The sequence below is a fragment of the Janthinobacterium sp. SUN026 genome, from assembly GCF_030397625.1.
GTDB classification, from domain to species: domain Bacteria; phylum Pseudomonadota; class Gammaproteobacteria; order Burkholderiales; family Burkholderiaceae_D; genus Janthinobacterium; species Janthinobacterium kumbetense.
On record NZ_JAPQNU010000001.1, the window covers coordinates 795,079 to 851,830 of the forward strand.

The following is a 56,752-nucleotide window of genomic DNA, read 5'->3' on the forward strand; positions in this document are numbered from 1 at the left end:
GAGCGTCCGCTGGCCGCATGCACGACCGCGTGATTGACGGCTTTCACCTCGGTGACGGGCACGTCCCAGCGCACGGCGGCCGCCGTTTCCAGCATCAGGCGCGCCGTGGCGCCCACGTGGCGCATGGCGCGGAACGAGTGGCGCATGCTGCGCGAACCGTCCGTATCCTGGCTGCCGTAGCGCGCTTCGTCGGCGGGCGCCTGCTGCACGCGCACCTGCGCCCAGTCGGCGCCCAGTTCGTCGGCCGCCACCATGGGCAGGCTGGTACGGATGCCCTGGCCCATTTCGGAGCGGTGCGCCACGATGGTGACGATGCCGTCGGCGCCGATCGACAGGAAGACCAGGGTGTCGTTGACCACGCCGCCAGCCATATTGTCGCCGCCGTATTTGACGGCATCGGCCGCCATCACGAGGCCGGAAGGACCGGCCACCAGGGTCAAGCCGGCCAGCGCGCCGGCGGCCTTGAGCCAGTTGCGCCGCGCAGGTGAATGTGCTGCGGCAGTGTCATGGATGCTCATTTGGCCGCTCCTTTTGCGTGGATGCTGCTTGCGGCCTGCTTGATGGCCGCGTGGATGCGCGTGTAGGTGCCGCAGCGGCAGATATTGCCGCTCATCGCTTCGCGGATTTGCTGGTCGTTCGGTCTCGGCGTCTTGTGCAGCAGGGCCGTGGCCGACATGATTTGCCCGGCCTGACAGTAACCGCATTGTGGCACGCCGTGTTCCTGCCAGGCTTGTTGCAGCGCAAGGCCGACCTTGTCTTCGCCCACCGCTTCGATGGTGGTGATCTTCTTGCCGGCGGCGGCCGACATGGGCGTCACGCAGGAGCGGATGGCTTCGCCATCGAGGTGCACGGTGCAGGCGCCGCACAGGGCCATGCCGCAGCCGAATTTGGTGCCGGTCATGCCCAGTTCGTCGCGCAGGGCCCACAGCAGGGGCGTGTCTTCAGGCAGTGCAAGGTCGTGCTGCTTGCCATTGATGGTCAGGGTCGTCATGTGTATTCCTCGGAGTGGGGATGGTGCGGGACAGCGCGACGGCCATCCGCCAAACGGATTAGCTCATCAGTAGGGGATGGTAGCACCGGCCGGCCTGCGCTGCAGGAGATGGCGCCGGTGGCATACTGCGGCTTCTGATATCGGAGTTTTCCATGACATACCTCACAACGGCGCCGGGCTTGCCCGACATCCTCGCTCCCGGCTTGCAGGTGGTTTTTTGCGGCCTCAATCCCGGCGTGGACGCGGCGGCGGCCGGCCACCATTTTCTCGGCCGCGGCAACCGCTTCTGGCCCGTGCTGCACCTGGCCGGCTTCACGCCGCACCTGGTGGCGCCGCAGGACGATGTCAGCGTGCTCGGTTTCGGGCTGGGCTTGACGGCGGCCGTCGTGCGCCCGACCAGCCGCGCGGACCAGGTGGGGGCGGACGAATTCGCGCAAGCGGCGGCGGGCCTGCGGCACAAGCTGGCATGGGCGCAGCCGCAGTGGATCGCCTTCCTGGGCAAGGCCGCTTACGCGGCGATGACGGGAAAACGCCAGTTGGAGTGGGGTGAGCAGCCAGAGCGCTTCGGCGGCGCGCGCGTGTGGATCTTGCCCAATCCGAGTGGCCTCAATCGCGGCTATTCGAAGGAGCGGCTGGTCGACGCATATGCGGAACTCAAGCGCGCGCTGGGCTGATGCCGGGCTGGCGTTCAGCGCACTTGCGCATGGATGGAGGGGCTTAGCGGGCTTGCTCCAGCTGCGCGTACACGGCGTCGGCGATCTTGCCCAGTTCCCGTTTGGGCAGGCTCGCCGAGAGGGCATAACCGAGCTGGCCGTCGATCCAGTAAAACACGCTCAGGTCCTTTTCCTGCGTATAGCGGAAAGCCGTTTCCTGCCTGCCCGCCCGTTCCTTGGCCACGTACAGGGTCAGGCGCTTGCCACCGCCATCTTCGTACATGAATTGCGCCACGGGGCCATCGCCATCGCCGGGCAGCAAGCGCCCGCCGATCAGGTGATAGCCGAGTGGCGACAGCGCGGGCGGCTGCAGTTGCGTGCCCAGGCGTTTCGACAGCCATTGCACCAGGTGCGCTTCCTGCGCCGCGCCCACTTCGACGGGATGGCGCACTTCGGGCGTGTAGACGGCATGGGCGATGGCGGCGCTGCGCGCCAGGGTCAGGGGGCTGGCGCTGGCGCTCGTGCCGTCGTCGCCGCGCAGCAGCCAGCCGCCCGCGCCGCCGGCGATGAGCAGCACGATGGCCGCTGCCGCCTGCATGGCGGGGCGGCGCCAGGCTCCGTTCGCCGCCGCTGGCGATGCCGCCTGCCGCAGGGCCGGCGGCACGGCTTCGTCCAGCACGGGATCGAACAGGGCGCGCAATTGCCGGTTCTGTTCGCGCCACGCGTCCACCCTGGCGGCGTCCTCGGGATGCGCGCGCAGGTGGGCGTCGATGGATGCGCGCTGCTCCTCGGGCAGGACGCCGTCGGCCAGGGCGTGCAATTGCGCTTCGCTGATGGCTTGCATTGTCATTTCACGACTTTCAGGGTAGGGGCGCCATGGCTGCCGGCGGGGCGGCCGTCGAGCAGTTCGCGCAGCCGCTCGCGCCCGCGCGACAGCCGCGACATGACGGTGCCGACGGGGATGCCCAGCGTGGACGCCACCTGCTCGTACGGCATTTGTTCCAGCGCGACGAGCAGGATGACTTCGCGCTGCCCCAGCGGCAAACGGGCCAGCGCCGCATCCATTTCGCCGATAGCGATGGCCTGTCCCGGCGCGCGCTCCGGCGCAGGCAGCAGGGCGTCGTCGTCGAGCTCCAGCAGCGCCAGGCCGGGGCGGCGCAGTTGATCCACGTGCAGGTTATGCATGATGGAAAACAGCCAGGGCCGCATCTCGCCACCGCGCTGCCACTGGTCGAACTTGCGCCAGGCCCGCTCCACGGTATCCTGCACCAGGTCGTCCGCGTGCGCGGCGCCCGCCAGCGCGCGCGCATAGCGGCGCAGGCCGGGCAGGCAGGCTTGGAGCTGGCGGCTGTCCTCTTGTGTGGTCATCGTGGCGGCGGGATGGCGTGCTTACGGCTTGACGACGTGCCACACGTTCTTGAAATTGTCGCCGGCCGCGTCGCCCGGTTTCTTGTCTTCCTTGTACAGGTACAGGGGCTTGCCCTTGTAGGTCAGCTGCATGGCGCCGTTGTCTTCGCGCTTGATGCTGCCATACGGGGCGGCGGGCGCCGCTTCGGTGGCGATGACGGCGGGCCAGGCCACCAGGCAGCCGCCGCTGCAGGCGCTCTTGCCGCTGTCGGCGACATCCTTGTCGAACACGTACACGGTCATGCCGCTGGCGTTGACCAGCATGCCGTTGGCGGGCATGACGTCGGCGGCAAAGGCCAGCGGGGCGGACAAGGCGGTGCAAAGGGCGGTGGCGGCAAAAGTGGTAAAGCGCATGGTGGTCTCCTTGAGGTTTTGGGGGCTTGCAAGGGATAGACGCGTGCCGCCCGCCGTTTATTCCCCGGCCGGCAAAATATTTTTTTCCGGCGCGTGCAGGCTGGCCCACAGGTGGGCGGCGGCCATGGTGCGGTGCGGCGCGTACTGGCGCAGCCACTGCTCCGTGCGCGCCATGTCCGGCCTGACCTCTTCGCGGAGCAGCTTTTGCAGGGCGGCGCGGATGGCCACGTCGCCGTGCAGCGAGCAGTCGGCATAGCCATAGCCGCGCAGCAGCGCATAGTTGACGGTCCACGGGCCGATACCCTTCACGGCCAGCAGCGCCTGCGAAATGGCCGCCACGTCGCCGGAAGGGGGCAGCTCCAGCGACAGTTCTCCATCGTTGACGAGATGCGCCAGGCGCAGCACGGTTTCCGCCTTGGCGCGCGAGAATTTGCGGCTCGTCAAATCCTCGGCGGATAGCCGCGCCACGTCGCGCGCCTCCGGATAGCACCACAAGCCGCTGCCATGCTGGCGTCCCGCTTGCACGATGAAGGTGCGGCGCAGGGAAATGGCGAACGACAGGTTGATCTGCTGGCCGATGATGGCCCAGGTCAGCGCTTCGAAGGGGCTGGCCGATTGCACGATGCGCAAGCCCGGGTTGACGCAGATCAAGGGCGCCAGCAGCGGGTCGGCGGCGGCCAGTTGCGCGAACGGCTGCGGGTCGATGCGCAGGCCGAGGATGTTCAGCAGGGCGCCGTGCAGCGGCGTTTGCAGGTCGGCGACGGTATCGTCATTGTCGTCGAGGTCCGCCTGGCAGATGGCGGCATCCTGCGTGAAGGCCACGTCCAGTACGACAGGGACGCCGGCAAGCAGGATGCCCTTGCGCAGGCCTGTCGGCGTGACTTGTTCCGCCACGGCTTGCGTATCCCGGCTGTGGAAGGCGATGACATCGTCGCGGCGGTAGCCGGCGGGCAGGGGGAGGGTCCAGTGCAGCAGGGTCATGGCGGGCCAAAGTCAGAGAAGGTATCAGGGGGACGATGCTGGCGCATCCCGTTTCTTGCTTTTCACGCTTCAGCGCACGCAGAGGTCAGGGTTGGGCGGCGTCAAGGCGGCAGCGTGCTGGATTTGCAGCGCATCGGGCACGCCGTTTTTCACGGCCGTCAGTTCGGCCAGGATGGAAATGGCGATTTCGGCCGGCGTCTTGCTGCCGATGTACAGGCCGATGGGGGCGTGCAGGCGCGCCAGCTGCTCGGCGCTGACGTCGAATTGCAGCAGCCGTTCGCGCCGCTTGGCGTTATTCGCGCGCGAGCCGATGGCGCCCACGTAGAACGCTGGGGATTTCAATGCTTCCATCAGGGCCAGGTCGTCGAGCTTGGGGTCGTGCGTGAGGGCGACGACGGCGCTGCGGCTGTCGAGCTTTAATTCCAGCACCAGGTCGTCCGGCATGGCGTGCAGCAGGGGCACGCCCGGTACGTTCCAGCCGCCCCGGTATTCCTCGCGCGGGTCGCAGACGATGACATGGTAATCCATTGCCGTGGCGATTTGCGCCACGAAGCGCGACAGCTGGCTGGCGCCGATGATCAGCAGGCGCCAGCGCGGGCCGTGCTGCGTGGTGAGCGCCCCGTCTTCCAGGGCCAGCACGGCGCCCGGCGTGGCGCGCTGCAGGGTGACCGCGCCGCTGCGCAGATCGAGGCGGCGCTCGACGAGTTCATGGGCTTCCAGGCGCGCCAGCAGTTCGGCCACGCGGCTGCCCGCGTGCAGCGGCTCGATGGCCAGTTCGATGGTGCCGCCGCAGGGCAGGCCGAAGCGATGCGCCTCGTCGGCGCTGATGCCGTAGCTGACGATTTCGGGCCGCGTGCGCACGATGCCATGCACGCGCACGGTGTCGATCAGGTCATCTTCGATGCAGCCGCCGGAGACGGAACCGACGACCGTGCCATCGTCGCAGATGGCCAGGGTGGCGCCCACGGGGCGGGGGCTGGAACCCCAGGTCTTGATGACGGTGACGAGTTCGCAGCGGCGGCCGGCGGCGAGCCAGGCGGCGCTGGTTTTCAGAACTTCAAGGTCGATGCTGTCCATGGCGCGCGCGAGTTACATGCCGCATGTTTGCGGCAAAGTATGGAAAAGTATTCAAGATTGTGGATATACTACCTGTTCCACCACCCTGCGGAGAATTTTCATGTCAAATGAAGTCAAGACGCAAGAAGAGGGTATCCCCAAGTTCGGCAAGCTGCTCATTGTCCTGTTCCTAGCCGTGGTGTTCTGCGGTGCCCTGACCTGGATCATGGGCACCTACTTCCCCAACTTCCCGGGAGCCTGAGCAAACCCTGTTTGATCAGGATTGAGCACAGTGAGCATCGCAGACCGCAAAGCGCGACGCGCAGTAGCTTATGGCAGGCGTTCTAAGGCTTGAGCGGCTTCTTCGCCGCCTGCTTGGCGCGCACGTCGATGACGGCGCGGTTGACGGCGGCCATGCGCGAGTTGGTGCCAGGATGCAGCGCCGTGTAGCCGTTGGCGACTGTGGCCGGCACTTGCGTGGCCAGGCGCTGCCAGAAGCGGGCCGCGTTGTCGACGTTGTAGCCGGCGCGCGCCAGCAGGTAGATGGCCAGCGTGTCGGCTTGCACGTCGAGTTCCTGCGGCATGGCCTTGATGCCGGCGGCGCCCGTCAGCATCGACACGTCAGGCTGCACGGCGCCCAGGCTGTCGATGATGCTGCCGGCCGTTCCTGCCGTGCGCTGGCTGCGCGCATGGTCGAGGATGTTGTGCGCCATTTCGCGGGCGATGACAAAGGCGATGCCTTCGTCGTTTTGCGCCGCATTGACCATGCCGCGCGTGAGCATGATGCGCGCGCCGTCCGAGTAGGCGTTGATATTGTCCGCATTGCCCAGCGCGACGCGGAAGGCGCAGGCGCGCGTGACGGGAATTTTCAGGTCCTGCTGCTGACCGTCGCGGGCGATGGTCATGTTCAGACTTGCGCTTTTCGAGGCCAGCGGGCCGACGATGGCGCCGAACGGGCCTTCCGCCTTCGGGCCGGCCGGCAGCGGCTTGCCTTCGGCGGCCAGCAAGCCGTCGCCCTTGCGCAAGCCGGCGCGCGCGGCGCCGCTGCCCGGCAAGACGCCGGAGACCTGCATCTGTTCGCCGTAGCCGAGGGCCGCCTGCGCCGCGTCGGCATAGATGCCGGGGTAGGAATACTTGTTCTGCGCCGTGAAGCCCAGCAGGTTGCGCGCATACGTCTTGCACAGGTCCGCATTGTTGATCAGCAGGGGCGCCGAGACTTTCGACAGGCGGTCCTGCAGCGCCACCATCTTCACCAGTTCTTCCTGCGCCGCCTTTTGCTGCGCCGTCGGGGCGGGCGCATCGGGCGCCGGCACCACGTTGAACGGGCCGCTGACATGCGTCGTTGGCGTAGTGCAGCCGGCCAGCATGGCCGCGCCGGCCAGCAGCAGGGGAGTGGCCAGTTGGCGCAGCGAAGTTGGGGCTGTGATCAGATGGCGGAAACCTGGCATGAGAAAATCCTTAATGTTTGCCGGTGCTGCCGAAACCGCCAACACCGCGTTCGCTGTCGCCGAATTCCTCGACGACGTTAAAGCCCACTTGCAGCACCGGCACGATAATCAGTTGCGCCAGGCGTTCCATGGGATTGAGCGTGAAAGCGCTCTGGCCCCGGTTCCAGGTCGATACCATCAGCTGGCCCTGGTAATCGGAGTCGATCAAGCCTACCAGATTCCCCAATACGATGCCGTTTTTGTGGCCCATGCCGCTGCGCGGCAGGATCATGGCCGCATACGAGGGGTCGCCGATGTGGATGGCCAGGCCCGTGGGAATGAGCACGGTCTGGCCGGCTTCGATGGTGATCGCCTCGTCGATGCAGGCGCGCAGGTCCAGGCCGGCGCTGCCGGGTGTGGCGTAGGCCGGCAGCATTTCTTTCATGCGGGCGTCGAGGATCTTGATGTCGATATTTTTCATTAATCTAACTAACTAAGCTAAGTCGTGTAAAAGGTTATTTGAGCAGCGAATTCTTGGCCAGCCGCTTCGAGATTTCCGAAATCAGCTGGCGCGCCAGGTTCAGTTTCGAGGCGCGCGGCAGCACGGTATGGCCTTCCTCGTCGAACAGGATGATGGTGTTGTCATCCTGGCCAAAGGTGTTCTGGCCGATATTGCCGACCAGCAAGGGGATGCCCTTCTTTTCGCGCTTGGTCGAGCCGAATTCCACCAGGTTTTCCGATTCGGCGGCAAAACCGACACAGTACGGATAGCCGGCCAGGTTGGTGCGCGCCGCCACGGTGGCCAGGATGTCGGGGTTTTGCGCGAACTGCAGTTCGGGCACGGAGCCGTCGGCCTGCTTTTTCATCTTTTGTTCGCTGGCGTTGGCCACGCGCCAGTCGGCCACGGCGGCCACGGCGACGAAGACATGCTGGCCGTCGACGTGGGCGAGCACCGCATCGTGCATCTGCTGCGCGCTTTGCACGTCGATGCGGCGCACGCCGAAGGGGGCGTCCAGGGCCGTGGGGCCGGAAATGAGCAGTACCTCGGCGCCCGCTTCGCGCGCCGCGCGCGCCACCGCATAGCCCATCTTGCCCGAGGACAGATTGGTGATGCCGCGCACGGGGTCGATGGCTTCGAACGTGGGGCCGGCCGTGACCAGCACGCGCTTGCCCGCCAATACTTTCGGCTGGAAGGCGGCGATCAGCTCCGTCAGCAGCTGTTCCGGTTCCAGCATGCGGCCCAGGCCTGTTTCACCGCACGCCTGTTCGCCGGCGGCCGGGCCGAACAGCTTGATGCCGTCGTCGCGCAGTTGCTGCACATTGCGTTGCGTGGCGGGGTTTTGCCACATTTCCACGTTCATGGCCGGCGCCACCAGCAGGGGCAGGTGGGATGGGCGGGCCAGGCACAGGGTCGACAGCAGGTCGTCGCACACGCCGTGCGCCAGCTTGCGCATGAAGTCGGCCGAACACGGCGCGATCAAAATCGCGTCCGCATGGCGCGTCAAATCGATATGCGCCATGTTGTTGGCTATGCGCGCATCCCACTGGCTCGTGTGCACGGGATGGCCGGACAGGGCCTGCATCGTGACGGCCGTGATGAAGTGGCTGGCCGCATCCGTCATCACCACTTGCACCGAGGCGCCTGCTTTTGTGAGCGCGCGGCACAATTCGGCCGCCTTGTAGCAGGCGACGCCGCCCGAGAGTCCCAGGACGATTTTTTTGCCGGACAGTTCCATGCCGTTCTCCTGCGTGTTTATTTGTTTACCCGGCGCAGTTCATCGATGATGAACAGGGCCGCGCCGATGCAGATGGCGCTGTCGGCGATATTGAAAGCGGGGAAATGGCCCCAGCTTTTCCAGTGGAAGTCGAGGAAATCGACCACGTGGCCGTACATCAGGCGGTCAATGGCGTTGCCCAGCGCGCCGCCGAGGATCAGCGACAGGGCCCAGCAGAACATGCGCTGGCCGGCGTGCTTTTTCAGCAGGTAGATGATGTAGATGGCGGCCGCCAGGGCGATACCGGTGAAGAAATAGCGCTGCCAGCCGCCCTGGTCGGACAGGAAGCTGAACGCGGCACCCTTGTTATACGCGAGCACCAGGTTGAAATACGAGGTGATGACCATTTCCTGCGCATAGCGGAAGGTCTTCAGGATCGTGATCTTGGTGATCTGGTCGAACAGGATGACGATGGCGGCAATGCCCAGCCACAGCGTCAGCGGCGATTGCGGTTTCGATGAAAAACGGTTTTTAGTGGCCATATTTTTCCAGGGAAGATAAAGCCGCCGCCTGGCAGCAGGCGGCGGTTGGACGGATAGCATACAACGGCGGGCAAAATCGTAGCGAGCGGCAGCGATTTGTGGCAGAGAAGCGCAACCGTACTCTAGTACGGTGAGCATCGCAGGCCGCAAATCGCGACGCGCAGCAGATTTTGACGCCGTTGTTTAGGCGAAGCGGCGAACTTCGCCCTTGCCAAACAGGTTGCTGACGCAGCGGCCGCACAGGGTGGCATGCGCGGCGTCCGTGCCCACGTCGCTGCGGTAGTGCCAGCAGCGCTCGCACTTCGGCGCCGTCGATGCGGCCACGACCACTTCCTCGGCCGCTTCGTCGGCCACTTCGGCCACCGTTGCCTGCGAGGTGATGAAGACGAATTTCAAGTCGTCGCCCAGGGTCGTCAGCAGCTTGTACTTCATCGGCGCGGCCTTGATCGTCAGTTCCGCCTGCAGCGAGGAGCCGATGGCACCCGAGGTGCGCAAGTCTTCCAGCTGTTTTGTGACGTCCGTGCGCACGGCGCGCAGGGCCGTGTATTTCTCCAGCAGGTCGGCCGCATCCGCCACTTCCGGCAGCTGCCACCAGGTTTGCGTGAAGATGGTTTCATCGCTGGCGGCATACGCTTCGCTGCCGGCGAAGACGGCCCACGCTTCCTCTGCCGTGAACGACAGGGCCGGGGCCATCAGGCGCAGCAGGCTTTGCGTGATGTGCCACAGGGCCGTCTGCGCCGAGCGGCGCGCGTGCGACGTCAGGCCGGAGGTGTACAGGCGGTCCTTCAGGATGTCCAGGTAGAAGCCGCCCAGGTCTTCCGAGCAGTACGTCTGCAGCTTCGACACGACCGGGTGGAATTCGTAGCGCGCGTAGTTGTTCTCGATCTGCGTTTGCAGCGAGGCCATGTTGGCCAGCGCATAGCGGTCGATTTCGAACATCTCGGCCACTGGCACGGCGTCCGTGGCCGGATTGAAGTCCGACGTGTTCGCCAGCAGGAAGCGCAGGGTGTTGCGGATGCGGCGGTACGATTCCGTCACGCGTTTGAGGATTTCGTCGGAGATCGACAGTTCGCCCGTGTAGTCGGTCGAGGCGATCCACAGGCGCAGGATGTCCGCGCCCAGGGTGTCCGAGATCTTTTGCGGCGCCAGCGTGTTACCCAGCGACTTAGACATCTTCTTGCCTTCGCCATCGACCGTGAAGCCGTGCGTCAGCAGGGCCTTGTACGGCGGACGGCCATTGAGCATCGACGACACGAGCAGGGACGAGTGGAACCAGCCGCGATGCTGGTCCGAGCCTTCCAGGTACAGGTCGGCCGGGAATTGCAGCTGCGTCGAGTGCGAACCGTGCGCTTGCGGGCCGCCCAGCACCGTCTGGTGCGTGGCGCCGGAATCGAACCACACGTCCAGCGTATCCTTGTTCTTCGCGTAGATGGCCGCTTCGTCGCCGATCAGGTCAGCCAGGTCCAGCGCCTGCCAGGCCTCGATGCCGCCTTTTTCGATCAGCTTGGCCACTTGCTCCAGCAGTTCCGGCGTGCGCGGATGCAGGTCGCCCGTTTCCTTGTGCACGATGAAGGCCATCGGCACGCCCCACTGGCGCTGGCGCGACAGGGTCCAGTCGGGACGGTTGGCGATCATGCCGTGCAGGCGCGCCTGGCCCCAGTCCGGGAAGAACTCGGTGTCGGCGATGCCTTTCAAGGCCGTTTCGCGCAAGGTCGCGCCGCCGTCCTTCGGCGTCACGTCCATGCCGGCGAACCACTGCGAGGTGGCGCGGTAGATGATCGGCGTCTTGTGGCGCCAGCAATGCATGTAGCTGTGGTCGAACATCTTGACTTCGAACAGCGCACCGGCTTCGCGCAGGGCGTTGCAGATCGGCTTCGACGCTTCCCAGATGGTCATGCCGCCGAACAGGGGCAGGGTCGAGGCGAACTTGCCGTCGCCCATGACGGGCTTGATGATGTCGTCGTCCTTCATGCCGTGCGCCTTGCACGAGATGAAGTCGTCCAGGCCGTAGGCTGGCGCCGAGTGCACCACGCCCGTGCCGCTTTCCGTGGTCACGTATTCGGCCAGGTACAAGGGCGACAGACGGTCATAGAAGGCATCGGCCGCATGCAGCGGGTGGCGGAAGCTGATGCCGGCCAGGGCCGCGCCGTCGCAGGTGGCGATGGTCGTGCCATCGAGCTTGAAGCGCGCCAGGCTGGCGACGACCAGGTCTTGCGCCAGGATCAGCAGCAGCGGCTGGCCATCGCGCTCGGCTTTTACCAGCGCGTATTTGACTTCCGGGTGCACGTTCAGCGCCTGGTTCGACGGGATGGTCCACGGCGTGGTGGTCCAGATGACGATGAAACCGTTATCGGTCGGCAGGGAAGGCAGGCCGAAGGCGGCCGCCAGTTTTTCCGGCTCGGCGAACTTGAATCCGACGTCGATGGCGGGATCGCGTTTTTCCGCGTATTCCACTTCCGCCTCGGCCAGCGCCGACTGGCAGTCGAAGCACCAGTTGACGGGCTTCAGGCCGCGGTACACATAGCCTTTTTCCAGCAGCTTGCCCAGCGCGCGCAATTCGTCGGCTTCATTGCCGTGCGCCATGGTCAGATACGGGTTGTCCCACTCGCCCAGCACGCCCAGGCGAATAAAATCCTTCTTCTGGCGCTCGACCTGCACGTTGGCGTAGGCGCGGGCCTTTTCCAGCACTTCGGCCGTCGGCAGGTTCTTGCCGTGCAGTTTTTCGATCTGGATCTCGATCGGCATGCCGTGGCAATCCCAGCCCGGTACGTACGGCGCGTCGAAGCCGGCCAGCGAGCGCGACTTGACGACCATGTCCTTCAGGATCTTGTTGACGGCGTGGCCCAGGTGGATATCGCCATTCGCGTACGGCGGGCCGTCATGCAGGATGAATTTCGGACGGCCGGCGGCAGCCTTGCGCACGCGCTCGTAGATTTTCTTGTCTTGCCATTGCTGTACCCATTGCGGCTCGCGCTTGGCCATGTCGCCGCGCATCGGGAACGGGGTTTCCGTCATGTTGACCGGGTATTTGCTTTCAGGCTTCTTGTTCTGCTTGGGCGTGGCTGGCTTGTTTTGATCGGACATAATCTTCTTTAATGGTATGGAGTATATTTTTGCAGCGGGTTTGCGACGGCAAGTGCCGCCAGGCGGCGGAGTTGGCCGGCGTCAAATTCGGTCGGTGGCGGTAATGGCGCCGCTGCGCTGCTCAAAATAGGCGCGCGCCTGGTTCGAGTCGCGCTCGATGGCGGCCGTCAGGGTGGGCAAATCGTCGTACTTTTCTTCGTCGCGCAGCTTTTCCAGGAATTCCACGCGCACCAGCTTGCCGTAGCAGGATTGATTGAAATCAAACAGATGCACTTCCAGCAAGACGCGGCCGCTGTCGTCGACGGTGGGGCGCACGCCGAGGCTGGCCACGGCCGGCAGCGGCTGCGGCGCCAGGCCGTGCACTTGCACGATGAAGACGCCGGACAGGGCGGGACGGTGCGCCACGCGCAGGTTCAGGGTGGGGAAACCGAGGGTGCGGCCCAGTTTCTGGCCGTGGATGACATGGCCGGAAATGGCGTACGGATGGCCCAGCAGCTGCGTGGCCAGCGGGAAATCGCCGGCGGCCAGCGCCAGGCGCACGGCGGACGACGAGATGCGCGTGCTGCCGTTCATCACGGTAGGCAATGTTTCTACATGGAAACCATATTTGCGGCCCGCTTCCTGCAGCATGGCCACGTCGCCGGCGCGCCGCGCGCCATAGCAAAAGTCGTCGCCGACCATCAGCCATTTCACGTGCAAGCCGTCGACGAGGACTTTTTCCGTGAATTCCTGCGGCGTCAAGGCGGCGAACTGGGCGCTGAAGTGCTCGACGACGACACGGTCGATGCCGGCGTCATCCAGCGATTGCAGCTTGTCGCGCAAGTTGGCGATGCGCTGCGGGGCCTTGGACAGGTCGCCCGCGCGCTGCGCGAAGAATTCGCGCGGGTGCGGTTCGAACGTCATCACGGCCGCTTCAATGCCGAGTTCGGTCGCCGCGCCGCGCACGCGCGCCAGCAACGCTTGATGGCCGATGTGGACACCGTCAAAATTGCCGATGGTCAGAGCGCAAGGCGCTCGTGCCTGGGCATTGGGAAGTCCGCGGAATACCTTCATAGGAATCTGATGAAAAACTGTGCCAAAAGGGGGATTATACGGACTGTTTCAGGGATGCACACCCGGCAGGGCGGGCGCAGGGCGAATTTCACTGCTGAAATGATAAAAAGCGTTGCCGGCGGGTATGCTGGCAACGCTTTTGGATGGCACTCGACTAGCTGCCCGACAACGCCTTGGCGGTGTTGTCTTATTTATTCATTAACGTCCAGTAGCGGGCCAGGTCAGCCGCGCCATCCGTGCCCTTGACGGCTTTGAGAGCCGTCGTGGCGTTGGACTTCTTGCCGGCGTGGATGTAGGCGATGCCCAGATGCAGCTTGGCTTCTTCCGCATACTTGGCGGTGCCCAGTTTCACGGCGTCGTTCATCAAGCCCAGACCCTTTTCAGCCTGGCCATCGTAGACCAGGGCGAAGCCCAGCTTGCTCAAGCTGTCGGCGTCCTTGTTCTTGGTGTATTCCGCTTCCGACTTGGCCGCGTTGGCTTTCAGGTCAGCCTGGGTTTTCAGGGCCAGGTCTTTCAGACGCTGGTGACGTGGCGCATCGGCGCCGGTACCCAGCACGCCTTTTTTGTAGCCTTGCTCGATGATGCTCAGCGCTTCGCCAGGATTGCCTGCTTGCAGGGCCAGCTGGCTGATTTCCATGTATTCGGAAGGCTTGCTGAACAGGCCGTTGGCCAGGCGCAGGCGCTGGACATCCAGGCCCAGGCGTTGCGAGAAGCCAGGTTTGCCCGAAACGCGGTTCAGCAGGTCGGCCCAGTAGCTGGTTTTCGGATAGCTCGATGCCAGTTTTTCCAGGGTGGCGACGTAGCCGCCCTTGTCGTTTTGCTTCAACTGGATGTTGGCCAGCATTTGCAGGCTCGCTTCCGAGTTGCCGCCGCGCGCTTGCAGTTCTTTTGCCGCTTCGGCGAAGTTGCCGCTGACGTAGTAGGTCTGGATCAGCAGTTCGCGCATCTGTGGATCTTCGCGGTCTTTCAGCGAGCGTTTGATCCAGGTGATGGTGTTTGGCCAATCCTTGGCGCGGTAGTACATGCCTGCCAGCGCTTGCGTGAATTTGGGGGCTTCGGCGGCGCTCAGGCGGCCGGAATTGATGACGGCTTCAAAAGCCTTGATGGCGGTGCCGTTGTCGCCAGCGGCGGCGGCAGCCGAGGCGCGCACGCGTTCGATCTGGTAGCTTTCAAAGGCGGTCTTGCCGCCGACGCTGTCAGCTTCGCGCAGCTTGGCCAGTGCTTCCTTGTTTTTGCCGCTGCCAGCGAGTTTTTGCGCTTCTTGCAATGGCTTGCCCACTTCGGCACGCACGGTGTCCGCGGCATATGCCAGCGAGCCCAGGCCGATTACGGGAGTTGCTGCGGTAAAACCGATAGCGGCCATGACGAGGCCGAGATGAGCGAGACGAAACTTGGACATGAGAAAGTCTTTCAGTAAAAAGCGAATAGGCAGGAAGTCCTGCCTATTCGGATGTAAAGATAACCTGATTGCTGCAGCTTACTGGAATTGCTCGTTGCCGACCAGACCGATTTTGGTCACGCCCAGACGCTGCGCCGACGCCATCACACCGGCGACGACTTTGTATTCCACCAGCTTGTTAGGACGCAGATGCACTTCTGGCTGATCTGCTTGCGCAGCAACGTTGCTCAGCTTGGCTTCCAGCGTATTACGATCAGGTACGACCTGATTGTCCCACAAGATAGTGCCATCAAAATCGACATCGATCGTGACGACCACTGGTTCGGTTGTCGGTGGCGGCGGGGTGCCGACCGGCATGTTCAGGTTCACCGAGTGGTTTTGCTTAGGAATCGTGATGATCAACATGATAATCAGCACCAGCATCACGTCGATGAGGGGCGTCATGTTCAGTTCCATCATTGGTTCCGGATCCGCGCCTGCTGCGCTTCCCGAACCGACATTCATACTCATAGTGTTTCCTTTAAGAAGTCCAACGAAGCACCGGGCGAAACTGCCGCCCGGCAAGCTTCCTTCAGTGGCGCCCCCATGTTGCCGGGACGCCGCTGTCAGTCGCTATCAGCCCTTGTCAGGTGGTTCGGTGATGAAGCCGACCTTCTGGATCCCGGCACGTTGGGTCGTGTAAATAACCCGGCCGATCGATTCGTAGCGTGTTTCTTGGTCGCCACGAACGTGTACTTCCGGCTGCGGTACTTTCACTGCTTCAACTTTAAGATAATCGAACAATTCGTTCGTGTCTCTCAGTCTGGTCTGGCCCAGGTAAATCTCGCCATCCTTGTTAACAACGATGTTAACGTTTTGCGGCTTGGTTTGAAGGGCTTGGTTGGCCTCGATCGGCAGATCGATTTTCTGCAGCTTGAGGACAACTGGACTGGTGATCAAGAAAATGATCAGCAAAACCAACATGATGTCGACGAGCGGCGTCGTGTTGATTTCTGACATTACTTGATCTTGATCTCCGCTGTCGGAGCCGACGGACATCGACATGACTTATCCGATCTTTTTAGCGCCGGCAGCACGGCCAGCTTCGCTGGTGGACATTACGCCGGAAACCAGAACCGAGTGAACGTCGGCGCTGAACGAGCGGATGTCTTCCATTGCGGTTTTGTTACGACGAACCAACCAGTTGTAACCCAGAACGGCAGGAACAGCGACCAGCAGACCGAAAGCGGTCATGATCAGTGCTTCACCAACTGGACCTGCAACTTTGTCGATCGATGCGTTACCGGTCATGCCGATAGCGGTCAGTGCGTTGTAGATACCCCAAACGGTACCGAACAGACCGATAAACGGTGCGGTCGAACCAACGGTTGCCAGGAACGACAGGCCATCTTGCAGACGCGATTGGACTTTGTCCGAAGCGCGCTGGATCGACATCGTCACCCAGGTCGACAGATCGATTTGTTCCAGCAGGGCGCCGTCATGGTGAGCGGTTGCCTTGGTGCCCGATTCAGCGATGAAGCGGAATGGCGAACCTTCTTCCAGGGTTGCCGAACCAGCAGCGATCGAAGGAGCTTTCCAGAATTTGGCAGCGGCTTCTTTAGCTTGCTTGAAGATCTTCATTTGATCGATCAGCTTGGTGATGATGATGTACCAGGTACCGATCGACATGATGACCATGATGATCAGGGTGGCGCGTGGCACGAAGCCGCCGTCCCACACTGCTTGCAGGCCGAACGGGTTGTGTACTTCTTCGGTTTTGGCTGGAGCGGCTGCATCAGCGGCTGGAGCTGCTGCTGCGTCTGCTGCTGGAGCGGCGGCATCTGCAGCAACTGGTGCTGGTGCAGCGTCTGCCGCAGGAGCCGAAGCGGCAGCCGATGCTGGCGCGTCAGCGAATGCCGGAGCTGCTACCAGAGCGGTAGTAGCGGTAACGGACAACAGAACCGCGGCAAAAAATGCGGACAAACGGGTATTCTTAAACATGCTTCCTCCAAAATTAAAAATAACAGATCGCTGAACGTAATGACAACGAAATCATAGTGTGAGACAGGGGATAACTGTCTCGGGTTTTAATCCAGCGACCAAACGTATTGCATTTGCTGCCAGCCTTGTTCCGGCTTGCCGTCAACTGTTGCCGGCTTAAATGTACAGCGGCTGATACCTTGCACCGCGGCTTTGTCCAGGTCCCTGAAGCCGCTGGACTTCACGATCTTCGAATCAGCGACCTTGCCGTCTACACCGATCAGGAACGACAGTGTCACCACACCGGTTTCCTCGTTACGCTGCGACGACTTTGGATAAGCCGGTTTTTCGCAGACGCTGAAGTCAACCACGGCCGGCGTACGCACCGATTTGGCTGGTCCAGGAGTTGGCGCAGGCTGTGCAGGCGGCGATGGCGGTGCCAATACATTCGTGGCTGGCTTCACGGCAGTCGCATTTGCAATCACGTTCTGCTGTGGTGGCGGCTGCTGCACGTTCACCTCGACTGGCGGAATGAATGGCGGCGGTGGCGCCTTCATTTCTGGCGGCGGTGGTGGCGGTGGAAGATCCTTCGGTGGAGGCGGTTTGACTTCCTCGATAATCTTGGTTTCAACCGGTTCCATCATTTTGGTGACCAACCGCTTGCCCAAGCCCGTCACGATCCCGTAAGCCGCGAGAACGTGCAGCAGGACAACGATAGTGATGCCTGTGTAGTTCTTGGGACTTTTCTCGTTCGAAAAATTCATGCCTGCTTTCTCCAAATACCATCTCTTGTCTTGCAACTGAACCCCAAAATGACGACACAAAGCTCCAGCCGTATCCGGGACGTCGCCGAATTATACATACGAATTCTTTATTTTACACAGATTTTTAACGCCTAAAACCGGTTAAATTTTTGGCGCTTTTGCGCCCTGAAAACGTACTTGCTTATGTCATCTTTGCACGCTTTCGGACATAAAAAAAGGCGGTCTTATCGGTTTTTTACAGCCGTTTTGGGCGACCGCTGCTAAGTTCTCCGATGTGTCGATCTGGCGGAATTATATTTCGTGATATTCAATATGGAAACTGCTAAATTTGGAGAAAAATCTTTCTTTTTGGAAATGTTTTGGCTCGGAACCAGACCACTTAGCCCGTCGCGCGCACCAAACGGGTGCGGAACGCACTTCACCCAGGTCAAAAAAGGCGCTCCTGACAGCCGTTTCGAGGCCGTCAGGCCATACTGAATTCCTATATAGGCATAGGAAGCGCTTATATTCTTGCTATTGATTATTATCAACAAATCATTTCATGGCTTGGCAACCGGGTCATCGCGCCGGTTGCGCTTCTCGCGCCGGCAATTCAAAGTGCCCAGCACCGCCCCCTGCGGGTCGACCGTATCGAGGTGCACATCGAAGCCCCACAGCCGTGCCACGTGCTTGAGCACCTCGGCTGCCTGCTGGTTCAGCGGGCGGCGCTGGAATTGCGTGTGGCGCAGGGTCAGGGCGCGGTCGTCGCGCGTGTTGACGGACCAGACCTGGATATTCGGCTCGCGGTTGCCCAGGTTGTACTGTTCCGCCAGTTGCTGGCGCACGTAGCGGTAGCCGGCATCGTCGTGGATGGCGGAAATGGCCAGTTTTTCATTCTTGTCGTCGTCGAGCACCGTAAAGAAGTGGAATTCGCGGATCAGCCGCGGCGACAGGTACTGGGCGATGAAGCTTTCATCCTTGAAATTGCGCATGGCAAAGTCCAGGCTCTTGCGCCAGTCGCTGCCGGCCATGTCGGGAAACCAGGCGCGGTCTTCGTCGGTCGGGTGCTCGCAGATACGGCGGATGTCGCTCATCATGGCAAAACCCAGCGCATACGGGTTGATGCCGCTGTAATACGGGCTGTCGATGGGCGGCTGGTAGACCACGTTGGTATGGCTTTTCAGAAATTCCATCATGAAGCCGTCGCCCACCACGCCTTCGTCATACAGCTGGTTCAATATCGTGTAGTGCCAGAAGGTGGCCCAGCCCTCGTTCATGACCTGGGTTTGCCGCTGCGGATAGAAGTACTGGGAAATCTTGCGCACGATGCGCACCATCTCGCGCTGCCACGGTTCCAGCAGCGGCGCATACTTTTCGATGAAATACAGCAGGTTTTCCTCGGGTTCGGGCGGAAAACGGGGCGCGGCCTTGCGCTGGTCTTCCTCTTCCTCCTCATCCTCGCGGCGGGGCAGGGTGCGCCACAGCTGGTTGATCTGCGACTGCACATAGGCTTCGCGCTCTTTCTGGCGCGCATATTCCTTCGCCATCGACAGTTTCGCCGGGCGCTTGTAGCGGTCCACGCCATAGTTCTGGATGGCGTGGCACGAGTCGAGCAGCAATTCCACGGCGTCGACGCCATGGCGCTGTTCGCATTCGGCGATGTAATTCTTGGCAAACACCATATAGTCGATGATGGCGTCCGCATCCGTCCAGGCGCGGAACAGGTAATTGCCTTTAAAAAAGGAGTTATGGCCGTAGGCCGCATGCGCGATCACCAGCGATTGCATGGTCAGGCTGTTTTCCTCCATTAAATAGGCGATGCACGGGTTCGAGTTGATGACGATCTCGTAGGCCAGGCCCATCTGGCCACGTTTGTAGCTTTTCTCGGTCGATAAAAAATGCTTGCCGAACGACCAATGGTTGTAGGAAACGGGCATGCCGACCGAGGTATAGGCATCCATCATCTGCTCGGCCGTGATGATTTCCAGCTGGTTCGGATAGGTGTCGAGGCCAAACTGTTTCGCCACGCGGCGGATTTCTTCGTGGATTTGTTCGATCAGTTCGAACGTCCATTCCGACTGTTCGGGCAGGGCGTTCGGATGGCGCAGGCGCGCGAACGGTTCGCCCGGGGTGTTGCTGGCGCGGTCAAAGGCTGCACTCATCATTTCACCTGTTTCTTGAACAGTTCGCGGAAGACCGGGTAGATATCGGCCGGCGTGACGATCTTTTGCATGGCGAAATGGGCGTGATGGTCGAGCACGCCCGCGTATTGCTCCCACAGGTTTTGCTGCGGGCCGTCCGTGATCTCGACATAGGTGTAGTACTGCACCTTGGGCATGATGGTGTTGATCAGCAATTGCCGGCACAGCACGGAATCGTTGTCCCAGTTGTCGCCGTCGGACGCCTGCGCCACATAGCTGTTCCATTGCCCGGCGCCATAGCGTTCGTCGATGATGGTGTTGAGCAAGTGCAGCGCGGACGATACAACGGTGCCGCCCGACTCGCGCGAATTGAAGAATTCATGCTCGTCCACTTCGGCCGCCGCCGTATGGTGGCGGATGAAGACCACCTCGATCTTGTCGTAGGCGCGCTTGAGGAACAGATATAACAGGATGAAGAAGCGCTTGGCCGTGTCCTTGCGCGACTCGTCCATGGAACCGGACACGTCCATGATGCAGAACATGACGGCTTGCGTCATCGGCTTGGGCACCTTGATGCGGTTGCTGTAGCGCAAGTCGAACGGGTCGATGAAGGGGATGGCCAGCAGGCGCGTGTGCAGGTGGTGGATCAAACGGCGCAGTTCCGTGACGAGCGGGTCGCTGTCGGGCGCGCCTTCGTGCAGCAGTTCGGCCAGGTCTTCCTCGGCCTGCGCCAGCTGCTTGCGGGCGCCGCCGCCGACGGCGATGCGCCGCCCCAGCGCGCCGCGCAAGGAACGCAGCACGTGGATGTTCGATGGCGTGCCCGACATATTGTAGCCGGCGCGCTGGTTCTTGAATTCCGTGGTGGCCGTCAGCTGGGTTTTCACCATGTGCGGCAATTCCAGGTCTTCGAAGAAGTAATTCATGAATTCTTCGCGCGACAATTCGAAGATGAAGTCGTCTTCCGTCGTCTCGTCGCTATTGCCCGCCTTGCCCCGCCCGGCGCCACCGCCGCCTTTCGGCCGCGCGATCTGGTCGCCTTTCAGGTATTCCTTGTTGCCGGGATTGACCACTTCCCATACGCCGCCATGCGCGTGGCCGAACGACGGTTCGCCCACGTCCTTGACGGGGATGCTGACCTTCTCGCCATTCTCGACGTCCGTGATCGAGCGCCCCTTGATGGCGCGCCCCACGGCATCCTTGATCTGGCCCTTGTAACGCCGCAGGAAACGCTCGCGGTTGACGGCGGATTTATTCTTGCTTTGCAAGCGCCTGTCGATGAGATATGTCAAAGGGTGCCTCCTTGCTTCTCGTCTTGCGCGCCCCGCCAGCCCTCGGGCGGGAGCGCGCCTCCGCTGTCCGCGCTAGGATGACTTGCGCACGCGCAAGTACCATTCGCATAACAGGCGTACCTGCTTGGCCGTATAGCCTTTTTCCACCATGCGGGCCACGAAGTCGGCGTGCTTGTTGGCATCGTCGGCGCTGGCCTTGGCATTGAAGGAAATCACGGGCAGCAATTCCTCCGTATTCGAAAACATTTTCTTTTCAATGACGGTGCGGAACTTTTCATAACTGGTCCAGGCGGGATTCTTGCCACCGTTCGAGGCCCGCGCGCGCAAGCCGAAGTTCACGATTTCATTGCGGAAATCCTTCGGATTGGAAATGCCCGCCGGCTTCTCGATCTTCTCGAGTTCATTGTTCAGCGATTCGCGGTCGAAGCTTTCGCCCGTGTCCGGATCGCGGTATTCCTGGTCCTGTATCCAGAAATCGGCAAACGTCACGTAGCGGTCGAAGATGTTTTGCCCGTATTCCGAATAGCTTTCCAGGTAAGCCGTCTGGATCTCCTTGCCGATGAATTCCACGTAGCGCTGCGCCAGGTGCTCTTTTATATAGGAGAAGTAGCGCTGCTCGAGTTCCGGCGCGAACTGCTCGCGCTCGACCTGCTGCTCCAGTACATATAATAGATGCACGGGATTGGCAGCCACTTCGGAATTGTCAAAGTTGAACACTTTTGACAGGATCTTGAAGGCAAAGCGCGTCGACAGGCCGTTCATGCCTTCGTCCACGCCCGCGTAATCGACGTATTCGTGCATGGACTTGGCTTTCGGGTCCGTGTCCTTGAGGTTTTCGCCATCGTAGACGAGCATCTTCGAGAAGATGCTGGAGTTTTCCGGGTCTTTCAGGCGCGACAGGATGGCGAACTGCGCCATCATGCGCAGGGTGCCGGGCGCGCACGGGGCCTTGACGAGCGAGGAATTGGCCACCAGCTTGTCGTAGATCTTGATTTCGTCGGAGACGCGCAGGCAGTACGGCACTTTGACTATATAGATACGGTCAAGAAACGCCTCGTTGTTGCGGTTGTTCTTGAACGTCTTCCATTCCGACTCGTTCGAGTGGGCCAGGATGATGCCGTCGAACGGTATCGCGCCGAAGCCTTCCGTGCCCTTGTAATTGCCTTCCTGCGTGGCCGTCAGCAGCGGGTGCAGGACCTTGATGGGCGCCTTGAACATTTCCACGAATTCCATCAAGCCCTGGTTGGCCAGGCACAGGCCGCCCGAATAGCTGTAGGCATCCGGGTCGTCCTGCGCATAGTCTTCCAGCTTGCGGATGTCGACCTTGCCCACCAGGGACGATATATCCTGGTTGTTTTCGTCGCCCGGCTCCGTTTTCGAGATGGCGATCTGTTTCAGCACGGATGGATAGCGCTTGACGACGCGGAACTGGTTGATATCGCCATTGTATTCATGCAGGCGTTTCACGGCCCACGGGCTGGGGATGTTGCGCAGGTAGCGGCGCGGGATGCCGTAATCCTCTTCCAGGATGGTGCCGTCCTCTTCCTCGTTGAACAGGCCCAGCGGCGACTCATTGACGGGCGAGCCTTTCAGGCAATAGAAGGGCACGTGTTCCATCAGCGACTTGAGTTTTTCCGCGATGGACGACTTGCCGCCGCCGACGGGCCCCAGCAGATACAGGATCTGCTTGCGTTCTTCCAGGCCTTGCGCGGCGTGGCGGAAGTACGAGACGACTTGCTCGATCACCTCCTCGGTGCCGTAGAACTCGCGGAAGGCGGGATAGATCTTGATGATCTTGTTGGCGAAGATGCGCGACAAGCGCGTGTCGTTGCGCGTATCGACCAGCTGCGGCTCGCCGATGGCGGCCAGCATGCGTTCGGGCGCGCTGGCGTACGTCAGCTTGTCCTTCTTGCACAGGGCCAGGTAGTCGGTGAGCGACATTTCCTCTTCGCGGGTGCGCTCGTAGCGTGCTGCATAGTTATCAAAAATGGTCATGTCAATGTCCTTTAATGTAAACCCGTACTGCCAGTCACCATGGCCGCCCGCCTGGCACTCGCCTGGGCTTGCCGCTTGAACTTTTCCTGTACCCCGTATCGATTTTTATTGTTGTTTCAAGCCCGGCTGTCTTTGCGAGTCCGGATTGCCCGGACCAAAAAACTGGCGCTTGATGCCGTGTGCTGACGTGGCCAGCCGGCTTTTTTTTCACTGTTGATAGCGCTTGCTGCACCTACCATTACCCCATGAAATTTATTATTGCTCTAAAGGATCAGGAAGTCAAAAGATATGTCGGCATATCCTTAATACTTGTTTGTAAATTGTTGATTTAATTGGATAAATCATCAAATTTTTCATCGGTTCCAATGAACTTTTGTATACCTTTTAAACCATCATACGACAATTCGCCAGCGCGTGCCGGAGCCGGCCATGGCGCTGCCGCAGCCTGCGCCATGGCGGCCTGGCGCCGGTGAGGCTGGCCATCTTGCGCTAAGATGCCTGCATGTCTGATGGCCCTGCGCGCCGCGCGTGCGCGTGCGCGAGCCAGCATTTTTATCGTCACCCTATAAGGAACACCCATGATGAACCCCCAATTGCGCGCGATCGTCCGCGGCATGCCGAAGGCCGAACTGCATATCCATATCGAAGGCTCGCTGGAGCCAGAACTGATTTTCGCACTGGCAGAGCGCAATGGCGTGCCTCTGGGCTATGAATCGGTGGAACACTTGCGCAGCGCCTATGCTTTTACGGATTTACAGTCTTTTCTCGACATTTATTATGCTGGCGCAAGCGTGCTCTTGAAAGAGCAGGATTTCTATGACATGACGCAAGCCTACCTGCGCCGCGCCGAAGCCGATAACGTGCTGCACACGGAAATCTTCTTCGACCCGCAAACCCACACGGCGCGCGGCGTGCCCATTGCCGACGTGATCAACGGCATCCACCGCGCCTGCCAGGACAGCCCCGTCAGCGCGGCCCTGATCCTGTGCTTCCTGCGCCATTTGAGCGAGAAAGAGGCGTTCGAGACGCTGGAAGACGCCTTGCCGCACCGCGACAAATTCATCGGCATCGGCCTCGATTCCTCGGAAGTGGGCAACCCGCCCGAGAAATTCTCGCGCGTGTTTGCCCGCTGCCGCGAACTGGGCCTGCACCTGGTGGCCCACGCGGGCGAGGAAGGCCCGCCGGCCTACATCCGCACGGCGCTCGACGACTTGCAGGTCGAACGCATCGACCATGGCGTGCGCTGCCTGGAAGACGCGGACTTGACGGCCTGCCTGGCGCGCGAACAGATCGCCCTGACCGTCTGCCCCTTGTCGAACACCAAGCTGCGCGTGTTCGACCAGATGCACGACCATAACCTGGTGCAATTGCTCGACGCGGGCTTGCTGGTGACGGTGAACTCGGACGATCCCGCGTATTTCGGCGGCTACATGAACGACAATTTCGACGCCATCTTCGATGCGCTGCCGCTGGGCCTGTCCCACGCGCAACGCCTGGCGCGCAACGGTTTCATCGCCGCCTTCCTGCCGCAGGCGCAGAAAGACGCCTTCCTCGCCACCGTCGATGCGTATTTCGCGCAGCACGCCGCCGCCCACGGCAGCGCGCAGTAACTCTATAAAGACCCGCCGCCCATGTTCCGCCTCTCCCTGAAAATGACCGGCCGCGACTGGCGCGCCGGGCAACTGCGTTTCCTGCTCGTCGCGCTGATCGTCGCCGTGGCGGCCCTGTCGGCCGTCGGCTTCTTCGTCGACCGCCTGCGCGCGGGCCTGAACCGCGACGCGCACCAGCTGCTGGGGGCCGACCTGGTCATCAGCGCCGACCAGCCCGTCAATGCGGCCTGGCGCGCGGAAGCGCAGAAGCGCGGCTTCATCCTGGCCGACACGGTGACGTTTCCCAGCATGGCGCAGGCGGGCGAGGGCGAGCAGTCGCTGTCGCAACTGGCCTCCATCAAGGCCGTCTCGCCCGGCTACCCGCAGCGGGGCAAGCTGAAAATCACCACCCAGGTTAGCGAGGCGCAGGATGCCGTCGGCCGGCCAACGGACCAGGTGCCGGCGCCCGGCACCCTGTGGGTCGATGCGGCGATTCTGTCCAGCCTGAACGCCAAGCTCGGCGATACGCTGACGCTGGGCGACAAGGCGTTTACCGTCACCCAACTGATCGCCAGCGAGCCGGACCGCGGCGCGTCCTTCCTCAACTTCGCTCCCCGTGTGATGCTGCCCTTGAGCGACCTGGCCGCCACGGCGCTGGTGCAGAACGGCTCGCGCGTGTCGTACCGCTTGCTGTTGTCGGCGCCGCCCGCCAAGGCGGGCGAGCTTGCGCAATATCAAGCCTGGCTGGAAAGCCAGATCAAGACGCAGGCGATCAAGGGCGTGCGCATCGAATCGCTGGAATCGGGCAGCCCGCAGATGCAATCGACGCTGGATCGCGCCGACCGCTTCCTGTCCCTCGTCGGTTTGCTGTCGGCCATGCTGGCGGCCGTCGCCGTGGCCATGGCGGCGCGCCGCTTCATGCTGCGCCACCTGGACGCCTGCGCCATGCTGCGCTGCCTGGGGCTGACGCAAAACCAGGTCACTGCCATGTACGTGATCGAATTCTTATTGGTGGGCCTGGCCGGCAGCGTGGTTGGCGTGATGGTGGGTTTCGGCGGCCACCTGGTGCTGCTGGAGCTGCTGGGCAAGCTGGTGCAGAGCGACTTGCCGCCCGTGTCCATGTTGCCCGCCCTGCAAGGCGTGGCTACCGGCATGCTGTTGCTGCTCGGCTTTGCCCTGCCGCCGATTTTGCAGTTGCGCAATGTCCCCCATAACCGCGTGATCCGCCGCGAGCAGGAGCCGCCGCAGGCGCTGGCCCTGGCCACCTACGGCCTGGGCATCGCCGCCTTCGTCGTGCTGCTCCTGTGGCAAGCGGGCGACGTGAAACTGGCCCTGCTGACGGCGGCCGGCTTCCTGGGCGGCTTCGCCCTGTTCGGCCTGGCCGGCTGGCTGGGCATCCGCTCGCTGAAAACCCTGCGCGGCGCCTTCAATCACCAGGGCTGGCGTTTCGCCGTCACGTCCCTGCAGCGCCGCCCGGGTGCCACTGTCATCCAGGTGGTGTCCCTGGCCTTGGGCCTGATGGCCTTGCTGCTGCTGACGGTGGTGCGCGGCGACTTGATGGTGGCCTGGCGCAACGCCACGCCGCCGGATGCGCCGAACCGCTTCATGATCAATATCCTGCCGGAACAAAAAGACCCGATCGCCGCGCGCCTGGCCCAGGCCGGCGTGGCCAATGCGCCCTTGTATCCGATGATACGGGGGCGCCTGGTAGCCGTGAACGGCAACACCATCACGGAAACCACGTATGAGGACGACCGCGCCAAGGGCCTGGCCGACCGCGAATTCAACCTGTCGACGATGGCCACGATGCAGGAAGAAAACAAGCTGGTGGCCGGCAAGTGGTTCGGCAATGCGCCGGGCGCGCCAGCCGAGGCGTCGGTGGAAGAAGGCATCGCCAAGACCCTGAAGCTGAAGCTGGGCGACAAGCTGCGCTTCGACATCGCCGGCCAACCCGTGGAAGCGGCCATTACCAGTTTGCGCAAGCTGGAATGGGGTTCGATGCGCGTCAATTTCTTTGTCATCATCAATCCGGCCGCCATGGCGGACACGCCGCAGACGTGGATCACGGCGTTCCATCTGCCGCCCGCGCAGGCCGACCTGGGCAATGCCTTGCTGCGCGACTACCCGAATCTGACGGTGGTCGACGTGGGCGGCGTGCTCAAGCAAATCCAGGGCGTGCTGGACCAGGTGGTGACGGCCGTCGAATTCCTGTTTGCCTTTACCTTGGCCTCGGGCTTGCTGGTGCTGTATGCGGCCTTGATGGGTTCGCAGGACGAGCGCACGCGCGAAGCGGGCCTGCTGCGCGCGCTGGGCGCCACGCGGCGCCAGCTGGCGCAGGCGCAGCTGATCGAGTTTTCCCTCGTCGGCGCGCTGGCCGGCCTGCTGGCGGCCTCGGGCGCGGCGGCCATGGGCTGGGCGCTGGCCACGTACCAGTTCAAGTTTGCCTGGAGCTTCGCGCCCGGCGTATGGGCCTTTGGCTTGCTGGCCGGCGCCCTGTGCGCGATCGCCGGCGGCTGGCTGGGTTTGCGCAATGTCCTGAAACATCCGCCGCTGCAAACCTTGCGGGAAAGCTAGGCGCCCACGCTGTCGTCCGCCTGCGCGCGTAAAAATTGCGCGTAGGATATGACCGGCTGGCCCAGCTGGTGCGGCGGCACGTCGAACAGGGCCCAGAAATAGGTTTCGCGTCCCAGGCAGATGGTCGGCGCGGCGCAGTAGCGGAACCAGTTTTCGCCGATGTGCGCCGCATACATGCCGTCGCTGTCGGCATCGGAAAAGTACGGGATCACGCGCATTTCCAGCAAGGCCAGCAGCAGGGACTCGGGCGCGTCGCTGTCGCGCGCCATTTCGTACTGCGTGTGCAGGCTGCGTTCCGTCTCTATGATCATCAGGCGGGCCTGGCCGTCGCGCGTGAAAAACAGGATGCCGCAGGGATTCGGGAAAATATAGAACTCGACAAAGCCATGGCGCCGGCACAGCTCCTGCACGACGGCGGCCATGGCTTCGTCTTGCAGGAAACTATAGTCGTGCAGCAATAGCAAGTCGCGCACCGTGTCCGACTGCTGCAGGAAGAATTCGCGTTGCAGGGAAACGATTTCCTGTTCCAGGATATCGAGCGCATCGTCGTCGCTCTTCTTGATGTAGCGGTCGATCAAGCCCCGGTTGAAGGCCGTCACGGCCACTTTTTCATCGGCCGCGCCCGTAAATAAAATCTTCTTGCACGGCAAGTCCCGCACGGCCTGGCAGAATTCCAGGCCATTCATCTGCGGCATCGAATAATCGACCACCAGCACGGAAGGCACGGCAAAGCGCTGCGCCTGGCCGCTGATGCGCCAGATGCGTTCGAGGTCGAGCGCCACGTTGCGCTGGTCGCGCGGCAGGTTTTGCGTGTCGAAATTGACGTGCAGCGGCGTCTCGCCCGGCTGCGTGCTGTGGCGCAGCCAGTGCAGCGCGCTGCTGGTGTCATGAAAGGTCAGGCGCGCCAGCGCGGGGTCGAGCTGGAACGCCAGGCTTTTCAGGAAGGAATCGCTGTCATCGATCAATACGGTCAGGGTCGGATGGGAGTAGACGGGCAGTTGCATGCATCACCTTGCGGGGGAAGAGGGTTGTAAGCGGGCAGGCAGGGGCTGGGGAAATTCCAGGATGAAAATCGCATACGCATGCTCGCGCGACACGCAGCGGATGCGCGCCTGCCAGGCCGTGATGATCTGCCGGCACAGGGCCAGGCCGATGCCGCTGCCGTTGTGCACGGGATACGAATAAAAACGCTCGAAGATCAGCGGCAGGCGGTTCTTCGCGATGCCGCAGCCCGTGTCGATGAACAGCAGCCTGGGCACGGGGCGGGCGCCGTCGATGATGATGCGCACGCGGCCCTTGCCGGCCCGCTGGATGGCTTTCAGCGCGTTTCTCAGCAGGTTCAGCAGGATCACCACGCACAGTTCGTCCTGGCCGGCGAACTGGAAGTCGGCGCGCACGTCCACCTTGACGCGGCTGCGCTGGCTGTTGCCGGTGAATGGGTAGCGCTTCAGCACGGAATTCACCATCGCCAGCATCGACAGCGCCTGGCTGGGCTGCAGGTTGCGGTTCACGGCGCTGGCGCTCATCAGGAACAAATCGATCATGTGCTGCATGTGGCGCACTTCGAACTGGATGCGCGACAGGGCTTCCTGCAACGGCGGCAAGTCGTGCGTCTGGCCGGCCAGTTGCGGCAGCAGCCGGCGCATGCCCCGCACATTGGCTTCCACGCTGGTCAGCGGCGTGCGCAGCTCGTGCGCCACGGAACCGAGCCCGGCGGACAGGCCGGCCAGCCGCTCCAGTTCCAGCACCTTGCTGCCCACTTTCACCACGGACAGCGCGGCTATGGTGAACCAGTGCACGGGCAGCTGCTGCAGCACTTCACGCTGCAGCAGGAAGTCGCCTTCCCCCTGCAGGATGACGGCCAGGCAGGCGGTGCTGGTACCGATCAGGTAGGCGCGGCAAGCCAGCTTCGTTTCGAAATGAAACAGCACGACGAGGCCGATCAGCAGCGATTCGCTCCAGATGGACGACGCGTGGTTCATCAGAAACATGAAGGTAAAGAAGAAGGGCAGGATGTAGCTGAGCGCGAACAGCAGGTAGCGCGACAGCCAGCGGGCCGAGAAGTGGCGCGCAAACAGGCCGACCGCGCAGATGCCCACGCCCGTCAGGCGCAAGGTCAGGTTTTCATAGGCTTGCGGAAAAAAGTAATTCCACAGCAGGTAGTACAGCGGCATCGCCACCGTGCCCACGGCGGCCAGCATGGCGACCCTGCCGGCCAGGTTTTCATGGGGCATGCGTTCATGCAGCAGCGAATGGAGCAGGCGCCTGCGCCAGTGTGTCCATCGTCCTTGCAATTGCTGCGTCATGACTCTGCCTTGATTCTCTTCAGAACATTATCATCGCGTAAATTTTCCTGGTTGAACGGTTATCTCATCGGACATTGATATACGTCAATGGATGGGTTCGCGAGACGGTCAAGGCTTTAAGCCGCAGCAAACCTTTCCCTAGGAGAAAACTCATGACCATCGCTACCAGCTTGCACGCCCCATCCTTCGTCCGCGCCGAACACTGCTTGCCAGACTACATCGTGCGGCGCATGGATGCGCACCACGTCACGCGCATCGAAAAATTGCTGGGCGGCCAGCATCCCCATGCCTGGCAACCGACACCCGCCCATGCCATTTTCCTGGCCGGCAATGACTACCTGTCCATCGCCGCCGAGCCGGCGCTGGTGGCGGCCCAGGTGGCGTCGCTGCAGGCGAATGCGGGCGGCATGCTGATGTCGGCCGTGTACTTGCAGGAAGGCAGCGAACAGCACCGGCTGGAAAGCCGGCTGGCCCGCTTCATGGGCAGCGAGGACGGCATCCTGGCGCAGTCCGGCATGGCGGCCAACGTCGGGCTGATCCAGTGCATCGCCAGCCCCGGCATTCCCGTCTACCTCGACATGCAGGCCCACGCCTCGCTGTGGGAAGGCGTGCTGTCGGCGCAGGCCCAGGCCGTGCCCTTCCTGCACAACGACATGACGCACTTGCGGCGGCAAGTGGAAAAGCATGGCCGCGGCGTGATCGTCGTCGACGCCCTGTACAGCACCAACGGCAGCCTGGCGCCGCTGCTGGAATTGCTCGACATCGCCGAGCGCAGCGACTGCGTGGTGGTGGTCGACGAGTCGCACTCGCTGGGCACGCATGGCCCGCAGGGCGCGGGCCTGGTGGAGGCGTGGGGACTGGGCCACCGCGTGCATTTCCGCACGGCGTCGCTGGCCAAGGCCTTCGCGGGCCGCGCCGGTTTCATCAGCTGTTCCAGCCGTTTCAAGGGCTATTTTTTGTCCGAATCACGGCCCGCCATCTTCAGTTCCTGCCTGCTGGCGCATGAGCTGGCGTGGCTGGGCGCGGCGCTCGATTTCATCATGGCCGCCGATGGGCGGCGCGCCACCCTGCAACGCCATACGCTGCAGGTGCGCGCAGGCTTGCGTGAACTGGGCTACAACGTCAGCGATGGCACGGAGCAGATCATTGCGCTGGAAGCGGGCGGCGAACCGGCCACCCTGGTCCTGCGCCAGGCGCTGGAACGGCAAGGCATTTACGGCGCCATGTTTTGCGCCCCGGCAACGGCGAAGAACCGCGCCCTCGTGCGCCTGACCCTCAATGCGGGGCTCGACGGGGCGGCCATCGAGCGGGTGTTGGCGGGCTGCGCCGCCATCCGCGCCGAAGCGGGCGTGGAACACTGGCCGTCGACGCGGCGCCTGCGCAGGCTGGCGCTGGTGTAGCGTCGTCAGCCGGCCAGCCGGCCCAGGAGGGCTGAAAGCGCTCCCAGCTGTTCTGCCGGCGCATCCTGCAGCAATTCGCGCCCCACCGCCTGCGCGGTGGCGCTCGCATGTCCCAGCAATTCCTGGCCGGCGGCAGTCAGCACGGCATAGCCGACGCGGGCGTCGCGCGCATCGGCCTGGCGCGCCACCAGGCCGATCTTTTCCAGTGGCATCAAGGAACGCGTGACGCCCGAGGCCGTCAACGCCAGGCGCTCGGCCAGGTCGATGCGGCGCAGGCGCGCACCGGGCGCGCGCTGCAGCTGGTACAGCAATTGATAGTCGCTGAAGCTCAGGCCATGCAAATTGCCCAGGGCGCTGTCGAAGCGGCGCACGATGAGCGCCTGGGCGCGCGCCAGGCGCAGGCAAAAGTCCAGCGCGCCATCGGCGTCCGGCGACGGGAGAGTGTGATCGTTCATGGCGTCCATTTTATCCATTGCGAAATGCTTGAGTACGCAAGTGTAAAGCAATGCCGCTCAATACAGCGGCTGGCCTTGCTCCAGCCACTGTGCGCGGTGCAGTTCCAGCAGGGCGCCCAGTTCGGCGTCCGCATCGAAGGCGGGGTCGTCGGGCAGCTTGAGCGTATCGATGACGGCGCAGGAAAAGGCCGCCGCGCCGTCGCGCCGCCAGTCCGCCTGCAGCAGGGCGTTGCGGTGCTTGCCCAGGTTCAGCTCGAAGCGGTGGCGGTTCAGCATGCCGGGCGCGTTGCGGCTGCTGTCGAGCAAGGTGCGCCCGCTGGGCAAGTGCCGCAAGGCGATGATGCCCAGCGGCGGCGGCTGTTGCCGGTAGTGCGCTTTCAATGTTGCCTGTCGTGTCTTGTCCATGTTTTACTTCTCCCATGTCGTTTATTTAATCGTTTCCGGTCCGGCGATGCGCGGGATGGCGGTAAATAATGCCGCCGCCACGGCGGCTGCCAGCAGCAGGGCGCCGCCGCCGCAGAACAGCTCGCCAACGCTCAGGTGGCGCAGCAGCGCGCCCGTGGCCGCCGCCGACAGCGGCGCCAGTCCCAGGAAGATGCCCATGAACAGGGCCATCGCCCGGCCCAGCATGGCGGGCGCCACGCGCCGCTGTATCCACGTAAAGATGGCCACCTGCAAGTAGCCGCCCAGCAACCCTGTCACGGCCAGCAGGGCCGCGCCTTGCCAGGCCGAGCTGATTTGTCCCAGCGCCATCAGCAGCAGGCCGACGACCGCGTCGACGAGCAGCAGGGTGGCGCCGAAGTGGCGGCGCAGCCAGGCGCCGCCCAGGCTGGACGCCAGCATGCCGGCCAGGGTGCCGGCGCCATGCGCGCCCATCAGCAAACCCAGCGCGGAGGCGCCATGCAGGCGCTCGCTGGCCAGCACGGGCAAGGCCACTTGCAGCGGCCCCATGACGAAGAACGCCACCACCGCCCAGTACGCATAGCAGCTGCGCAAGGGAAGGTCGCGCCACACCATGGCCAGGCCCGCCGCCATGTCGCGCCACATGCCCTGCGCCGCCGCGGCCAGTGGCCGCAGGCTCACTTGCCGCAAGGTCCAGGCCGAGAACAGGAACGTCAGCGCATCGATGGCAAAGGCGGCGGCCAGCGCCGCCATGGAGGTTTGCTGCGCGCCATCGTGGGCGCCGAGCACGAGCGCCGCCAGCAGGGGGCCGGCCAGCAGGGACAGCTGGCGCGCGCCCATCTGCAAGCCATTGGCGTTCTGCAGCGATTGCGGCGGCACGGCTTGCGGCAGGATGGCCGTGCCGGCGGGAATGCCGAAGGCGGCCGCGATACCGAGCGCCAGCGCGGCCGCATACGCGAGCGCCAGGCTGGCCTGGTCCAGCAGCAGCAACCCCGCCAGCGCCAGCAGGATGGCGGCGTTCGCATATTTGCTCAGCAGCATCACGCGCCGGGGCGAATAGCGGTCGGCGATGGTGCCGCCCAGCAAAATCAGCACGGCGCGCGGGGCGCCCATCAGGGCCACGGCGATACCCAGGCTGAGGCTATCGCCCGTCAGGCTCAGCACCAGCCAGGGCAGGGCCAGCATGCTGAACTGGTCGCCCAGCATGGAGACGAGGCCGCCGCCCAGCAGCCAGCGGAAGTTGGTATTGCGTAGCAAAGGAGGTTCTGCGGTGGTGGGCATGGTTGACCTGTCCGTGTTTAAAGATTGCATGGTAGTTGATGAAAGCTTGAGTAGTCAAGTATATTGTTTTTTATGCCGGCAGCGGAAGCTGGCGACGCATGGGCCGCCGGCGCTTGCGCTATCATGGCGGCCATGACTGATACCACTGCCCCCACCCTCTACGAGACCATCGGCGGCGCCCCCGTGCTGCGTGAAATGGTCGACCGTTTTTATGACTTGATGGAACTCGAAGCCGAGTTCGCCGGCATCCGCGTCATGCATCCGCCTTCGACGGACGGTTCGCGCGACAAGCTGTATTTCTTCCTGACGGGCTGGATGGGCGGCCCGGACTTGTATATCGAGAAATTCGGCCACCCGCGCCTGCGCGCGCGCCACTTGCCCTACGCCATCGGCACCAGTGAGCGCGACCAGTGGCTGCGCGCCATGGCCTGGGCCATGGAAGACACGGGCATCGAAGAGTCCTTGCGCGTGCGCCTGATGGAATCGTTCTATCAGACGGCCGACTGGATGCGCAACAAACCTGACTGACACCCATGAGCCCAATCGAGTTTTACAGCCTGCTGGGCGCCGCCATCGTCGCCATCGTCCTGTTGCTATTGATCTTGCTGCGCCCCCGTGGCGCGGCCGGCGATGGCGCCACCACCCTGGCCCTGGTGCAGCAGCACCAGCAGCAAAGCCTGGAACGCATCGACCGGGTCGAGCGCGAAGTGCGGCTGCAACTGCAGGCGTCGGCACAGGCGACGCGGCAAGACCTGGCCACCAGCCTGGCGCAATTCCAGGCGGCGACCCTGCAGCAGCTCGACAGCCTGCGCACGCAGATGCAGGCGCAGGGAAAAGTCGGGCGCGAGGAACAGGCGCAAAGCCTGGCGCGCTTTGCCGACAGCACCAACCAGACCCTGGCGCAGCTGACGGAATCGAATGCGCAGCGCATGCTGGAAGTGCGCGCCACGCTGGAAAGCAAGATCCGCGACTTGCAGGCTGACAATGGCGCGCGCCTGGAAGAGATGCGCAAGACGGTCGACGAGAAATTGCACGCCACGCTGGAAACGCGCCTGACTGCCTCGTTCCAGCAAGTGTCGGAGCGGCTGGAAAAAGTCCACCAGGGCCTCGGTGAAATGCAGCAGCTGGCGCTGGGCGTGGGCGACCTGAAGCGGGTGCTCACCAACGTCAAGACGCGGGGAACATGGGGCGAAGTGCAGCTGGAAATGCTGCTGGAGCAGGTACTCACTGTCGACCAGTACGCGAAGAACGTGGAAACCTTGCCGGGCAGCGGCGCGCGCGTGGAATTCGCCCTGAAACTGCCGGGCCTGTCCGATGGCGGGCCGCCCGTGTGGATGCCGATCGATGCGAAGTTCCCCAAGGAACAGTACGAACGCCTGGTCGAAGCGGCCGAGCGGGCCGATGCGGACGGCGTGGCCCTGGCCGGACGCGAGCTGGAACGGGCCGTGCGGGGAGAAGCGAAAACCATCGCGGACAAATACCTGGCGCCGCCGCTGACCACCGACTTTGCCATCCTCTTCCTGCCCACGGAAGGCTTGTATGCGGAAGTGTTGCGCCGCCCGGGCCTGGCCGATGAATTGCAGCGCGTGCACCGGGTCAGCATCGCGGGGCCATCCACGTTGACGGCCTTGCTCAACAGCCTGCAAATGGGTTTCCGCACTCTGGCGCTGGAAAAGCGCTCGTCGGAAGTGTGGCAAGTGCTGGGCGCCGTGAAGACGGAATTCGGCAAGTTCGGCGACGTGCTGTCGCAGACCCGCCTGACCCTGGAAAAGGCGGCGAAGAATATCGAAAGCGCGGAAGTGCGCAGCCGGCAGATGGCGCGCAAATTGAAATCCGTGGAAGCCTTGCCGGGCGAGGCGGCCGCCTTGCTGCTGGGTAAGGCGGACGCGGGGCTGTCCGCCGAAGCGGACGGCGAATAGCACCGCCGCCGTTCAGGCCGCCGCCGCAGGCCGGCGGCGCAGCGTGGCGCAGACGGTCAGCGCGAGTCCCGCCAGCAGCATGGCCCACGTTTGCGGTTCCGGCACGGCGGGCAGGACGGACAGGCCGGTGGGCGGCAGCGAAGGCAGCATGACGGTGGGGTTGAATGGCTCGACGATGATGCTGCTGCCGCGCGGTGGCTGGCCACCGCCTATGCCCGACGGCAACATCGTGTCGCGGCTGCCGCGCACGAAATCGAAGCCCAGCAGGGGCAGGCCGGCCACCACGGCCGGCGGCGCCGCGCCTGTGAGCGAACCGCCATGCGCGGCGACGGGATGCTCGATGACGGGCACGCCCATTGCCGCCGGCGCGGCCGCTGCCGGCGTTGCACCGCCAGGCGCGGCGCCAACCGGGGCCGCACCAGCGCCGCGCGGCCCGGCCGCCGCCTGCGTGATGCGGCTGACATTGCGGCACACGGTGGGCACGAGGATGCAGGCGCCCTGCACGCAGTACACGAGTCCCCTTTCCTGCATCTGCTCGCTCCAGCCTGCCCGCGTGACATTGCGGCAGACGCGGCCTGGGCCGAAATGCATGTCGCTGATGCGCGCATCGTAATTGCCCTTGCCGCGGATGGCGTCGCGGCTGATCACGACGATTTCATCATACTGGCGCGCGCGCATGCGCGCCTTCAATTGCTCGCGCACCTGCGGCGCGATGTCCGGGTACCTGTCCACGGCGGCCACGACGTCGCCCATGAACGGGTCGGCGCCGGGGCGGTTCCAGCTGCAGTTGTCCAGCACGGCGGCCCGAGGGGCCCCTTTGGCGTAGGCGGGCGGCGGCGCGAGGGTCAATAGGCCAAGCAGGCAAGCCGCTCCCAGCATGCTGGCGCCCGCGTTCCAAGAGCGGTGTCTCATTATTAGTTTCCTCGTGAAAACAATATCAAAATTGAACTTTTCGTATAAGTTCGGATGTTATCACCTAAGAAACTTCAATATCAACAAATAAATAAAATAATTACAATTAGTGTTGTGTTTGTTGATATGTTATTTAAAGAAATAATTAACATTTTTATCTCAATAGCCGAGCAGTTTCCGGGAAGAAAATTGATTGCGAAGGGGCAATGCAAACGGCCCGCGTAAGGCGGGCCGTTCGGGAGGGGAAGCTTGGGGATGCGCCGCCGGCGGCGGCGCGGCAAGGGATGCTTAGATGCGGCCCGGGCAGGCTTGCGTATCGAAGGCGGGATAGCCGATGGCGGGCAGCTTGTGCAGCCAGGTGCGCATCAAGGTGCGCGCGCCTTGCGCATCGTACTGCCGCCCTTGCTGCAAGTCGGCGGCGAGCGTGTCCAGCTCTGCGCAGATCGATTGCTTGCCGGCCTGGGCCGCCAGCAGGGAGGCCAGCAGTTCCGGCAGCACGGACGCCGCCGGCGCCGCCTGGCGCGTGGCGCGGTAGTGCTGCCAGTAGCGCCCGGCGGCATCGCCATCAAAGCTGGGGACGAAACCGAACGTGGCGTCATCGCGGTGCAAGCGGTACACGGTGGGAAAGTAATGCGGGCCCGTCAGTTCGCCAGGAAAGCGGTCGCGCCGCAGGACGTCGATGGCCAGCGATCCGTCGCGCTCCATGCGCACGGGACTGGGCGCATCGTACTGGTCCACGCTCACCATGGCGGGTGAGTTGCCTTGCATGAAAATGATCTTTTGCGTGTAATGGCGCCCGCCCAGATGGCCGCACAGGGCGACGAAGCGGTCGTCGAGGGCGGTGACGGCCGCAACGGCGCCGCAGCCGGGCCGCAAGGGCGTGTTTTCCTGCCACACGAGCGCCTGGTCGCTGGTGCGCACGAGGCGGATGCGGCCCACGGTGTCGCCGTGCAAGTCACCGTGCGCATCCTCGATGTGTTCGTCGAAGCGCACCGTGTAGCCATTGCTGTGCACTTCGCCGGCGTATGCCGTCATGCCCTGCAGCAGGGCCAGTGCCAGTGCCAGTGCCAGTTTCATACCAATCCCTGGAACAGCACGATATCGACCAGGTCGCCTGCGGCCACGTGGCCTTGCGCTTCGTGCAGCACGATCATGCAATTGGCTTGCGTCATCGAGCGCAGGATGCCCGAGCCTTGCGCGCCCGTCACGCGCACGTGCTGGCTCCCGTCCGCACCGCGCTCGACGATGCCGCGCTGGTATTCCGTGCGGCCCCGTTTCTTGCGGATCGGCGCTTGCGCCGCCACTTGCAGCAGCGGCAGGGCGGACGTGTCCGCGTCGGCGCCCATCAGGCGCAGCAGGGTGGGGCGGGCGAGGAAATAAAACGCCGCCATCACGGCGACCGGGTTGCCGGGCAGGCCCAGCAGCAAGGCCGATTCGCCTTCGCTGGCAATCCGCCCGAAGGCCATGGGGCGGCCCGGGCGCATGTTGATTTGCCAGAAGGCCACGTCACCGAGGCGCGCGAGGATGTCGCGCGTAAAATCGGCCGCGCCGCTGGACACGCCGCCCGAGGTGATGATGACGTCGGCCGTGGCGCAGGCGCCGCGCAGGGCTGCTTCCAGCGCTTGCGGATTGTCCTTGACGATGCCCATGTCGAGCACTTCGCAGCCGAGGCGCGTCAGCATGCCCAGCAGGGTGTAGCGGTTGCTGTCATAGATGCAGCCCGCGTCGAGCGGCTCGCCGATCGAGCGCAATTCGTCGCCGGTGGAAAAGAAGGCCACGCGCAGGCGGCGGCGCACGGGCACCGTGGCGATGCCCAGCGAGGCCAGCAAACCCAGCTCGGCCGGTCCGAGTATCTTGCCTTGCAGCAGGGCCGGCTTGTCCTGCATCAAGTCTTCGCCCTTGAAGCGGCGGTTGTCGCCGGCGCGGATGCAGTCCGGTGCCACGGTAATGCTGGCGTCGCCCGCTTGCAGCACCAGTTCCTGCGGCACCACGCTGTCGCAACCGTCGGGCATGACGGCGCCCGTCATGATGCGCGCGCATTGGCCGCGTCCGATTTTGACTGTGCCGGGACGCCCGGCCAGGATGGTGTCGACCACGGCCAGGGTCACGGGGGTGTCGCCGCCGAGGTCGGCGCCAAGGTCAGCTCCGTAAAGCGCATAGCCATCCATGGCGGAATTGTCGTGCGCGGGCACGCTGATGGGCGAGATGATGTCGGCCGCCAGGATGCGTTCGAACGCTTGCGGCAGCGGCAGTTCCTCGATGTCGGCCACGGGCGCGACCGTGTCGGCCAGGATGGCTTGCGCCATCGGCACGGACAGGCCCTGCGCCTGCAGGGCGGCCAGCTCGTCCGGCGTATTGATGTTGCCGAATGCACTATTGTTTTCGAAGAGCACTTCGGCCAGTTTCAAGGGGCCGTGCCAGGTGCGCATGCGGCGTTCACCGCCGCGCAGATAGGCATCGAGCTGGGGCAGGGCGGATGTTTTTACCAGGCAAAAGACGGGGTGGGGGCGGCGCACGACCGCTCCCGTCGTCGCATCGATTTCCTCGGTGACGGCGATGGCCAAGTCGGCATTGTCTTGCGTCAAACCGGCGGCCAAGCGCGCCGCCAGGTCGGGCGGCAGCAGGGGCGAGTCGCACGGCACGGTGAGCAGATAAGGCGTGTTGGCGTGCTGCATGCCGCTGTGCAAGCCGGCCAGCGGACCCAGCTGGCCTGGCAGCACGTCGGGCCACACGGGCAGGCCGAAGTGCGCGTAGTCGCCCGCATCCGCGTGGACGCTGAGGGCCAGCTGGCCCACTTGCGGCGCCAGGCGCTGGGCCACGTGGCGCGCCAGGGGCTGGCCATGCAGGGGCAGCATGCCCTTGTCGCGCTGGCCCATGCGCGTGCCGAGGCCGCCGGCCAGGATCAGGCCGGTAATGTCGTGTTTGTTGATCATGTCAGGTAGGAAAATTGGTGCATGCGCCATGGTAGCAGCGGCGGGCGCGTGCTGCGCCCGATTCAGCCGCCGATGTACGACATTTCCACTTTCTTTTTACCGTGCTCAAGCGCACCGCCCGTCAAATCCGTCTGGCTGGTGCGCAATTGCGAATAGCGGTCGCCGCGGCCGCGCCACAGTTGCGCCACGGCCGAGGAGATTTCCGCATCGCTGCGGCCGCCGCGCAGCAGGCTGCGCAAGTCGTGGCCGCTGCTGGCGAACAGGCACGTGTACAGCTTGCCCTCGGTCGAGAGGCGGGCGCGGCTGCACTCGCCGCAGAACGCTTGCGTGACGCTGGAAATGAGGCCGATCTCGCCGCTGTCATCGGCATAGCGCCAGCGCGCCGCCGTCTCGCCCGCGTAGTTCGGGTCGATGGGCAGCAAGGGCATGTGCGCGGCGATGCGCCGCACCACTTCCGCGGAAGGGATGACTTCCTGCAAGTTCCAGCCGTTCGAGGCGCCCACGTCCATGTATTCGATGAAGCGCAGGATGTAGGGCGTGCCCTTGAAGTGGCGCGCCATGGGCACGATTTCCTGCTCGTTCATGCCGGCCTTGACGACCATGTTGATCTTGATGGGCCCCAGGCCCGCCGCGTGCGCCGCATCGATGCCGTGCAGCACGTCGGCCACGGCGAAATCGACGTCGTTCATGCGCTTGAAGGTGGCGTCGTCGAGCGAGTCAAGCGACACGGTGACCCGGTTCAGGCCCGCATCCTTGAGCGCCTGCGCTTTTCTTGCCAGCAAGGAACCATTGGTCGTCAGGGTCAGGTCCAGCGGCTGGCCCGACGGCGTGCGCAGGTCGGCCAGCATGGCGATGAGTTTTTCGATATTCTTGCGCAGCAGCGGCTCGCCGCCCGTCAGGCGGATCTTTTCCACCCCGTGCGCGACGAACAGGCGCGCGACGCGCGTGATTTCCTCGAACGACAGCAAATCCGTGTGCGGCAGGTAGACGTGGTTCTTGTCGAATACGTCCTTGGGCATGCAATACACGCAACGGAAATTGCAGCGGTCGGTAATCGAGATGCGCAGGTCGTGCAGGGGCCGGCCCAGGCTGTCGGCCACGTTGCCGCTGGGGCTATCCAGCTGCGCGGGAATCGCCAAAGCCCCGTTGCGGGCTTCGGCGAGGTAGATAATCTTGTCAGCCATGAAAGGTGATACCACTTACGTTGAGTCGTTCAAGGCAGATACGATAGCACGAGGCCGAAGATGCCACAGGCGAGCAGCAATTTGATGGTGCCAACCTGAAACTTGATCAGCGCCACGCCGGCCGCCAGCGCGATGGCGATCGCCAGCCAGTCCCGGTGCGGCAGCGGGTTTTCTTGCCAGAAGACATGGCGGCCAAAGAACAGGGCCAGGCTGGCAATGACGCCCACCACGGCCGCCGAGATGGCCGTCAGGGGCGCGCTCAGGCGCAGATTGCCGCGCGACGCTTCCACCAGCGGCGCGCCGGCCAGGATGAAGATGAACGAGGGCAGGAAGGTGAACCAGCTGGCGACGAGCGCGCCGCACACGCCCGCCAGCCACAGCTGCTCCCCTGTCACGGCGTGGCTCCAGCCGCCGACAAAGCCGATGAAGGCGACGATCATGATCAGGGGGCCGGGCGTCGTTTCGCCCAGCGCCAGGCCATCCATCATTTGCGCGCTGGTGATCCAGTGGTAGTGCTCGGCGGCGCCTTGCACCAGGTAGGGCAGCACGGCATACGCGCCGCCGAACGTCAGCAGGGCCGCCTTGCTGAAAAACATGCCCATCTGCGCCAGCGGCTGGTCCGCGCCGCCCGCCAGCGCCAGGCCCAGCCAGGCGAGGAAGGCCAGGGCCAGGCCCACGGCGGCCGTGCCAAGCAGGCGCGGCCAGCTGAAGCGCGCGTGCTCCGGCGTGGGCGTGTCGTCATCGATCAGGGCGGCACCGTAGCGGGCCGCGCCGCCGTGCGAGGCGCCGCCGACATGGAAGTGGGCCGGCAGCCAGCGGCCGCCCGCCATGCCCAGCAGGGCTGCGGCGAGCACGATCAGCGGAAATGGCAGTCGTAGCGCGGCGATGGCGACAAATGCACCGGCCGCGATGGCGATCAGGCCGGGGCTGCGCAAGGTGCGCCGGCCCAGGCGCCAGGCGGCCGCCAGCACGATGGCGACGACGGCCGGCTTGACGCCGTACAGGATGCCGGCGATGGCGGCCACGTGGCCATACGCCATGTACAGCCAGGACAGGACGATCAGCAGCAGCAGCGAAGGCAGCAAAAACAGCAGGCCCGCCACCAGGGCGCCGCGCGTGCGGTGCATCAGCCAGCCGATGTAGATGGCCAGCTGGGTCGCTTCCGGCCCCGGCAGCAGCATGCAGTAATTCAGGGCGTGCAGGAAACGCTGTTCGGAAATCCAGCGCCGCTTTTCCACCAGTTCCGCATGCATCATGGCGATTTGTCCGGCCGGGCCGCCAAAGCTGACGCAACCGAGCTTGAGCCAGTACCAGAAGGCGCTGCGCAGGCTGACGGGGGAGGGAAGTTGGTTGGCGTTCTCGTGCATGGCGGCTGGCTGGCAAAGTTGGGGACGTAAAAAAGGGGAAGCCTGAGCTTCCCCTTTCATCATCGGCGGCTGGGCGAACCCTGCACGCTTATGGACGTTGCGTGTTGACCTGGATCAACGGCTCATCCGATTGCGGCGGCAATGGCTTGCGTTCGCGCGGCTTGCGTACCGGAGCGACTGCCTTGGCGGCCGCTTCCTGCGCCAGGCGCAGTTTTTCCGGATCGGTGGCAGCCAGGGTCAGGCCGGCCGAACCGAGCACTGCGCTCAAGTCCAGCGGCGCGGCCACTGGCGCGGCAGGTGCCGGGGCAGGCGCGGCGACAGGTGCCGGCGCAGGAGCAGGAGCAGGAGCAACTTCGGCAACTACCGGCGCGGCTTCCGCCACGACAGGTGCCGCTTCGGCTACCGGCGCTTCTTCCACCACGACGACCGTTTCCACGACAGCAACTGCTTCCACGACTGGCGCCGCTTCGACGATGACTTCCGCTGGCGCAGGCGCAGGTGCAGGTGCGGCTTGCGCTTTCTCGGCGAAGCTGTACTCGGCAACCGGTGCCGGTTCAGCAGCGGCTGGTTCAGCTTGCGCTGCAGCAACGACGGCTTCGACAGGGGCTGCCGGCACGATCACTTCAGCAGCTGGGGCAACTTCTGCGGCAGGAGCTGCTTCTTCGACCTTGGCGATGTCCACGACCTTGGCCACTTCCACCACTTCCACCACTTCAGCCACGATGGCTGGCGCGGCTTCGGCGGCAGCTTCCACTGGCGCGGCAGCGACAGCGGCTTCCGGCGCCGGAGCAACCGTAAAGCTGATCACTGGCGCATCCTGGCCTTCGTTCTCGCCATTTGCCGATTCGATCAGCTCGCCCGTTTCGCGGTCGCGGCGGTTGCGGTTGCGGCCGCCACGACGACGGCGGCGGCGCGGTTCTTCGCCTTCCACGTCGTTTTCCGTCTCTTCGCCTTCAGGACCGGCATTCGCCGGTGCTTTCAGCAGGTTGGCCGGTGCGGTGTCGGATTCAGGGCCGCTGGACGGTACGACGACGTTCACTGCGCTGGCGGTGGCGCCAACCAGTGCCAGCTCTTCAGCTTTCACTTCAGCAACAACAGCCTTGTCGGCACGCGGTTCGCGGCCTTCGCGTGGCTGGCGTGGCGGACGTTCGGCACGTTCCGGACGCTCGGCGCGCTCCGGGCGTTCCGCGCGTTCAGGACGTTCGCCCCGTTCGCGTGGCGCTGCCGTTGCATCGCCGCCTTCGCGTGCTTCACGCGGTTCGCGTGGCGGACGCGGCGGACGTGGCGGACGGGCCGCTTTTTCCAGTGCTTCCGCTTCTTTCGCGGCATCGTCCTGGGCTGGACGGCCCTGGCCAGGTTCGCGCTCTTCGCGGCCAGGCTTGCCGTTGCGGCCACGGCCACGCGGGCCACGGCTGTTGCGGTCGCCGCGGTCGGCGCCGGCCGGCTTGGCTGGTGCGACTGGGGCGGGTGCCGGTGCCACCGGTGCCGGGGCGCCGGTGAAGAAGCTGATGATCTTGGCGATCAGGCCCTGTGGTGCGGCAGGCGCGGCCACTGGAGCCGGTTTCGCTTCGACGGGCTTGCGCTCGACCAGCGGTGCCGGCTGGTCAGGGGTGATCGTCTTGACGACGGCTTCCTGGCGCGGCTTGGCTTCTTCCTTCTGGCGCTTGCTGTACGCCATGTCGGTTTCAGCGCTTTCGGCCAGGTTGTAGCTGGCCTGGCTGTCTTCCAGACGCGGATCGTCGTGCTTGATGCGTTCCAGCTTGTAGTGCGGCGTTTCCAGATGCTTGTTCGGGATCAGGATCACGGCGATGCGGTGGCGGTTTTCGATCTTCAGCACTTCGCCGCGCTTTTCGTTCAGCAGGAAGGCGCCCACGTCCACGGGCACTTGCACGTGGATGGTGGCCGAGTTTTCCTTCATCGCCTCTTCCTGGATGATGCGCAGCACCTGCAGGGCGGACGATTCCGTATCGCGGATGTGGCCGGTGCCGGAGCAGCGCGGGCACGTCACGTGCGAGCCTTCGGACAGCGAAGGACGCAAGCGCTGGCGCGACAGTTCCATCAGGCCGAAGCGGGAAATCTTGCCCATTTGTACACGGGCACGGTCATGGTGCAGCGCATCTTTCAGGCGCTGTTCCACTTCGCGCTGATTCTTTGCCACTTCCATGTCGATGAAGTCGATGACGATCAGGCCGCCCAAGTCGCGCAAGCGCAGCTGGCGGGCCACTTCTTCGGCCGCTTCGCAGTTGGTGTTGAAGGCGGTCGTCTCGATGTCCGAGCCGCGCGTGGCGCGGGCCGAGTTGACGTCGACGGAGACCAGCGCTTCCGTATGGTCGATCACGATGGCGCCGCCCGATGGCAGCGGCACGGTGCGGCTGTACGCCGTTTCGATCTGGTGTTCGATCTGGAAGCGCGAGAACAGCGGCACGTCGTCGCTGTAGCGTTTCACGCGGTGCACCATGTCGGGCATCACGTGGCTCATGAACTGGTGCGCCTGATCGTAGATCTCGTCGGTGTCGATCAGGATCTCGCCGATGTCGGGCTGGAAGTAGTCGCGGATGGCGCGGATGACGAGCGACGATTCCTGGTAGATCAGGAAAGCGCCGTTGGCCGACTTGCCGGCGCCTTCGATGGCGCGCCACAGTTGCATCAGGTAATTCAAGTCCCACTGCAGTTCATCGACGTTGCGGCCGATGCCGGCGGTGCGGGCAATGACGGACATGCCGGCTGGCAAGTCCAGTTTATCCATGGTTTCGCGCAATTCCTGGCGCTCTTCACCTTCCACGCGGCGCGATACGCCACCGCCACGCGGGTTGTTCGGCATCAATACCAGGTAACGGCCGGCCAGCGAGACGAACGAGGTCAGGGCGGCGCCCTTGTTGCCGCGCTCTTCCTTTTCCACCTGGACCATGATTTCCTGGCCTTCGCGCAGCGCTTCCTTGACGGAGGCGTTACGCACGTCCACGCCTTCGCGGAAGTACGTGCGGGCAACTTCCTTGAAGGGCAGGAAGCCGTGGCGGTCTTCGCCATAGCTGACGAAGCACGCTTCGAGCGATGGCTCGATGCGCGTGATCACGCCCTTGTAGATGTTGGATTTGCGCTGTTCGCGCCCGGCTGTCTCGATATCGATGTCGATCAGTTTTTGTCCGTCGACAATCGCTACGCGCAGTTCTTCTTGCTGCGTGGCATTAAACAACATGCGTTTCATTTTTATAACTCCGCGACCCGTAGGCCATCTCAAAGCCGCTTCCGGGGAAGCGGCGAAGTACAGGGATATATGCGAGAACGGGAGTGCTGGCGGGGGAAATGCCTAGGCGTGCGGAGCAACAACGCGTACGAGGTATACGTTACGGCCGCAACAGGCGCGGTGAGGTCGATCGTCATGCCGAGTGCACAGGACACCTGCAACTCATCTGAAGCAGCCCGGATGTCGGGGGCAGAGAATGCAAGTGGTCAGCAAATTCAGAGCCAAATCGTAAGCCGGCTCATTACAGGGATCGCGATGGCGAGGCTTGGCCTCAGCCTATTCATCGACAACCCTCAGTATTGTGGCCGCATACGGGGTTTGGCGAAAACGGCAAGCGTTATCAACTTCATCAACCCGCGAGCCCGACTCGATAAGTCGCGCTAACGGGTACTTATCCTTATAATCCAATACACTCACTTCAGCATCTCCACGCGTTATCCGATTACAACTACGGTGCAACCTTGATTCGCGCAGGGATGGTGCATATACATTTTTTTCCACCGAATTTGCAATTTGGCGAGGCCGGTGGAGACGCCCCTGTGTAAAATGTGCTTTTATTCTTACACTCGCAGCAGCCAGGGCCGCAGCAAAAACAATTATATATTCAAAATGAAGGACTTAGAGAGATTTCTGGGAAGACATAGTAAATGAAGAGTCAAAATGATGTTGTTCCCCCTTCAACACCCCCGGTTCAGCCGCAAGCCCAATTCGTAACGATCGCCGAGGAAGAAGCAGGCCAGCGCATCGACAACTACTTATTAAGAGTGTGCAAGGGAGTGCCTAAAAGCCACATCTACCGGATCTTGCGATCGGGAGAAGTGCGGGTTAATAAAGGCCGTATCGATCAGCTGTACCGTCTCGCCGCCGGCGACGTGGTGCGCATTCCACCCGTGCGCGTGGCCGAAAAGGCCGCCACGGGCGCGCCGGCCGCCGAATTCAAGATCATCTTCGAAGATGCGCAGCTGCTCGTCATCGACAAGCCGGCCGGCGTGGCCGTGCATGGCGGCTCGGGCGTCTCGTTCGGCGTGATCGAGCAATTGCGCGCTTCGCGCCCCGACGCCAAGTTTTTGGAACTGGTGCACCGCCTGGACCGCGACACGTCCGGCTTGTTGTTGCTTGCAAAGAAACGTTCCGCGTTGACGAATCTGCATGAACAGATGCGCGACGGCGTCACGGACAAGCGCTACCTGGTGCTGGTGGCCGGCGACTGGAAGAATGCGCGCCAGCATATCAAGTTGCCGTTGCACAAATATACGACGGCCGAAGGCGAGCGCCGGGTGGCCGTGCAGGCCGATGGCCTGGCGTCGCACACGGTGTTTTCACTGTTGCATAAATATCACAACTTCGCCTTGCTGGAAGCGGAATTGAAGACGGGACGCACGCACCAGATCCGCGTGCACCTGTCTTCGTCCGGTTTCCCCATCGCCGGCGACGATAAATATGGCGACTTTGCCCTCAACCGTGCCCTGTTGAAAGCCGACAGCACGCGCGGCGCCCTGAAACGCATGTTCCTGCACGCGCACCAGATCACGTTCACGCATCCGGAAACGGGCAAGACGATGACCCTGAACGCGCCGCTGGCTGCCGAATGCGAGCGTTTCTTGGTAAGCTTGGGCAAACCATTGGCCGTTGCCGCACGCTAAATATCCACCGTGCGCGCGACACTACCCACAAGGTAGTCAGTCGCCAGCATTCATTCTCAAGGAGCCGGCGGCTATGCCGTCGGGAAACATGGCAAGAAAGCAATTTGATCTGATCGTCTTCGATTGGGACGGTACCCTGATAGACAGTACCTCGACCATCGTCAAGTGCATCCAGGCGTCGGCCAAAGACCTGGGCTTGCCAATTCCCACCGAGTTGCTCGCTTCGCACGTGATCGGCCTGGGCTTGCAGGAAGCCATGCAGCTGGTGATGCCCGACGTGGAGCCGAAATACCATGCGCGCATGGCGGAACGCTACCGTTATCACTATCTGTCGCGCGACCATGAGCTGGCTTTGTTTCCTGGCGTCTACGAGATGCTGCAGGAACTGTCGCAGCAAGCGTATTTCCTCGCCGTCGCCACGGGCAAGAGCCGCGTCGGCCTGAACCGCTCCTTGAATGCCGTCAAGCTGCTGTCCTTGTTCGATGCGACGCGTTGCGCCGATGAAACCTTTTCCAAGCCCCATCCAGCCATGCTGCAGGAACTGACGCGCGAACTGGGGCAGGATATGCGCCGCACCGTGATGATCGGCGACACCAGTCATGATTTGTTGATGGCAAGCAATGCGGGTGCGGCCGGTATTGCCGTAGAGTATGGAGCGCATCCGGTGGCACAGTTGCAAGCTTGCAATCCCCTGTATTCGGCCGCCACGGTGGCCGAGCTGCATCAATGGCTGAGCGAGCACGCATGATGAACGATGTTGTCGATGTTTTCATCTGTGCCGCCGACGCCGTGGCCGATGGCGGCAAGGGCGTGCGCTTTCCCGTCTCGGCCGGCGGTGAAACCACCACGGGCTTTGTCGTGCGCCATGGCGGCAAGGCGTATGGCTACCTGAACCGCTGCGCCCACGTGCCGATCGAACTGGACTGGGCGGAGGGCGAGTTTTTCGAGTCCAGCGGCTTGTACCTGATGTGTTCGACGCATGGCGCCATCTATGTGCCGGAAAGCGGCTACTGTGCGGGCGGCCCCTGCAAGGGCGGGCGCTTGCGCCCGATCGCCGTGGCCGAACGCGATGGCCAGCTGTACTGGCAACCCGACGAGTATGTCCAGCCGCTGCCGGCCTGAGGCCGGGGCAGGCCTTCTGTAATTTACGCAAAGTGAACCATGAGCGATAACACGAATGACAAGCTGGACAGTAGCGCGCCAGCCGCCGGCCACGGCGCCCCTGCGGGACACTGGGAGCGCGAAGTGCTGGAAAAGCTGGTATTTGCCACTTTGCAAGAGCAACGCGCGCACCGCCGCTGGAGCATCTTTTTCAAGGTCTTCGGCTTGCTGATCGTGCTGTTCGCCCTGTGGGTGTTTTATGACTACAACACGGCCGACGACAGCGAAACCCTGGGCCGCCACACGGCCCTGATCGACATCAGCGGCGCCATCGAGTCCGAAGGCAGCGGCTCGGCCGCCGTCGTCATCCCCGCGCTGGACAAGGCGTTTTCCGATGCCGGTTCCGTGGCCGTGGTGCTGCATATTAATAGTCCGGGCGGCAGTCCCGTGCAGGCCGGCATGATCGTCGACGAGATGCAGCGCCTGCGCAAAGGCTATCCGGACAAGCCTTTATATGTGGTGGTCGATGAAATGTGCGCCTCGGGCGGCTATTACATCGCCGCCGCCGCCGACCGCATCTACGTCAACAAGGCCAGCGTGGTCGGTTCCATCGGCGTGCTGATGGATGGCTTCGGCTTTACGGGCGTGATGGAAAAGGTGGGCGTCGAGCGCCGCCTGCTGACGGCGGGCGAGAACAAGGGCTTCATGGACCCGTTCAGCCCCCTGACGGAAAAACACAAGGCGTATGCGCAAGGCATGCTCAATGAAATCCACCAGCAATTCATCGACGTGGTGCGCGCGGGGCGGGGCAAGCGCCTGAAGGAAACGGCCGATACCTTCTCCGGCCTGTACTGGACGGGCGCGAAAGCCGTGGAAATGGGACTGGCCGACGATTTCGGCACGGTCGACAGCGTGGCGCGCGACGTCGTCAAGGCGGAAGACATCGTCGACTACACGCAGCATGAAGGCTTGCCGGAACGGGTGCTGAAGAAGTTTGGCGCCGCCATGGGTGCGGGCGCCATGAAGGCGGCCGTGCAGCAGTCGCAACCGGCGTTGCGCTGAGGACATCACTCTTGGCGGGCAGGCAAGCCAGTCGAGAATGATTTTCAATAAGGTGGTAAATTGGCTTGAAAATAGGGCTGCTTGGGCTATAGTGAAAGCGTAGTTCTTTTCAAGGAGGGGCGATATATCAACTATGTTGTCAGTACTAACTTGATTGGCAGGTCTTGGAACTACTCGCCGCATCGCAGATGTGGTTTTGAGTGAATTTACATTCCTCACTAAAGTCCCGATGGGGCTTGGGAACGGCGGCGCAATGCCGCCGTTTCCTTTTGTGCGTCGTTCATGTTCGATGGTCCGGTGTCGCCGGAGGAGGTTGAGCGTGCTGGCAAGGCAGGCATGCGAGGGCGTGGCATGGCTGGTCGGATGGGCCGCGCTCAGACGGCGCAGCCGTTGCAGTGCACGGGCAGGGGAGCGGCGCTGGTTTCCCTGGCTGCTGTTGCACTGGCGTCAACGTTGCTGCCGATGTCGGACGGCATGTCCGCCATGACGGTCGCGGTCGCGTTGTCGGCCTGCGCATCCGCGTGCGCAAAACCGCCCAGTTCCAGCCAGCACATGAAATGACATTGCGCCTCGGCATGCCAGCGCTTCTGGCTTGCCGGCGATGGCGGCGCGTCCGCATCCTGCGGCGCAGGGGCGGTGCTCCAGCGCGCCACGCCGAGTCTGACCTTGTGCATGGCCGCCTGTTCTGCGGCGATGCGCAGGCGCATGTCGGCGATGTTGCCTTGTAAGGCGATGGTATCGGTATGCTCCATACGATGTCCTTGTCAGTCGTTGCCTAGTTATTATTCCTAAACCTCGTTAGGCGGATTCCTAACGAAGTTTCAGTCTATCAACGCGATATTCCGAGCGCTTGATATTTCTCAAAGGAATCAACCATTTCTCGCCAAATCTCACCTTGTTCTTTTTGGTATTTCTGCGTGCACCATGGTTTCGTGCCGCCTGGGCCGCCGCGCGGACGCCAGGCGCCGCCGCTTCACGCTGCCAGCCGCTTCTGGTAAAGTCACGCCCATGAGTAAATTATCCCTAGACCGCATCCTGCAATCGCAGGGTTTTGGCACCCGTAAATATTGTCGTTCCCTCATCGAGGATGGCGATGTCGTCATCGATGGCGTCACCCAGACCAATTACCGCACCACCGTCGAGACCGAAGGCCTGGTGCTGCACGTGTTCGAAGAAGAGTGGGTGTACCGCGCGCACCTGTACCTGGCGCTGAACAAGCCCGCCAACTTCGAATGCTCGCGCAAGCCCAGTCATCATCCTGGCGTGCTGACCCTGTTGCCGGAACAATTCACCTGGCGCGAAGTCCAGCCCGTCGGCCGGCTCGACCACGATACGACCGGCATGCTGCTGATGTCCGACGATGGCCCGTTTATCCATGCACAATCGTCGCCGAAGCGCCACGTTCCGAAGATTTACCAGGCCACCACGCAAGAGCCCGTGACGGATGAGCTGGTGGCCCTGCTGCTGGCCGGCGTGCAATTGCACGACGAGCCAGCCCCGCTGGCGGCCCTCGTCTGCGTCAAGCGCGGCGAGCACCAGCTGGAAATCGTGCTCGAGCAAGGCAAGTACCACCAGGTCAAGCGCATGCTGGCCGCCGCCGGCAACCATTGCAGCGCGCTGCACCGTTCCGCCATCGGCAGCCTGCCCCTGGAATCGCTGGGCATCGCCGAAGGCGAGTGGTGCTACCTCACGCCCGAGCAGATCGCGCTCCTGGCCTAGCCCCTTCCTGACCGTCAAAGCCGGGGATATCCCGGCTTTTTGGCGTCTTTAGTCTCCATTGCCTGCATTTGACGAAGTTTCCCGCACATGAAATTAGCTACCCTGAAGGATGGCACGCGCGACGGCCAGCTGGCTGTCGTCTCGCGCGACCTGAAAACGGCCCATCTGGCCGATGGCATCGCCTCGACCCTGCAAAAGGCGCTCGACGACTGGAGTTTCATCGCGCCCCAGCTCGATTTGCTGTACCAGACCATCAATAGCGGCCGCGGCCATCGCGCCTTCGAATTCGATCCCGCCAACTGCATGGCGCCCTTGCCGCGCAGCAGCTTGCGCGTGGCTGGCGCAGCCTACCTGCAGCAGATCGAGCGGGCCTGCAAGGCGGCGGGCAGCGAGGCGCCCGCCAATCTGCGCGATGCGCCGCGCCTGTACCAGGGCGCCAGCGACGATTTCCTGGGCGCCCAGGACGAGATCGTGCTGGCGCACGAGCAGTGGGGCATCGACTACGAAGCGGGCATCGCCGCCATCACGGACGACGTGGCCATGGGGTCGACACCCGACCAGGCGCACCTGAACATCAAGCTGTTGATGCTGGTCAACGACATCACCCTGCGCAACCTGGCGCCGGACGAGCAGGCGAGTGGTTATGGTTTCCTGCAGGCGAAACCGGCCATGGCGTGCTCCCCTGTCGCCATCACGCCCGACGAGCTGGGTGACGCCTGGCGCGGCGGCAAGGTGCATTACGCGCTGCGCTGCAGCCTGAACGGCAAATTGACGGGCCAGCCCCATGCGGGCGCCGACATGGCGTTCAATTACCCGCAATTGCTCGCCCACCTGTGCCAGACGCGCAACGCGCGCGCCGGCAGCGTGGTGAGCGCGGGCGGGGTCGCCAACAAGGAAGTCAAGAAGGGATTTTCCAGCATCGTTGAGCGACGTAGCCAGGAGATGATCGCCGATGGCGTCGCCAGCACGCCGTATTTGCTGTTCGGCGACGTGGTCCGCCTGGAAATGCTGGGCGATGACGGCAAGTCCCTGTTTGGCGCCATTGAGCAGACCGTGAAACAGGCCGAGGCGCGCAAGTCCCGCTAAGGTTACTGGGAGTAAAGGAAATACAGGGCATTTGTCCTCCTGTTCCGCCGATGGTAAACAGGCACTTGACTCGATAATGCCACATGCCCAGTCCGTATTGCGCCTAGCCAGGCTGCAGGACTTCACCGGAGTTGATTGATGTCGGAAGACAGCGACGCAGAAAAGACCGAAGCCGCGTCACCGAAGCGCCTCGAGCAGGCGCGTGAGGAAGGCGACGTTCCGCGATCGCGCGAAGTGGCAACGTTCACTGTGTTGATGGCGTCCGGCTGCTGCCTGTGGTTTGCCGGCGACGCCATCGTGCGGCGGTTGACGGCCGTCATGGTGTCCGGGCTGACCCTGGACCGGCAACAGATACTCAATCCCGACGCGATGATGTTGCGCATCGGCTACGACGTGGGCTCGGTATTGCTGACGTGCCTGCCGTACGCGCTGGCCATCATGCTCGTCGCCCTGGCTTCGCCCGTGCTGGTGGGCGGCTGGCTGTTCAGTTCCAAGGCGTTTACCCCCAATTTTGGCAAGCTCAACCCGATTCGCGGCCTGGGCAATATGTTTTCGAAGAATGCGCTGGTGGAATTGCTCAAGGCCATCGCCAAGACCCTCGTCGTTGGCGTCGTCGCCTGGATGGTGATGCAGCATCAAAAGGACGCCGTGCTGGGCTTGTCGGTGGAATCCCTGCGCGCCGGTTCGGCCCATCTGATCAGTTTGCTGATCACGGCTTTCCTGCTGATCGTCGGCGCGCTGGGCCTGATCGCCGCCATCGACGGTCCGTACCAGATGTGGCATTACGCCAACAAGATGAAAATGTCCTTGCAGGAAGTCAAGCAAGAATCGAAGGAATCGGACGGCAATCCGCAGATCAAGGCGAAGATCCGCCAGATGCAGCATGAAATGTCGCGCCGCCGCATGATGGCTGACGTGCCGACGGCCGACGTGGTGGTGACCAACCCTACCCACTACGCGGTGGCCTTGAAGTATGGCGAGAATTCGCGCGGCGCGCCGCAGGTGGTGGCCAAGGGCGTCGACGAGGTGGCGGCGAAGATCCGCGAACTGGCCGGCGAACACAAGGTCGCCATCCTGGAAGCGCCGGCCCTGGCGCGCGCGCTGTACAAGCACACGGACATCGGCGACGAGATTCCCGAGGCGCTGTATGGCGCCGTGGCCGAAGTGCTGGCCTACGTGTTCCAGCTGCGCAGCTATGGCAAGGGTCAGGGCGAGCGTCCCGACAAGCCGAAGAAACTCGACGTGCCGCCCGAGCTCGACCCGCAGAATCCCGCCTCACAGACACCGCCCGCAGCCGGCGCAGAAGACAAGAATAAAGGAAGTACACCATGAACGGCCTGAGAATGCCAGCCTGGCTCAGTGGAATGGGAGGCAACGCCAGCAAGGGCATCGCCGCGCCTGTCATCATCATCATGCTGCTGGCGATGATGGTGCTGCCGCTGCCGGCCTTCATCCTCGACATCTTCTTCAGTTTTAATATCGCGCTGTCCATCATCGTGCTGCTGACGGCGCTGTACACGGTCAAGCCGCTCGACTTCATGGCGTTCCCGACCATCCTGCTCGTGTCGACCATGCTGCGCCTGTCGCTGAACGTGGCGTCCACGCGCGTGGTGTTGACGGAAGGCCATACGGGCGCCGACGCGGCCGGTAAAGTGATCGAGGCATTCGGTCACTTCTTGATCGGCGGCAACTACACGGTCGGTATCGTCGTGTTTATCATTTTGACGATCATCAACTTTACGGTGGTGACCAAGGGTGCGGGCCGTATCGCCGAGGTGGGCGCCCGTTTCGCGCTGGACGCCATGCCGGGTAAACAGATGGCCATCGATGCCGACCTGAACGCCGGCCTGATCGGCGAAGACGAAGCGCGCCGCCGCCGCACGGAAGTGGCGCAGGAAGCGGAATTCTACGGCGCCATGGACGGCGCCAGTAAATACGTGCGCGGCGACGCCATCGCCGGCATCATGGTCACCGTCATCAATATCGTCGGCGGCTTGCTGGTGGGCTTGCTGCAGCACGACATGGGCTTTGCCGATGCGCTCAAGAACTACACCTTGCTGGCCATCGGTGACGGCCTGGTGGCGCAGATTCCTTCGCTGATCATTTCCACGGCGGCCGGTATCGTCGTCTCGCGCGTGGCCAGCGAACAGGACATCGGCACCCAGCTGGTGGGGCAATTGTTTGCGAAACCGCAAGTGTTATATATTACCGCCGGCATCATCGGCGGCATGGGTTTGATTCCCGGCATGCCGAACATGGTCTTCATCCTGCTGGCCTCGCTGCTGGCCGGCTCCGCCTATCTGATCAGCAAGAAGCGCACGCAGGCAAAAGAGGCGGCCGAAAAGCCGGCCGAAGTGCCGCAAGCAACCGTGGCGCCCGAGCAGGAAGAAGCCAGCTGGCAAGACATCATGCCCGTCGATACCCTGGGCTTGGAAGTGGGCTACCGTTTGATCCCCCTGGTCGACAAGACGCAGGGCGGGGAATTGCTCAAACGCATCAAGGGTATCCGCAAGAAATTTGCCCAGGAAGTGGGTTTCCTGGCGCCGCCCGTGCATATCCGCGACAACCTGGAATTGAAGCCGTCCGCCTACCGCATCACCCTCAAGGGCGTGGAAGTGGGCGTGGGCGAAGCGTTCAACGGCCAGTTCCTGGCGATTAATCCCGGCATGGCCAGCGGCACCTTGCCGGGCCTGGCCACGAACGACCCCGCCTTCGGCCTGCCCGCCACCTGGATCGACGCCAGCCTGCGCGACCAGGCCCAATCGATGGGCTATACGGTGGTCGACGCGGGGACGGTGGTGGCCACGCACCTGAATCACCTGATCACTTCGCACGCTTCCGAGCTGCTGGGCCGCGCGGAAGTGCAATCGCTGCTCGACCACCTGGGCAAGGAGTCGCCGCGCCTGGTGGAAGACCTGGTGCCGAAGATGCTGTCCCTGTCGACCTTGCAAAAGGTGCTGCAGAACCTGCTGGCCGAGGGCGTGCACATCCGCGACATGCGCACCATCATCGAAACCCTGGCCGAGCATACGATCAGCACGCAAGACCCGAACGACCTGACGGCGCTGGTGCGCGTGGCCCTGGGTCGCGCCATCGTGCAGCAATTGTTCCCCGGCTCGGCCGAACTGTCCGTGATGACCCTGGACAGCCGCCTGGAGCGGCTGCTGATGCAGGCGATGGGCAATGGCGGCGACGGCGCCGGCATCGAGCCGGGCCTGGCCGACACCATCGCGCACCAGGCGGGCCTGGCTGCCCAGCAACAGGAAGCGCTGGGCCTGACGCCCGTGCTGCTGGTGCCGGCGCCGCTGCGCGCCTTGCTGTCGCGTTTCCTGCGCCGCGCCTTGCCGCAGCTCAAAGTGCTGTCGCATGCGGAAGTGCCGGAAACCAAGACCATCCGCGTCACGGCGCTGGTGGGCGCGCAGTAGTTGTGATGAGCGGCATCGGGGTCGGTTCCTGCGGGACGGACGCCCGGTGCTTGCTTTTGGTCAAATAAACATCAATTTCCTCTCGGCAAACTGAATAACGGGTACTTTCCCGTCCTGTTCCTTCGATCATTTCCTGCAAGCATCGCTAATAATGGAAACTGTCCGGGTGATCTGTGTCCATGTGGAAGACAGCACTCAAGCAACAGGAGTCGACGATGGTCACACAGTTCAGCCAATATTGCGCCACCCCCGCCCTGGGAGGCCGGTCATGAATGTGAAGAAATTTACGGGCGCCTCGTCGCGCGATGCGCTGCGCAAGGTGCGCGAAGCGCTGGGCCCCGATGCCGTGATCCTGTCGAACCGCCAGGCCGATGGTGTGGTGGAAATCCTCGCGCTGGCCAATGACGACGCCGCTTCGCTGGCGTCGCCGCCGGCCGCGTCCGAAATGGCCCAGCCCCGTCCCCAGTTGCAGACCCAGTTCGCCACGCCGCAGCGTCCGGCCGCCCCGGCCCAGCGCCCGGCCGCGCCACGTCCTGCCGCGCCGCGCCAGGCTGCCTCCGAGCCAGTGGACATGGCCCGCATGCAGCAGATGATGGCCAGCGCGCTGGCGCACGTCAAGGAAAACGCCGCCGCCGAAATGAGCGGCATGATGAATGAAATCCGCGCCATGCGCGGCATGATGGAAACCCAGTTGGCGGAAATCTCGTGGGGTTCGACGCAGCAGCGCGAGCCGCAAAAAGCCGTCGTGCTGCGCGAAATGCTGGCGGCCGGCTTCTCGGCCAGCCTGGCGCGCTACCTGATCGACAAGCTGCCGGCCGGCCTCGATGGCGCGCAAAGCATGCGCTGGATCAAGACGGTCCTGAGCCGTAACCTGAATACTGTGGCCAATGAAGATGCCATGCTGGAGCAGGGCGGCGTGTTTGCCCTGGTGGGCCCGACGGGCGTCGGCAAGACCACCAGCACGGCCAAGCTGGCGGCCCGCTGCGTGATGCGCCACGGCCCGGAAAAGCTGGCCCTGATCACCACGGATGCCTACCGTATCGGCGCGCACGAACAGCTGCGCATCTACGGCAAGATCCTCGGCGTGATGGTGCATTCGGTGAAGGACGAGGCGGACTTGCGCATCGCCCTGAAGGAATTGAAGAACAAGCACACGGTGCTGATCGATACGGTGGGCGTGAGCCAGCGCGACCAGATGGTGACGGAACAGGTGGCCATGCTGTCGGGCGCCGGCGCCGACGTGAAACGCCTGCTGTGCCTGAACTCGACGGCCACGCAGGAAACGTTGAACGAAGTGGTGCGCGCGTATCAGGGCAGCGGCCTGGCCGGCTGCATCATGACCAAGCTCGATGAAGCGGCCTCGATCGGCAATGTGCTCGACGTGGTGATTCGCCAGAAGCTGAACCTGTTTTATGTGTCGAACGGCCAACGCGTGCCGGAAGATCTGTACCTGGCCGACCGCGGCTACCTGATCGACCGTGCCTTCAAGCTCAAGCGCGATGCGGCGGCCACGCAGTTTTCCGACGCCGAACTGCCGCTGCTGATGGCGCAGGCGGCTGCCCGCAACAATGAAGCGCGCGGGGTGCACCTTGGCTAATTTCGATTTCGACCAGGCCGAAGGCTTGCGCCGCATGCTGGCCGGCCCGCAGCCGCGCGTCATGACGTTCCTCTCGGCCACGCCGCAGGACGACAAGGGCGCCATGCTGGTCAACCTGGGCGCGTCGCTCGTCTACGGCGGCAATGACGTGCTGCTGCTCGACGCCAGCGGCGGCAGCGATGGCGTGGCATCGCGCCTGGGACTGGCGCACGGCGCCAGCCTGCGCGACGTGGCGCGCCAGCAGTGCGGTTTGAACCAGGTCATCCACCAGGTGCCGCAAGGCTTCGGCGTGGCCAGCCTGGGCGCGCGCAACCATTTGATGGACAGCATGGACTATGCGGGCGAGGATGAACTGCGCCGCCTGGGAAAGACGTTCGACGTGCTGGCGCGCCAGAGCGGCATCGTGCTGGTCGACGGCGTCGTGGCGGACGAGGGGGCCTGCTTCCCCGTGCCGCTGATGGCATCGTCGGATATCGTCGTGCAAGTCTCGACCAGCGCCACCTCGATCAAGGCGGCGTACTGCCTGATCAAGCGCCTGAGCCAGGAACTGGGACGCCGTCCGTTCGGCATTCTCGTCACCGGCGCTTCCGAATCCGAAGCAAAAGTGGTATACGATAATATGGCGCAGGCGGCGAGCCGCTACCTGGCCGTGAAGCTGACTTCGATGGGTTCCGTGCCTGCCGACGAGTATCTGCACCGCGCGGCGCGGCTGGGCCGCAGCGTGGTCGACGCGTTTCCGCTGGCGGGAGCGTCGGTGGCGTTTC

50 protein-coding genes (2 of these 50 running past the window's edge) are annotated in these 56,752 nt (G+C 63.3%); 17 read left to right on the forward strand and 33 right to left on the reverse strand.

Features of this window, described 5'->3' with window-relative positions; genetic code table 11:
* On the reverse strand, window positions 1-518 hold the 5' end (the start) of the coding sequence (locus OX459_RS03625) for a xanthine dehydrogenase family protein molybdopterin-binding subunit (protein ID WP_289903869.1). Its footprint begins 1,789 nt before the window's first position; only the first 518 of its 2,307 coding nucleotides appear in the window; the start codon lies at window positions 516-518; its stop codon lies beyond the left edge, outside the window.
* Entirely contained in the window at window positions 515-991 is a 477-nt protein-coding gene (locus tag OX459_RS03630) for a (2Fe-2S)-binding protein (RefSeq protein WP_289903870.1), read from the reverse strand. Before OX459_RS03630 ends, OX459_RS03625 begins: the two co-directional genes overlap by 4 nt.
* 152 nt (window positions 992-1,143) lie before the next feature.
* On the opposite strand from OX459_RS03630, the gene mug reads away from it, so the two are divergent.
* A complete protein-coding gene (mug, locus tag OX459_RS03635; protein ID WP_289903871.1) occupies window positions 1,144-1,665 on the forward strand; it encodes a G/U mismatch-specific DNA glycosylase in 522 nt (173 codons plus the stop codon).
* A gap of 43 nt (window positions 1,666-1,708) precedes the next feature.
* Here mug and OX459_RS03640 read toward each other — a convergent pair whose 3' ends face one another.
* The 5 genes from OX459_RS03640 to OX459_RS03660 all read right to left on the reverse strand — a co-directional run bounded on the left by OX459_RS03640 (window position 1,709) and on the right by OX459_RS03660 (window position 5,463).
* Complete coding sequence (locus tag OX459_RS03640; protein WP_289903872.1) at window positions 1,709-2,494, reverse strand: anti-sigma factor; 786 nt, start codon at window positions 2,492-2,494, stop codon at window positions 1,709-1,711.
* Window positions 2,491-3,012 (reverse strand): RNA polymerase sigma factor, encoded by a 522-nt coding sequence (locus tag OX459_RS03645; protein ID WP_289903874.1) that lies wholly within the window; start codon window positions 3,010-3,012, stop codon window positions 2,491-2,493. The genes OX459_RS03640 and OX459_RS03645 overlap by 4 nt, the downstream gene beginning before the upstream one ends.
* A gap of 21 nt (window positions 3,013-3,033) precedes the next feature.
* Entirely contained in the window at window positions 3,034-3,405 is a 372-nt protein-coding gene (locus tag OX459_RS03650) for a hypothetical protein (protein ID WP_289903876.1), read from the reverse strand.
* Window positions 3,406-3,462: 57 nt separating this feature from the next.
* Window positions 3,463-4,386: a DNA-3-methyladenine glycosylase 2 gene (locus OX459_RS03655; protein ID WP_289903877.1), complete on the reverse strand. Its 924-nt coding sequence runs from the start codon at window positions 4,384-4,386 to the stop codon at window positions 3,463-3,465.
* 69 nt (window positions 4,387-4,455) lie between these two features.
* Complete coding sequence (locus OX459_RS03660; RefSeq protein WP_289903878.1) at window positions 4,456-5,463, reverse strand: XdhC family protein; 1,008 nt, start codon at window positions 5,461-5,463, stop codon at window positions 4,456-4,458.
* 100 nt (window positions 5,464-5,563) lie between these two features.
* Here OX459_RS03660 and OX459_RS03665 point away from each other — a divergent pair, with 100 nt between their 5' ends.
* Window positions 5,564-5,704, forward strand: a complete 141-nt coding sequence (locus OX459_RS03665) for a hypothetical protein (protein ID WP_162835767.1) — start codon at window positions 5,564-5,566, stop codon at window positions 5,702-5,704.
* Window positions 5,705-5,786: 82 nt separating this feature from the next.
* On the opposite strand, the gene OX459_RS03670 is transcribed toward OX459_RS03665, so the two are convergent.
* The 14 genes from OX459_RS03670 to OX459_RS03735 all read right to left on the reverse strand — a co-directional run bounded on the left by OX459_RS03670 (window position 5,787) and on the right by OX459_RS03735 (window position 22,789).
* On the reverse strand, window positions 5,787-6,890 hold the full coding sequence (locus OX459_RS03670) for a M48 family metallopeptidase (RefSeq protein ID WP_289903879.1): 1,104 nt from the start codon (window positions 6,888-6,890) through the stop codon (window positions 5,787-5,789).
* Window positions 6,891-6,900: 10 nt separating this feature from the next.
* Entirely contained in the window at window positions 6,901-7,350 is a 450-nt protein-coding gene (gene dut / locus OX459_RS03675) for a dUTP diphosphatase (protein WP_099666823.1), read from the reverse strand.
* A gap of 34 nt (window positions 7,351-7,384) precedes the next feature.
* Complete coding sequence (gene coaBC, locus OX459_RS03680) at window positions 7,385-8,605, reverse strand: bifunctional phosphopantothenoylcysteine decarboxylase/phosphopantothenate--cysteine ligase CoaBC (RefSeq protein WP_099666824.1); 1,221 nt, start codon at window positions 8,603-8,605, stop codon at window positions 7,385-7,387.
* Window positions 8,606-8,622: 17 nt separating this feature from the next.
* A complete protein-coding gene (gene lspA / locus OX459_RS03685) occupies window positions 8,623-9,126 on the reverse strand; it encodes a signal peptidase II (protein ID WP_077407922.1) in 504 nt (167 codons plus the stop codon).
* A 183-nt stretch (window positions 9,127-9,309) separates the two neighbouring features.
* Window positions 9,310-12,210, reverse strand: coding sequence for an isoleucine--tRNA ligase (ileS, locus tag OX459_RS03690; RefSeq protein WP_099666825.1), 2,901 nt, complete (start codon window positions 12,208-12,210; stop codon window positions 9,310-9,312).
* An 81-nt stretch (window positions 12,211-12,291) separates the two neighbouring features.
* Window positions 12,292-13,263, reverse strand: a complete 972-nt coding sequence (locus tag OX459_RS03695) for a bifunctional riboflavin kinase/FAD synthetase (RefSeq protein WP_077407919.1) — start codon at window positions 13,261-13,263, stop codon at window positions 12,292-12,294.
* Between the two features lie 187 nt (window positions 13,264-13,450).
* On the reverse strand, window positions 13,451-14,662 hold the full coding sequence (locus OX459_RS03700; protein ID WP_099666826.1) for a hypothetical protein: 1,212 nt from the start codon (window positions 14,660-14,662) through the stop codon (window positions 13,451-13,453).
* A 78-nt stretch (window positions 14,663-14,740) separates the two neighbouring features.
* The gene (locus tag OX459_RS03705) at window positions 14,741-15,172 is read right to left on the reverse strand and encodes a biopolymer transporter ExbD (protein ID WP_170840419.1); all 432 of its coding nucleotides are present in this window, start codon (window positions 15,170-15,172) and stop codon (window positions 14,741-14,743) included.
* A 105-nt stretch (window positions 15,173-15,277) separates the two neighbouring features.
* On the reverse strand, window positions 15,278-15,706 hold the full coding sequence (locus OX459_RS03710) for a biopolymer transporter ExbD (RefSeq protein ID WP_077407915.1): 429 nt from the start codon (window positions 15,704-15,706) through the stop codon (window positions 15,278-15,280).
* A gap of 3 nt (window positions 15,707-15,709) precedes the next feature.
* Window positions 15,710-16,642, reverse strand: a complete 933-nt coding sequence (locus OX459_RS03715) for a MotA/TolQ/ExbB proton channel family protein (RefSeq protein ID WP_199534342.1) — start codon at window positions 16,640-16,642, stop codon at window positions 15,710-15,712.
* A gap of 86 nt (window positions 16,643-16,728) precedes the next feature.
* Window positions 16,729-17,385 carry an energy transducer TonB gene (locus tag OX459_RS03720; protein ID WP_099377981.1) on the reverse strand — a complete coding sequence of 219 codons (657 nt, stop codon included), beginning with the start codon at window positions 17,383-17,385 and terminating at the stop codon, window positions 16,729-16,731.
* A 539-nt stretch (window positions 17,386-17,924) separates the two neighbouring features.
* Window positions 17,925-19,526, reverse strand: a complete 1,602-nt coding sequence (locus OX459_RS03725) for a SpoVR family protein (RefSeq protein WP_099666828.1) — start codon at window positions 19,524-19,526, stop codon at window positions 17,925-17,927.
* Entirely contained in the window at window positions 19,526-20,794 is a 1,269-nt protein-coding gene (locus OX459_RS03730; RefSeq protein WP_077407911.1) for a YeaH/YhbH family protein, read from the reverse strand. The genes OX459_RS03725 and OX459_RS03730 overlap by 1 nt, the downstream gene beginning before the upstream one ends.
* A gap of 72 nt (window positions 20,795-20,866) precedes the next feature.
* Window positions 20,867-22,789, reverse strand: coding sequence for a PrkA family serine protein kinase (locus OX459_RS03735; protein ID WP_099666829.1), 1,923 nt, complete (start codon window positions 22,787-22,789; stop codon window positions 20,867-20,869).
* 578 nt (window positions 22,790-23,367) lie between these two features.
* Between OX459_RS03735 and OX459_RS03740 the strand changes: the two genes are divergently transcribed.
* Entirely contained in the window at window positions 23,368-24,399 is a 1,032-nt protein-coding gene (locus tag OX459_RS03740; RefSeq protein WP_289903880.1) for an adenosine deaminase, read from the forward strand.
* A gap of 21 nt (window positions 24,400-24,420) precedes the next feature.
* A complete protein-coding gene (locus tag OX459_RS03745; protein WP_289903881.1) occupies window positions 24,421-26,952 on the forward strand; it encodes an FtsX-like permease family protein in 2,532 nt (843 codons plus the stop codon).
* Here the strand turns inward: OX459_RS03745 and OX459_RS03750 are convergent.
* Window positions 26,949-27,956 (reverse strand): response regulator, encoded by a 1,008-nt coding sequence (locus tag OX459_RS03750; protein ID WP_289903882.1) that lies wholly within the window; start codon window positions 27,954-27,956, stop codon window positions 26,949-26,951. The two genes, OX459_RS03745 and OX459_RS03750, sit on opposite strands and share 4 nt — an antisense overlap.
* A 3-nt stretch (window positions 27,957-27,959) precedes the next feature.
* Complete coding sequence (locus OX459_RS03755; protein ID WP_289903884.1) at window positions 27,960-29,258, reverse strand: HAMP domain-containing sensor histidine kinase; 1,299 nt, start codon at window positions 29,256-29,258, stop codon at window positions 27,960-27,962.
* Between the two features lie 152 nt (window positions 29,259-29,410).
* Between OX459_RS03755 and cqsA the strand changes: the two genes are divergently transcribed.
* Window positions 29,411-30,658 carry an alpha-hydroxyketone-type quorum-sensing autoinducer synthase gene (gene cqsA / locus OX459_RS03760; protein WP_289903885.1) on the forward strand — a complete coding sequence of 416 codons (1,248 nt, stop codon included), beginning with the start codon at window positions 29,411-29,413 and terminating at the stop codon, window positions 30,656-30,658.
* A 5-nt stretch (window positions 30,659-30,663) separates the two neighbouring features.
* Here the strand turns inward: cqsA and OX459_RS03765 are convergent, their stop codons facing one another.
* From OX459_RS03765 to OX459_RS03775, 3 genes are read right to left on the reverse strand one after another with little or no spacing between them, the layout of a single operon-like run.
* Window positions 30,664-31,131, reverse strand: a complete 468-nt coding sequence (locus tag OX459_RS03765; RefSeq protein WP_306558421.1) for a MarR family transcriptional regulator — start codon at window positions 31,129-31,131, stop codon at window positions 30,664-30,666.
* Window positions 31,132-31,170: 39 nt separating this feature from the next.
* Window positions 31,171-31,518: a GIY-YIG nuclease family protein gene (locus OX459_RS03770; RefSeq protein ID WP_143451483.1), complete on the reverse strand. Its 348-nt coding sequence runs from the start codon at window positions 31,516-31,518 to the stop codon at window positions 31,171-31,173.
* A 21-nt stretch (window positions 31,519-31,539) separates the two neighbouring features.
* Window positions 31,540-32,796: an MFS transporter gene (locus OX459_RS03775; protein WP_289903886.1), complete on the reverse strand. Its 1,257-nt coding sequence runs from the start codon at window positions 32,794-32,796 to the stop codon at window positions 31,540-31,542.
* Between the two features lie 132 nt (window positions 32,797-32,928).
* Between OX459_RS03775 and OX459_RS03780 the strand changes: the two genes are divergently transcribed.
* A complete protein-coding gene (locus OX459_RS03780; RefSeq protein ID WP_034785429.1) occupies window positions 32,929-33,324 on the forward strand; it encodes a group II truncated hemoglobin in 396 nt (131 codons plus the stop codon).
* A 5-nt stretch (window positions 33,325-33,329) separates the two neighbouring features.
* Window positions 33,330-34,715 (forward strand): DNA recombination protein RmuC, encoded by a 1,386-nt coding sequence (gene rmuC, locus OX459_RS03785; RefSeq protein ID WP_289898665.1) that lies wholly within the window; start codon window positions 33,330-33,332, stop codon window positions 34,713-34,715.
* Between the two features lie 12 nt (window positions 34,716-34,727).
* Here the strand turns inward: rmuC and OX459_RS03790 are convergent, their stop codons facing one another.
* The 6 genes from OX459_RS03790 to OX459_RS03815 all read right to left on the reverse strand — a co-directional run bounded on the left by OX459_RS03790 (window position 34,728) and on the right by OX459_RS03815 (window position 44,316).
* Window positions 34,728-35,627 carry an MHFG family PEP-CTERM protein gene (locus OX459_RS03790; protein ID WP_289903888.1) on the reverse strand — a complete coding sequence of 300 codons (900 nt, stop codon included), beginning with the start codon at window positions 35,625-35,627 and terminating at the stop codon, window positions 34,728-34,730.
* Between the two features lie 288 nt (window positions 35,628-35,915).
* Entirely contained in the window at window positions 35,916-36,704 is a 789-nt protein-coding gene (locus OX459_RS03795; RefSeq protein WP_289903889.1) for a hypothetical protein, read from the reverse strand.
* Entirely contained in the window at window positions 36,701-38,560 is a 1,860-nt protein-coding gene (gene glp, locus OX459_RS03800) for a gephyrin-like molybdotransferase Glp (protein WP_289903890.1), read from the reverse strand. Before glp ends, OX459_RS03795 begins: the two co-directional genes overlap by 4 nt.
* A 62-nt stretch (window positions 38,561-38,622) precedes the next feature.
* Window positions 38,623-39,744 carry a GTP 3',8-cyclase MoaA gene (moaA, locus tag OX459_RS03805; protein ID WP_289903891.1) on the reverse strand — a complete coding sequence of 374 codons (1,122 nt, stop codon included), beginning with the start codon at window positions 39,742-39,744 and terminating at the stop codon, window positions 38,623-38,625.
* Between the two features lie 29 nt (window positions 39,745-39,773).
* Window positions 39,774-41,111 (reverse strand): chromate efflux transporter, encoded by a 1,338-nt coding sequence (gene chrA / locus OX459_RS03810; protein ID WP_289903893.1) that lies wholly within the window; start codon window positions 41,109-41,111, stop codon window positions 39,774-39,776.
* 88 nt (window positions 41,112-41,199) lie between these two features.
* The gene (locus OX459_RS03815) at window positions 41,200-44,316 is read right to left on the reverse strand and encodes an Rne/Rng family ribonuclease (protein ID WP_289903895.1); all 3,117 of its coding nucleotides are present in this window, start codon (window positions 44,314-44,316) and stop codon (window positions 41,200-41,202) included.
* Between the two features lie 686 nt (window positions 44,317-45,002).
* On the opposite strand from OX459_RS03815, the gene OX459_RS03820 reads away from it, so the two are divergent.
* From OX459_RS03820 to OX459_RS03835, 4 genes are all read left to right on the forward strand, one after another.
* Window positions 45,003-45,998 carry an RluA family pseudouridine synthase gene (locus OX459_RS03820; RefSeq protein ID WP_077407877.1) on the forward strand — a complete coding sequence of 332 codons (996 nt, stop codon included), beginning with the start codon at window positions 45,003-45,005 and terminating at the stop codon, window positions 45,996-45,998.
* Between the two features lie 88 nt (window positions 45,999-46,086).
* Complete coding sequence (locus OX459_RS03825; RefSeq protein ID WP_035821424.1) at window positions 46,087-46,746, forward strand: HAD-IIIA family hydrolase; 660 nt, start codon at window positions 46,087-46,089, stop codon at window positions 46,744-46,746.
* Complete coding sequence (locus tag OX459_RS03830; protein WP_099666844.1) at window positions 46,743-47,120, forward strand: Rieske 2Fe-2S domain-containing protein; 378 nt, start codon at window positions 46,743-46,745, stop codon at window positions 47,118-47,120. Before OX459_RS03825 ends, OX459_RS03830 begins: the two co-directional genes overlap by 4 nt.
* Before the next feature lie 39 nt (window positions 47,121-47,159).
* On the forward strand, window positions 47,160-48,161 hold the full coding sequence (locus OX459_RS03835) for a S49 family peptidase (protein WP_099666845.1): 1,002 nt from the start codon (window positions 47,160-47,162) through the stop codon (window positions 48,159-48,161).
* Window positions 48,162-48,535: 374 nt separating this feature from the next.
* On the opposite strand, the gene OX459_RS03840 is transcribed toward OX459_RS03835, so the two are convergent.
* On the reverse strand, window positions 48,536-48,913 hold the full coding sequence (locus OX459_RS03840; RefSeq protein WP_289903896.1) for a hypothetical protein: 378 nt from the start codon (window positions 48,911-48,913) through the stop codon (window positions 48,536-48,538).
* Window positions 48,914-49,169: 256 nt separating this feature from the next.
* On the opposite strand from OX459_RS03840, the gene OX459_RS03845 reads away from it, so the two are divergent.
* From OX459_RS03845 to OX459_RS03870, 6 genes are all read left to right on the forward strand, one after another.
* On the forward strand, window positions 49,170-49,880 hold the full coding sequence (locus OX459_RS03845; RefSeq protein ID WP_289903897.1) for a 16S rRNA pseudouridine(516) synthase: 711 nt from the start codon (window positions 49,170-49,172) through the stop codon (window positions 49,878-49,880).
* An 87-nt stretch (window positions 49,881-49,967) separates the two neighbouring features.
* Entirely contained in the window at window positions 49,968-50,966 is a 999-nt protein-coding gene (locus OX459_RS03850; protein WP_289903898.1) for a fumarylacetoacetate hydrolase family protein, read from the forward strand.
* Window positions 50,967-51,104: 138 nt separating this feature from the next.
* Entirely contained in the window at window positions 51,105-52,298 is a 1,194-nt protein-coding gene (flhB, locus tag OX459_RS03855; protein ID WP_289903899.1) for a flagellar biosynthesis protein FlhB, read from the forward strand.
* The gene (gene flhA / locus OX459_RS03860) at window positions 52,295-54,391 is read left to right on the forward strand and encodes a flagellar biosynthesis protein FlhA (RefSeq protein WP_289903900.1); all 2,097 of its coding nucleotides are present in this window, start codon (window positions 52,295-52,297) and stop codon (window positions 54,389-54,391) included. The genes flhB and flhA overlap by 4 nt, the downstream gene beginning before the upstream one ends.
* A 268-nt stretch (window positions 54,392-54,659) precedes the next feature.
* A complete protein-coding gene (gene flhF / locus OX459_RS03865; RefSeq protein ID WP_034785293.1) occupies window positions 54,660-55,988 on the forward strand; it encodes a flagellar biosynthesis protein FlhF in 1,329 nt (442 codons plus the stop codon).
* Window positions 55,981-56,752: the 5' portion of an antiactivator of flagellar biosynthesis FleN protein gene (locus tag OX459_RS03870; RefSeq protein ID WP_251350710.1), read on the forward strand. 92 nt of this gene lie beyond the right edge of the window; the window shows 772 of its 864 coding nt (coding positions 1-772); it begins with the start codon at window positions 55,981-55,983; the stop codon falls past the right edge of the window. Before flhF ends, OX459_RS03870 begins: the two co-directional genes overlap by 8 nt.

Bases quoted from the DNA above. Each gene is read 5' to 3' on its own strand.
- OX459_RS03825 (WP_035821424.1), top strand. From the start codon at position 46,087: ATGGCAAGAAAGCAATTTGATCTGATCGTCTTCGATTGGGACGGTACC.
- OX459_RS03770 (WP_143451483.1), bottom strand. From the start codon at position 31,518: ATGGACAAGACACGACAGGCAACATTGAAAGCGCACTACCGGCAACAG.
- OX459_RS03735 (WP_099666829.1), bottom strand. From the start codon at position 22,789: ATGACCATTTTTGATAACTATGCAGCACGCTACGAGCGCACCCGCGAA.
- flhF (WP_034785293.1), top strand. From the start codon at position 54,660: ATGAATGTGAAGAAATTTACGGGCGCCTCGTCGCGCGATGCGCTGCGC.
- OX459_RS03775 (WP_289903886.1), bottom strand. From the start codon at position 32,796: ATGCCCACCACCGCAGAACCTCCTTTGCTACGCAATACCAACTTCCGC.
- moaA (WP_289903891.1), bottom strand. From the start codon at position 39,744: ATGGCTGACAAGATTATCTACCTCGCCGAAGCCCGCAACGGGGCTTTG.
- OX459_RS03715 (WP_199534342.1), bottom strand. From the start codon at position 16,642: ATGTTTAAGAATACCCGTTTGTCCGCATTTTTTGCCGCGGTTCTGTTG.
- OX459_RS03695 (WP_077407919.1), bottom strand. From the start codon at position 13,263: ATGAAGGTATTCCGCGGACTTCCCAATGCCCAGGCACGAGCGCCTTGC.
- OX459_RS03655 (WP_289903877.1), bottom strand. From the start codon at position 4,386: ATGACCCTGCTGCACTGGACCCTCCCCCTGCCCGCCGGCTACCGCCGC.
- OX459_RS03840 (WP_289903896.1), bottom strand. From the start codon at position 48,913: ATGGAGCATACCGATACCATCGCCTTACAAGGCAACATCGCCGACATG.
- OX459_RS03630 (WP_289903870.1), bottom strand. From the start codon at position 991: ATGACGACCCTGACCATCAATGGCAAGCAGCACGACCTTGCACTGCCT.
- dut (WP_099666823.1), bottom strand. From the start codon at position 7,350: ATGAAAAATATCGACATCAAGATCCTCGACGCCCGCATGAAAGAAATG.
- coaBC (WP_099666824.1), bottom strand. From the start codon at position 8,605: ATGGAACTGTCCGGCAAAAAAATCGTCCTGGGACTCTCGGGCGGCGTC.
- OX459_RS03725 (WP_099666828.1), bottom strand. From the start codon at position 19,526: ATGAGTGCAGCCTTTGACCGCGCCAGCAACACCCCGGGCGAACCGTTC.
- OX459_RS03820 (WP_077407877.1), top strand. From the start codon at position 45,003: ATGAAGAGTCAAAATGATGTTGTTCCCCCTTCAACACCCCCGGTTCAG.
- OX459_RS03780 (WP_034785429.1), top strand. From the start codon at position 32,929: ATGACTGATACCACTGCCCCCACCCTCTACGAGACCATCGGCGGCGCC.
- OX459_RS03700 (WP_099666826.1), bottom strand. From the start codon at position 14,662: ATGTCCAAGTTTCGTCTCGCTCATCTCGGCCTCGTCATGGCCGCTATC.
- cqsA (WP_289903885.1), top strand. From the start codon at position 29,411: ATGACCATCGCTACCAGCTTGCACGCCCCATCCTTCGTCCGCGCCGAA.
- OX459_RS03670 (WP_289903879.1), bottom strand. From the start codon at position 6,890: ATGCCAGGTTTCCGCCATCTGATCACAGCCCCAACTTCGCTGCGCCAA.
- mug (WP_289903871.1), top strand. From the start codon at position 1,144: ATGACATACCTCACAACGGCGCCGGGCTTGCCCGACATCCTCGCTCCC.
- OX459_RS03815 (WP_289903895.1), bottom strand. From the start codon at position 44,316: ATGAAACGCATGTTGTTTAATGCCACGCAGCAAGAAGAACTGCGCGTA.
- OX459_RS03710 (WP_077407915.1), bottom strand. From the start codon at position 15,706: ATGTCGATGTCCGTCGGCTCCGACAGCGGAGATCAAGATCAAGTAATG.
- OX459_RS03640 (WP_289903872.1), bottom strand. From the start codon at position 2,494: ATGACAATGCAAGCCATCAGCGAAGCGCAATTGCACGCCCTGGCCGAC.
- OX459_RS03665 (WP_162835767.1), top strand. From the start codon at position 5,564: ATGTCAAATGAAGTCAAGACGCAAGAAGAGGGTATCCCCAAGTTCGGC.
- glp (WP_289903890.1), bottom strand. From the start codon at position 38,560: ATGATCAACAAACACGACATTACCGGCCTGATCCTGGCCGGCGGCCTC.
- OX459_RS03835 (WP_099666845.1), top strand. From the start codon at position 47,160: ATGAGCGATAACACGAATGACAAGCTGGACAGTAGCGCGCCAGCCGCC.
- lspA (WP_077407922.1), bottom strand. From the start codon at position 9,126: ATGGCCACTAAAAACCGTTTTTCATCGAAACCGCAATCGCCGCTGACG.
- OX459_RS03660 (WP_289903878.1), bottom strand. From the start codon at position 5,463: ATGGACAGCATCGACCTTGAAGTTCTGAAAACCAGCGCCGCCTGGCTC.
- ileS (WP_099666825.1), bottom strand. From the start codon at position 12,210: ATGTCCGATCAAAACAAGCCAGCCACGCCCAAGCAGAACAAGAAGCCT.
- chrA (WP_289903893.1), bottom strand. From the start codon at position 41,111: ATGCACGAGAACGCCAACCAACTTCCCTCCCCCGTCAGCCTGCGCAGC.
- OX459_RS03705 (WP_170840419.1), bottom strand. From the start codon at position 15,172: ATGAGTATGAATGTCGGTTCGGGAAGCGCAGCAGGCGCGGATCCGGAA.
- OX459_RS03850 (WP_289903898.1), top strand. From the start codon at position 49,968: ATGAAATTAGCTACCCTGAAGGATGGCACGCGCGACGGCCAGCTGGCT.
- flhB (WP_289903899.1), top strand. From the start codon at position 51,105: ATGTCGGAAGACAGCGACGCAGAAAAGACCGAAGCCGCGTCACCGAAG.
- OX459_RS03740 (WP_289903880.1), top strand. From the start codon at position 23,368: ATGATGAACCCCCAATTGCGCGCGATCGTCCGCGGCATGCCGAAGGCC.
- OX459_RS03755 (WP_289903884.1), bottom strand. From the start codon at position 29,258: ATGACGCAGCAATTGCAAGGACGATGGACACACTGGCGCAGGCGCCTG.
- OX459_RS03750 (WP_289903882.1), bottom strand. From the start codon at position 27,956: ATGCAACTGCCCGTCTACTCCCATCCGACCCTGACCGTATTGATCGAT.
- rmuC (WP_289898665.1), top strand. From the start codon at position 33,330: ATGAGCCCAATCGAGTTTTACAGCCTGCTGGGCGCCGCCATCGTCGCC.
- OX459_RS03765 (WP_306558421.1), bottom strand. From the start codon at position 31,131: ATGGATAAAATGGACGCCATGAACGATCACACTCTCCCGTCGCCGGAC.
- OX459_RS03745 (WP_289903881.1), top strand. From the start codon at position 24,421: ATGTTCCGCCTCTCCCTGAAAATGACCGGCCGCGACTGGCGCGCCGGG.
- OX459_RS03720 (WP_099377981.1), bottom strand. From the start codon at position 17,385: ATGAATTTTTCGAACGAGAAAAGTCCCAAGAACTACACAGGCATCACT.
- OX459_RS03650 (WP_289903876.1), bottom strand. From the start codon at position 3,405: ATGCGCTTTACCACTTTTGCCGCCACCGCCCTTTGCACCGCCTTGTCC.
- OX459_RS03830 (WP_099666844.1), top strand. From the start codon at position 46,743: ATGATGAACGATGTTGTCGATGTTTTCATCTGTGCCGCCGACGCCGTG.
- flhA (WP_289903900.1), top strand. From the start codon at position 52,295: ATGAACGGCCTGAGAATGCCAGCCTGGCTCAGTGGAATGGGAGGCAAC.
- OX459_RS03645 (WP_289903874.1), bottom strand. From the start codon at position 3,012: ATGACCACACAAGAGGACAGCCGCCAGCTCCAAGCCTGCCTGCCCGGC.
- OX459_RS03845 (WP_289903897.1), top strand. From the start codon at position 49,170: ATGAGTAAATTATCCCTAGACCGCATCCTGCAATCGCAGGGTTTTGGC.
- OX459_RS03790 (WP_289903888.1), bottom strand. From the start codon at position 35,627: ATGAGACACCGCTCTTGGAACGCGGGCGCCAGCATGCTGGGAGCGGCT.
- OX459_RS03795 (WP_289903889.1), bottom strand. From the start codon at position 36,704: ATGAAACTGGCACTGGCACTGGCACTGGCCCTGCTGCAGGGCATGACG.